The sequence below is a fragment of the Pseudomonas sp. JY-Q genome, assembly GCF_001655295.1.
Taxonomy (GTDB): domain Bacteria; phylum Pseudomonadota; class Gammaproteobacteria; order Pseudomonadales; family Pseudomonadaceae; genus Aquipseudomonas; species Aquipseudomonas alloputida.
Genome location: NZ_CP011525.1, coordinates 5,902,961 through 5,960,631, shown reverse-complemented (window position 1 = coordinate 5,960,631; position 57,671 = coordinate 5,902,961). Strand labels below are relative to the sequence as shown.

The 57,671-nt window shown below is 61.9% G+C and carries 43 protein-coding genes, 1 tRNA gene and 1 pseudogene (2 of these 45 running past the window's edge); 32 read left to right on the top strand and 13 right to left on the bottom strand.

The genetic code is table 11. The features are described from left to right. The 6 genes from AA098_RS30005 to AA098_RS26735 form a co-directional block, all read left to right on the top strand. A protein-coding gene (locus AA098_RS30005; protein ID WP_064615123.1) for an immunoglobulin-like domain-containing protein crosses the window boundary here: on the top strand, positions 1-15,714 show its 3' portion. The gene continues 13,074 nt to the left of window position 1, outside the view; the window shows 15,714 of its 28,788 coding nt (coding positions 13,075-28,788); its start codon lies off the left edge, out of view; its stop codon occupies positions 15,712-15,714. A gap of 145 nt (positions 15,715-15,859) precedes the next feature. Beyond that, positions 15,860-16,201, top strand: a complete 342-nt coding sequence (locus AA098_RS26755; RefSeq protein WP_003255921.1) for a hypothetical protein — start codon at positions 15,860-15,862, stop codon at positions 16,199-16,201. 198 nt (positions 16,202-16,399) lie between these two features. Then, positions 16,400-17,299: a TauD/TfdA family dioxygenase gene (locus AA098_RS26750; protein WP_003255919.1), complete on the top strand. Its 900-nt coding sequence runs from the start codon at positions 16,400-16,402 to the stop codon at positions 17,297-17,299. A 17-nt stretch (positions 17,300-17,316) separates the two neighbouring features. Continuing rightward, on the top strand, positions 17,317-18,336 hold the full coding sequence (locus tag AA098_RS26745) for an ABC transporter substrate-binding protein (RefSeq protein WP_064615122.1): 1,020 nt from the start codon (positions 17,317-17,319) through the stop codon (positions 18,334-18,336). 6 nt (positions 18,337-18,342) lie between these two features. Then, a complete protein-coding gene (locus AA098_RS26740) occupies positions 18,343-19,206 on the top strand; it encodes an ABC transporter ATP-binding protein (protein WP_003255915.1) in 864 nt (287 codons plus the stop codon). A 14-nt stretch (positions 19,207-19,220) separates the two neighbouring features. Then, entirely contained in the window at positions 19,221-20,084 is an 864-nt protein-coding gene (locus tag AA098_RS26735) for an ABC transporter permease (protein ID WP_011953178.1), read from the top strand. A gap of 117 nt (positions 20,085-20,201) precedes the next feature. Here the strand turns inward: AA098_RS26735 and AA098_RS26730 are convergent, their stop codons facing one another. Beyond that, complete coding sequence (locus AA098_RS26730) at positions 20,202-20,762, bottom strand: WYL domain-containing protein (RefSeq protein WP_003255912.1); 561 nt, start codon at positions 20,760-20,762, stop codon at positions 20,202-20,204. 206 nt (positions 20,763-20,968) lie between these two features. On the opposite strand from AA098_RS26730, the gene AA098_RS26725 reads away from it, so the two are divergent. From AA098_RS26725 to AA098_RS26695, 7 genes are all read left to right on the top strand, one after another. Continuing rightward, positions 20,969-21,763 carry a tetratricopeptide repeat protein gene (locus tag AA098_RS26725; protein ID WP_003255910.1) on the top strand — a complete coding sequence of 265 codons (795 nt, stop codon included), beginning with the start codon at positions 20,969-20,971 and terminating at the stop codon, positions 21,761-21,763. A gap of 207 nt (positions 21,764-21,970) precedes the next feature. Beyond that, the gene (locus AA098_RS26720) at positions 21,971-22,423 is read left to right on the top strand and encodes a MarR family winged helix-turn-helix transcriptional regulator (RefSeq protein ID WP_003255908.1); all 453 of its coding nucleotides are present in this window, start codon (positions 21,971-21,973) and stop codon (positions 22,421-22,423) included. Next, positions 22,420-24,507, top strand: a complete 2,088-nt coding sequence (locus AA098_RS26715; RefSeq protein WP_020190729.1) for an FUSC family protein — start codon at positions 22,420-22,422, stop codon at positions 24,505-24,507. The genes AA098_RS26720 and AA098_RS26715 overlap by 4 nt, the downstream gene beginning before the upstream one ends. Beyond that, the gene (locus tag AA098_RS26710) at positions 24,504-24,716 is read left to right on the top strand and encodes a DUF1656 domain-containing protein (protein WP_003255905.1); all 213 of its coding nucleotides are present in this window, start codon (positions 24,504-24,506) and stop codon (positions 24,714-24,716) included. The genes AA098_RS26715 and AA098_RS26710 overlap by 4 nt, the downstream gene beginning before the upstream one ends. Next, positions 24,713-25,588: an HlyD family secretion protein gene (locus tag AA098_RS26705; RefSeq protein ID WP_003255903.1), complete on the top strand. Its 876-nt coding sequence runs from the start codon at positions 24,713-24,715 to the stop codon at positions 25,586-25,588. Before AA098_RS26710 ends, AA098_RS26705 begins: the two co-directional genes overlap by 4 nt. After that, positions 25,585-27,003: an efflux transporter outer membrane subunit gene (locus AA098_RS26700; RefSeq protein WP_047603250.1), complete on the top strand. Its 1,419-nt coding sequence runs from the start codon at positions 25,585-25,587 to the stop codon at positions 27,001-27,003. The genes AA098_RS26705 and AA098_RS26700 overlap by 4 nt, the downstream gene beginning before the upstream one ends. A 110-nt stretch (positions 27,004-27,113) precedes the next feature. Then, complete coding sequence (locus tag AA098_RS26695) at positions 27,114-29,057, top strand: cytochrome c/FTR1 family iron permease (protein WP_064615121.1); 1,944 nt, start codon at positions 27,114-27,116, stop codon at positions 29,055-29,057. Positions 29,058-29,119: 62 nt separating this feature from the next. Here the strand turns inward: AA098_RS26695 and AA098_RS26690 are convergent, their stop codons facing one another. Further along, a complete protein-coding gene (locus AA098_RS26690; RefSeq protein ID WP_003255900.1) occupies positions 29,120-29,365 on the bottom strand; it encodes a TIGR02647 family protein in 246 nt (81 codons plus the stop codon). Positions 29,366-29,434: 69 nt separating this feature from the next. Beyond that, positions 29,435-29,737, bottom strand: a complete 303-nt coding sequence (locus AA098_RS26685; protein WP_003255899.1) for a hypothetical protein — start codon at positions 29,735-29,737, stop codon at positions 29,435-29,437. Between the two features lie 148 nt (positions 29,738-29,885). Between AA098_RS26685 and AA098_RS26680 the strand changes: the two genes are divergently transcribed. After that, complete coding sequence (locus AA098_RS26680; protein WP_047603247.1) at positions 29,886-30,548, top strand: glutathione S-transferase; 663 nt, start codon at positions 29,886-29,888, stop codon at positions 30,546-30,548. Positions 30,549-30,654: 106 nt separating this feature from the next. Here the strand turns inward: AA098_RS26680 and argH are convergent, their stop codons facing one another. After that, on the bottom strand, positions 30,655-32,049 hold the full coding sequence (gene argH, locus AA098_RS26675; protein WP_003255897.1) for an argininosuccinate lyase: 1,395 nt from the start codon (positions 32,047-32,049) through the stop codon (positions 30,655-30,657). 297 nt (positions 32,050-32,346) lie between these two features. On the opposite strand from argH, the gene AA098_RS26670 reads away from it, so the two are divergent. The 7 genes from AA098_RS26670 to AA098_RS26640 all read left to right on the top strand — a co-directional run bounded on the left by AA098_RS26670 (position 32,347) and on the right by AA098_RS26640 (position 38,726). Further along, positions 32,347-33,090: a LytTR family DNA-binding domain-containing protein gene (locus AA098_RS26670; RefSeq protein ID WP_003255896.1), complete on the top strand. Its 744-nt coding sequence runs from the start codon at positions 32,347-32,349 to the stop codon at positions 33,088-33,090. Positions 33,091-33,208: 118 nt separating this feature from the next. Continuing rightward, on the top strand, positions 33,209-34,150 hold the full coding sequence (gene hemC, locus AA098_RS26665; RefSeq protein ID WP_003255895.1) for a hydroxymethylbilane synthase: 942 nt from the start codon (positions 33,209-33,211) through the stop codon (positions 34,148-34,150). Then, positions 34,147-34,914, top strand: coding sequence for a uroporphyrinogen-III synthase (locus AA098_RS30000; protein WP_003255894.1), 768 nt, complete (start codon positions 34,147-34,149; stop codon positions 34,912-34,914). Before hemC ends, AA098_RS30000 begins: the two co-directional genes overlap by 4 nt. A 45-nt stretch (positions 34,915-34,959) precedes the next feature. Further along, on the top strand, positions 34,960-36,060 hold the full coding sequence (locus AA098_RS29995; RefSeq protein WP_003255892.1) for a uroporphyrinogen-III C-methyltransferase: 1,101 nt from the start codon (positions 34,960-34,962) through the stop codon (positions 36,058-36,060). Further along, entirely contained in the window at positions 36,057-37,295 is a 1,239-nt protein-coding gene (locus AA098_RS26650) for a heme biosynthesis protein HemY (RefSeq protein WP_003255891.1), read from the top strand. The genes AA098_RS29995 and AA098_RS26650 overlap by 4 nt, the downstream gene beginning before the upstream one ends. 222 nt (positions 37,296-37,517) lie before the next feature. Beyond that, complete coding sequence (locus AA098_RS26645) at positions 37,518-38,024, top strand: disulfide bond formation protein B (protein WP_004576400.1); 507 nt, start codon at positions 37,518-37,520, stop codon at positions 38,022-38,024. A 231-nt stretch (positions 38,025-38,255) separates the two neighbouring features. Then, positions 38,256-38,726, top strand: coding sequence for an Rsd/AlgQ family anti-sigma factor (locus tag AA098_RS26640; RefSeq protein ID WP_064615120.1), 471 nt, complete (start codon positions 38,256-38,258; stop codon positions 38,724-38,726). Positions 38,727-38,734: 8 nt separating this feature from the next. On the opposite strand, the gene AA098_RS26635 is transcribed toward AA098_RS26640, so the two are convergent. After that, positions 38,735-39,373, bottom strand: a complete 639-nt coding sequence (locus AA098_RS26635) for an FKBP-type peptidyl-prolyl cis-trans isomerase (protein WP_064615119.1) — start codon at positions 39,371-39,373, stop codon at positions 38,735-38,737. A 178-nt stretch (positions 39,374-39,551) separates the two neighbouring features. On the opposite strand from AA098_RS26635, the gene AA098_RS26630 reads away from it, so the two are divergent. After that, on the top strand, positions 39,552-40,550 hold the full coding sequence (locus AA098_RS26630; protein WP_064615118.1) for an AlgP family protein: 999 nt from the start codon (positions 39,552-39,554) through the stop codon (positions 40,548-40,550). On the opposite strand, the gene AA098_RS26625 is transcribed toward AA098_RS26630, so the two are convergent. Continuing rightward, positions 40,529-41,008, bottom strand: coding sequence for a TIGR02444 family protein (locus AA098_RS26625; RefSeq protein WP_064615117.1), 480 nt, complete (start codon positions 41,006-41,008; stop codon positions 40,529-40,531). The two genes, AA098_RS26630 and AA098_RS26625, sit on opposite strands and share 22 nt — an antisense overlap. A 50-nt stretch (positions 41,009-41,058) precedes the next feature. On the opposite strand from AA098_RS26625, the gene AA098_RS26620 reads away from it, so the two are divergent. The 3 genes from AA098_RS26620 to AA098_RS26610 all read left to right on the top strand — a co-directional run bounded on the left by AA098_RS26620 (position 41,059) and on the right by AA098_RS26610 (position 44,387). Continuing rightward, positions 41,059-42,969: an ATP-binding cassette domain-containing protein gene (locus AA098_RS26620; protein ID WP_003255882.1), complete on the top strand. Its 1,911-nt coding sequence runs from the start codon at positions 41,059-41,061 to the stop codon at positions 42,967-42,969. After that, entirely contained in the window at positions 42,969-43,556 is a 588-nt protein-coding gene (locus tag AA098_RS26615) for a mechanosensitive ion channel family protein (protein WP_003255880.1), read from the top strand. Before AA098_RS26620 ends, AA098_RS26615 begins: the two co-directional genes overlap by 1 nt. A gap of 198 nt (positions 43,557-43,754) precedes the next feature. Further along, the gene (locus AA098_RS26610; protein WP_003255879.1) at positions 43,755-44,387 is read left to right on the top strand and encodes a LysE family transporter; all 633 of its coding nucleotides are present in this window, start codon (positions 43,755-43,757) and stop codon (positions 44,385-44,387) included. Between the two features lie 45 nt (positions 44,388-44,432). On the opposite strand, the gene AA098_RS26605 is transcribed toward AA098_RS26610, so the two are convergent. Next, complete coding sequence (locus AA098_RS26605; RefSeq protein WP_064615116.1) at positions 44,433-45,188, bottom strand: slipin family protein; 756 nt, start codon at positions 45,186-45,188, stop codon at positions 44,433-44,435. Between the two features lie 2 nt (positions 45,189-45,190). Then, positions 45,191-46,537: a nodulation protein NfeD gene (locus AA098_RS26600; protein WP_003255875.1), complete on the bottom strand. Its 1,347-nt coding sequence runs from the start codon at positions 46,535-46,537 to the stop codon at positions 45,191-45,193. A gap of 98 nt (positions 46,538-46,635) precedes the next feature. On the opposite strand from AA098_RS26600, the gene AA098_RS26595 reads away from it, so the two are divergent. The 3 genes from AA098_RS26595 to AA098_RS26585 all read left to right on the top strand — a co-directional run bounded on the left by AA098_RS26595 (position 46,636) and on the right by AA098_RS26585 (position 48,106). After that, entirely contained in the window at positions 46,636-47,094 is a 459-nt protein-coding gene (locus tag AA098_RS26595) for an aminoacyl-tRNA deacylase (RefSeq protein WP_003255874.1), read from the top strand. A gap of 61 nt (positions 47,095-47,155) precedes the next feature. Further along, a complete protein-coding gene (locus AA098_RS26590) occupies positions 47,156-47,398 on the top strand; it encodes a DUF2789 domain-containing protein (RefSeq protein WP_003255873.1) in 243 nt (80 codons plus the stop codon). 69 nt (positions 47,399-47,467) lie between these two features. Next, entirely contained in the window at positions 47,468-48,106 is a 639-nt protein-coding gene (locus tag AA098_RS26585; RefSeq protein WP_003255871.1) for a hypothetical protein, read from the top strand. 6 nt (positions 48,107-48,112) lie between these two features. Here AA098_RS26585 and AA098_RS26580 read toward each other — a convergent pair whose 3' ends face one another. From AA098_RS26580 to AA098_RS26570, 3 genes are all read right to left on the bottom strand, one after another. Continuing rightward, positions 48,113-48,550 carry a CBS domain-containing protein gene (locus AA098_RS26580; protein WP_003255870.1) on the bottom strand — a complete coding sequence of 146 codons (438 nt, stop codon included), beginning with the start codon at positions 48,548-48,550 and terminating at the stop codon, positions 48,113-48,115. A 170-nt stretch (positions 48,551-48,720) separates the two neighbouring features. After that, positions 48,721-50,451, bottom strand: a complete 1,731-nt coding sequence (locus AA098_RS26575) for a dipeptidase (RefSeq protein WP_064615115.1) — start codon at positions 50,449-50,451, stop codon at positions 48,721-48,723. A 162-nt stretch (positions 50,452-50,613) separates the two neighbouring features. Continuing rightward, a tRNA-Arg gene (locus AA098_RS26570) sits at positions 50,614-50,690 on the bottom strand. A gap of 30 nt (positions 50,691-50,720) precedes the next feature. On the opposite strand from AA098_RS26570, the pseudogene AA098_RS29020 reads away from it, so the two are divergent. The 4 genes and pseudogenes from AA098_RS29020 to AA098_RS26555 form a co-directional block, all read left to right on the top strand. Continuing rightward, a pseudogene (locus AA098_RS29020) lies at positions 50,721-50,936 on the top strand (aryl-sulfate sulfotransferase); the annotation flags it as partial. 222 nt (positions 50,937-51,158) lie between these two features. Then, a complete protein-coding gene (gene gabD, locus AA098_RS26565) occupies positions 51,159-52,601 on the top strand; it encodes an NADP-dependent succinate-semialdehyde dehydrogenase (RefSeq protein WP_003255867.1) in 1,443 nt (480 codons plus the stop codon). Positions 52,602-52,783: 182 nt separating this feature from the next. Then, on the top strand, positions 52,784-54,061 hold the full coding sequence (gene gabT, locus AA098_RS26560; RefSeq protein WP_003255866.1) for a 4-aminobutyrate--2-oxoglutarate transaminase: 1,278 nt from the start codon (positions 52,784-52,786) through the stop codon (positions 54,059-54,061). 137 nt (positions 54,062-54,198) lie between these two features. Next, on the top strand, positions 54,199-55,458 hold the full coding sequence (locus AA098_RS26555) for a response regulator (protein ID WP_003255865.1): 1,260 nt from the start codon (positions 54,199-54,201) through the stop codon (positions 55,456-55,458). A gap of 102 nt (positions 55,459-55,560) precedes the next feature. Here the strand turns inward: AA098_RS26555 and AA098_RS26550 are convergent, their stop codons facing one another. Together AA098_RS26550 and desA are read right to left on the bottom strand one after the other, a co-directional pair. After that, complete coding sequence (locus AA098_RS26550; protein WP_003255864.1) at positions 55,561-56,589, bottom strand: sensor domain-containing diguanylate cyclase; 1,029 nt, start codon at positions 56,587-56,589, stop codon at positions 55,561-55,563. A gap of 99 nt (positions 56,590-56,688) precedes the next feature. Next, on the bottom strand, positions 56,689-57,671 hold the 3' portion of the coding sequence (gene desA / locus AA098_RS26545; RefSeq protein ID WP_003255863.1) for a delta-9 fatty acid desaturase DesA. Its footprint extends 202 nt past the window's final position; 983 of the gene's 1,185 nt are visible here — the last part of the coding sequence; its start codon lies beyond the right edge, outside the window — the gene reads right to left on this strand; its stop codon occupies positions 56,689-56,691.

Genomic DNA, 57,671 nt, shown 5'->3' with positions numbered 1-57,671 from the left:
GGTCGCACCTTCGAAAACCTGGAGCTGGGCGGTGCCGTGAAGGTGGATGTCACCGACACCACCGACGAAGTCGTGGCCAAGCTGACCGCGACCCCTTCGGTCACCGAAGGCGGCGAGATCACCTACACCATCACCCTGACCAACAAAGACGGCTTGCCGATCAACAACCACAGTGCATTGACCTTCACGCTGAGCGACGGCAAAACCGTCATCACCGTGCCGGCCAACGGCACCGTGGGTACTGCCACTGTCACTGCCCCGGACAACGTCTACGTTGGCAACAACGACCCTGTGATCAAATCGATCGCAACCGTTGAAGGTGTGGATGTCGGCAAGTTCGAGCAACTGACACTGGACAAGACCCCGGTCAGCACGTCGGTCACCGACGAGCCGGGCACCCCAGGCAACGAAGGCGATCTGGTCAAGGTCACCATCACGGCCGACCAGACTTCGGTGGCCGAGAACGTCAAACCGACCTTCACCGTACACATCAACACCGCCCTGGCCCACGATCTGGTCGTGACCCTGAGCAACAATGCCCAGGTCACCATCAAGGCCGGCGAAACCAGCGCGCCGTACACCCACGCTGCGCAGGGCGATGACGTCTACAACGACGCTGGCCAGATCAGCCTGGGCATCACGTCTGCTGTGGATGTAGACGGTCGCACCTTCGAAAACCTGGAGCTGGGCGGTGCCGCGAAGGTGGATGTCACCGACACCACCGACGAAGTCGTGGCCAAGCTGACCGCGACCCCGTCGGTCACCGAAGGCGGTGAGATCACTTACACCATTACGCTGACCAACAAAGACGGCTTGCCGATCAACAACCACAGTGCATTAACCTTCACGCTGAGCGACGGCAAAACCGTCATCACCGTGCCGGCCAACGGCACCGTGGGTACTGCTACCGTCACTGCACCGGACAACGTCTACGTTGGCACCAACGACCCTGTGATCAAATCGATCGCTACCGTTGAAGGCGCAGATGTCGGCAAGTTCGAGCAACTGACGCTGGACAAAACCCCGGTCAGCACGTCGGTTACCGACGAGCCAGGTACGCCGGGCAACGAAGGCGACCTGGTCAAAGTCACCATCACGGCCGACCAGACTTCGGTAGCCGAGAACGTCAAGCCGACCTTCACCGTACACATCAACACCGCCCTGGCCCACGACCTGGTCGTGACCCTGAGCAACAACGCCCAGGTCACCATCAAGGCCGGTGAAACCAGCGCGCCGTACACCCACGACGCGCAAGGCGATGACGTCTACAACGACGCTGGCCAGATCAGCCTGGGCATCACGTCTGCTGTGGATGTAGACGGTCGCACCTTCGAGAACCTGCAACTGGGCGGCAACGCTTCGGTTCAAGTGACTGACACCACCGACGAAGTAGTGGCCAAGTTGACCGCGACGCCTTCGGTGACCGAAGGCGGTGAGATCACTTACACCATCACGCTGACCAACAAAGACGGCTTGCCGATCAACAACCACAGTGCATTGACCTTCACGCTGAGCGACGGCAAAACCGTCATCACCGTGCCGGCCAACGGCACCGTGGGCACTGCCACCGTCACTGCCCCGGACAACGTCTACGTCGGTACCAACGACCCGGTGATCAAATCGATCGCAACCGTTGAAGGTGCGGATGTCGGCAAGTTCGAGCAACTGACCCTCGACAAAACCCCGGTCAGCACGTCGGTTACCGACGAGCCAGGTACGCCGGGCAACGAAGGCGACCTGGTCAAAGTCACCATTACGGCTGACCAGACTTCGGTGGCCGAGAACGTCAAACCGACGTTCACCGTGCACGTCAACCAGCCGCTGGCTCACGACCTGGTCGTGACCCTGAGCAACAATGCCCAGGTCACCATCAAGGCTGGCGAAACCAGCGCACCGTACACCCACGACGCGCAGGGCGATGACGTCTATCAGGACGCTGGCCAGATCAGCCTGGGTATCAACTCGGCAGTAGACGCCACTGGCGCTGCGTTCGAGAACCTCGAGTTGGGCGGTGCTGCTTCGGTCCAAGTGACCGATACCACCGACGAAGTGGTGGCCAAGTTGACCGCGACCCCGTCGGTCACCGAAGGCGGCGAGATCACCTACACCATCACCCTGACCAACAAAGATGGTCTGCCGATCAACAACCACAGTGCATTGACCTTCACGCTGAGCGACGGCAAAACCGTCATCACCGTGCCGGCCAACGGCACCGTGGGTACTGCTACCGTCACTGCACCGGACAACGTCTACGTTGGCACCAACGACCCTGTGATCAAATCGATCGCTACCGTTGAAGGCGCAGATGTCGGCAAGTTCGAACAACTGACACTCGACAAGACCCCGGTCAGCACTACCGTCACCGACGAGCCTGGTACCCCAGGCAACCCGGGCGGCAGCAACGAAGGCGACCTGGTCAAGGTCACTATCACGGCCGACCAGACTTCGGTGGCCGAGAACGTCAAACCGACCTTCACCGTACACATCAACACCGCCCTGGCCCACGATTTGGTCGTGACCCTGAGCAACAATGCTCAGGTCACCATCAAGGCCGGCGAAACCAGCGCGCCGTACACCCACGCTGCGCAGGGCGATGACGTCTACAACGACGCTGGCCAGATCAGCCTGGGCATCACGTCTGCTGTGGATGTAGACGGTCGCACCTTCGAAAACCTGGAGCTGGGCGGTGCCGTGAAGGTGGATGTCACCGACACCACCGACGAAGTCGTGGCCAAGCTGACCGCGACCCCTTCGGTCACCGAAGGCGGCGAGATCACCTACACCATCACCCTGACCAACAAAGACGGCTTGCCGATCAACAACCACAGTGCATTGACCTTCACGCTGAGCGACGGCAAAACCGTCATCACCGTGCCGGCCAACGGCACCGTGGGTACTGCCACTGTCACTGCCCCGGACAACGTCTACGTTGGCAACAACGACCCTGTGATCAAATCGATCGCAACCGTTGAAGGTGTGGATGTCGGCAAGTTCGAGCAACTGACACTGGACAAGACCCCGGTCAGCACGTCGGTCACCGACGAGCCGGGCACCCCAGGCAACGAAGGCGATCTGGTCAAGGTCACCATCACGGCCGACCAGACTTCGGTGGCCGAGAACGTCAAACCGACCTTCACCGTACACATCAACACCGCCCTGGCCCACGATCTGGTCGTGACCCTGAGCAACAATGCCCAGGTCACCATCAAGGCCGGCGAAACCAGCGCGCCGTACACCCACGCTGCGCAGGGCGATGACGTCTACAACGACGCTGGCCAGATCAGCCTGGGCATCACGTCTGCTGTGGATGTAGACGGTCGCACCTTCGAAAACCTGGAGCTGGGCGGTGCCGCGAAGGTGGATGTCACCGACACCACCGACGAAGTCGTGGCCAAGCTGACCGCGACCCCGTCGGTCACCGAAGGCGGTGAGATCACTTACACCATTACGCTGACCAACAAAGACGGCTTGCCGATCAACAACCACAGTGCATTAACCTTCACGCTGAGCGACGGCAAAACCGTCATCACCGTGCCGGCCAACGGCACCGTGGGTACTGCTACCGTCACTGCACCGGACAACGTCTACGTTGGCACCAACGACCCTGTGATCAAATCGATCGCTACCGTTGAAGGCGCAGATGTCGGCAAGTTCGAGCAACTGACGCTGGACAAAACCCCGGTCAGCACGTCGGTTACCGACGAGCCAGGTACGCCGGGCAACGAAGGCGACCTGGTCAAAGTCACCATCACGGCCGACCAGACTTCGGTAGCCGAGAACGTCAAGCCGACCTTCACCGTACACATCAACACCGCCCTGGCCCACGACCTGGTCGTGACCCTGAGCAACAACGCCCAGGTCACCATCAAGGCCGGTGAAACCAGCGCGCCGTACACCCACGACGCGCAAGGCGATGACGTCTACAACGACGCTGGCCAGATCAGCCTGGGCATCACGTCTGCTGTGGATGTAGACGGTCGCACCTTCGAGAACCTGCAACTGGGCGGCAACGCTTCGGTTCAAGTGACTGACACCACCGACGAAGTAGTGGCCAAGTTGACCGCGACGCCTTCGGTGACCGAAGGCGGTGAGATCACTTACACCATCACGCTGACCAACAAAGACGGCTTGCCGATCAACAACCACAGTGCATTGACCTTCACGCTGAGCGACGGCAAAACCGTCATCACCGTGCCGGCCAACGGCACCGTGGGCACTGCCACCGTCACTGCCCCGGACAACGTCTACGTCGGTACCAACGACCCGGTGATCAAATCGATCGCAACCGTTGAAGGTGCGGATGTCGGCAAGTTCGAGCAACTGACCCTCGACAAAACCCCGGTCAGCACGTCGGTTACCGACGAGCCAGGTACGCCGGGCAACGAAGGCGACCTGGTCAAAGTCACCATTACGGCTGACCAGACTTCGGTGGCCGAGAACGTCAAACCGACGTTCACCGTGCACGTCAACCAGCCGCTGGCTCACGACCTGGTCGTGACCCTGAGCAACAATGCCCAGGTCACCATCAAGGCTGGCGAAACCAGCGCACCGTACACCCACGACGCGCAGGGCGATGACGTCTATCAGGACGCTGGCCAGATCAGCCTGGGTATCAACTCGGCAGTAGACGCCACTGGCGCTGCGTTCGAGAACCTCGAGTTGGGCGGTGCTGCTTCGGTCCAAGTGACCGATACCACCGACGAAGTGGTGGCCAAGTTGACCGCGACCCCGTCGGTCACCGAAGGCGGCGAGATCACCTACACCATCACCCTGACCAACAAAGATGGTCTGCCGATCAACAACCACAGTGCATTGACCTTCACGCTGAGCGACGGCAAAACCGTCATCACCGTGCCGGCCAACGGCACCGTGGGTACTGCTACCGTCACTGCACCGGACAACGTCTACGTTGGCACCAACGACCCTGTGATCAAATCGATCGCTACCGTTGAAGGCGCAGATGTCGGCAAGTTCGAACAACTGACACTCGACAAGACCCCGGTCAGCACTACCGTCACCGACGAGCCTGGTACCCCAGGCAACCCGGGCGGCAGCAACGAAGGCGACCTGGTCAAGGTCACTATCACGGCCGACCAGACTTCGGTGGCCGAGAACGTCAAACCGACCTTCACCGTACACATCAACACCGCCCTGGCCCACGATTTGGTCGTGACCCTGAGCAACAATGCTCAGGTCACCATCAAGGCCGGCGAAACCAGCGCGCCGTACACCCACGCTGCGCAGGGCGATGACGTCTACAACGACGCTGGCCAGATCAGCCTGGGCATCACGTCTGCTGTGGATGTAGACGGTCGCACCTTCGAAAACCTGGAGCTGGGCGGTGCCGTGAAGGTGGATGTCACCGACACCACCGACGAAGTCGTGGCCAAGCTGACCGCGACCCCTTCGGTCACCGAAGGCGGCGAGATCACCTACACCATCACCCTGACCAACAAAGACGGCTTGCCGATCAACAACCACAGTGCATTGACCTTCACGCTGAGCGACGGCAAAACCGTCATCACCGTGCCGGCCAACGGCACCGTGGGCACTGCCACCGTCACTGCCCCGGACAACGTCTACGTCGGCGCTAACGACCCTGTCGTGAAGTCGATCGCAACCGTTGAAGGCGCAGATGTCGGCAAGTTCGAGCAACTGACGCTGGACAAAACCCCGGTCAGCACGTCGGTTACCGACGAGCCAGGTACGCCGGGCAACGAAGGCGACTTGGTCAAAGTCACCATCACGGCTGACCAGACCTCGGTGGCCGAGAACGTCAAGCCGACCTTCACCGTGCACATCAACACCGCCCTGGCTCACGACCTGGTCGTGACCCTGAGCAACAACGCTCAGGTCACCATCAAGGCCGGCGAAACCAGCGCGCCATACACCCACGCTGCTCAGGGTGATGACGTCTACAACGACGCTGGCCAGATCAGCCTGGGCATCACGTCTGCTGTGGATGTAGACGGTCGCACCTTCGAGAACCTGCAACTGGGCGGCAACGCTTCGGTTCAAGTGACTGACACCACCGACGAAGTAGTGGCCAAGTTGACCGCGACCCCGTCGGTGACCGAAGGCGGCGAGATCACCTACACCATCACGCTGACCAACAAAGACGGCTTGCCGATCAACAACCACAGTGCATTGACCTTCACGCTGAGCGACGGCAAAACCGTCATCACCGTGCCGGCCAACGGCACCGTGGGTACTGCCACTGTCACTGCCCCGGACAACGTCTACGTTGGCACCAACGACCCTGTGATCAAATCGATCGCAACCGTTGAAGGCGCAGATGTCGGCAAGTTCGAGCAACTGACCCTCGACAAAACCCCGGTCAGCACGTCGGTTACCGACGAGCCAGGTACGCCGGGCAACGAAGGCGACCTGGTCAAGGTCACTATTACTGCTGACCAGACCTCGGTGGCTGAGAACGTCAAACCGACCTTCACCGTGCACGTCAACCAGCCGCTGGCCCACGACCTGGTCGTGACCCTGAGCAACAATGCCCAGGTCACCATCAAGGCCGGCGAGACCAGCGCGCCGTACACCCACGCTGCGCAGGGTGATGACGTCTACAACGATGCTGGCCAGATCAGTCTGGGTATCACGTCCGCTGTGGATGTAGACGGTCGCACCTTCGAAAACCTGGAGCTGGGCGGTGCCGCGAAGGTGGATGTCACCGACACCACCGACGAAGTGGTGGCCAAGCTGACCGCCCCCCCTTCGGTCACCGAAGGCGGCGAGATCACCTACACCATCACCCTGACCAACAAAGACGGCCTGCCGATCAACAACCACAGTGCATTGACCTTCACGCTGAGCGACGGCAAAACCGTCATCACCGTGCCGGCTAATGGCACCGTGGGCACTGCCACCGTGACTGCCCCGGACAACGTCTACGTCGGTACCAACGACCCTGTCGTGATGTCGATCGCAACCGTTGAAGGTGCGGATGTCGGCAAGTTCGAGCAACTGACCCTCGACAAAACCCCGGTCAGCACGTCGGTTACCGACGAGCCAGGTACCCCAGGCAGCGAAGGCGACCTGGTCAAGGTCACTATTACTGCTGACCAGACCTCGGTGGCTGAGAACGTCAAACCGACCTTCACCGTACACATCAACACCGCCCTGGCTCACGACCTGGTCGTGACCCTGAGCAACAATGCCCAGGTCACCATCAAGGCCGGCGAAACTAGCGCGCCATACACCCACGCTGCGCAAGGCGATGACGTCTACAACGACGCTGGCCAGATCAGCCTGGGCATCACGTCTGCTGTGGATGTAGACGGTCGCACCTTCGAGAACCTGCAACTGGGCGGCAACGCTTCGGTTCAAGTGACCGACACCACCGACGAAGTGGTGGCCAAGCTGACCGCGACGCCTTCGGTGACCGAAGGCGGCGAGATCACCTACACCATCACGCTGACCAACAAAGATGGTCTGCCGATCAACAACCACAGTGCATTGACCTTCACGCTGAGCGACGGCAAAACCGTCATCACCGTGCCGGCCAACGGCACCGTGGGCACTGCCACCGTCACTGCCCCGGACAACGTCTACGTCGGCACCAACGACCCTGTCGTGATGTCGATCGCAACCGTTGGAGGCGCGGATGTCGGTAAGTTCGAACAGCTGACGCTGGACAAGACCCCGGTCAGCACGTCGGTCACCGACGAGCCAGGCACCCCAGGCAACGAAGGCGATCTGGTTAAGGTCACCATCACCGCCGACCAGACCTCGGTAGCTGAGAACGTCAAGCCGACCTTCACCGTGCACATCAACACCGCCCTGGCTCACGACCTGGTCGTGACCCTGAGCAACAACGCTCAGGTCACCATCAAGGCCGGCGAAACCAGCGCGCCGTACACCCACGCTGCGCAGGGTGATGACGTTTACAACGACGCTGGCCAGATCAGCCTGGGCATCACCTCGGCGGTGGACGCCACTGGTGCGACCTTCGAGAACCTCGAGTTGGGCGGTGCGGCTTCGGTTCAAGTGACCGACACCACCGACGAAGTGGTGGCCAAGCTGACTGCTACCCCGTCGGTGACCGAAGGCGGCGAGATCACCTACACCATTACCCTGACCAACAAAGACGGCCTGCCGATCAACAACCACAGTGCATTGACCTTCACGCTGAGCGACGGCAAAACCGTCATCACCGTGCCGGCCAACGGTACCGTGGGTACTGCTACCGTGACTGCCCCGGACAACGTCTACGTTGGCACCAACGACCCTGTGATCAAATCGATCGCAACCGTTGAAGGTGCGGATGTCGGCAAGTTCGAGCAACTGACCCTCGACAAGACGCCGGTCAGCACTACCGTCACCGACGAGCCTGGTACCCCAGGCAACCCGGGCGGCAGCAACGAAGGCGACCTGGTCAAGGTCACCATCACGGCCGACCAGACTTCGGTGGCCGAGAACGTCAAGCCGACCTTCACCGTGCACATCAACACCGCCCTGGCTCACGACCTGGTCGTGACCCTGAGCAACAATGCTCAGGTCACCATCAAGGCTGGCGAAACCAGCGCGCCGTACACCCACGATGCGCAAGGCGATGACGTCTACAACGACGCTGGCCAGATCAGCCTGGGCATCACGTCTGCTGTGGATGTAGACGGTCGCACCTTCGAAAACCTGGAGCTGGGCGGTGCCGCGAAGGTGGATGTCACCGACACCACCGACGAAGTCGTGGCCAAGCTGACCGCGACCCCTTCGGTCACCGAAGGCGGCGAGATCACTTACACCATCACGCTGACCAACAAAGACGGCTTGCCGATCAACAACCACAGTGCATTGACCTTTACGCTGAGCGACGGCAAAACCGTCATCACCGTGCCGGCCAACGGCACCGTGGGTACTGCCACCGTGACTGCCCCGGACAACGTCTACGTTGGCACCAACGACCCTGTGATCAAATCGATCGCAACCGTTGAAGGCGCAGATGTCGGCAAGTTCGAGCAACTGACCCTCGACAAAACCCCGGTCAGCACGTCGGTTACCGACGAGCCAGGTACGCCGGGCAACGAAGGCGACCTGGTCAAGGTCACTATTACTGCTGACCAGACCTCGGTGGCCGAGAACGTCAAACCGACCTTCACCGTGCACGTCAACCAGCCGCTGGCCCACGACCTGGTCGTGACCCTGAGCAACAATGCCCAGGTCACCATCAAGGCCGGCGAGACCAGCGCGCCGTACACCCACGCTGCGCAGGGTGATGACGTCTACAACGATGCTGGCCAGATCAGTCTGGGTATCACGTCCGCTGTGGATGTAGACGGTCGCACCTTCGAAAACCTGGAGCTGGGCGGTGCGGCTTCGGTCCAAGTGACCGACACCACCGACGAAGTAGTGGCCAAGCTGACTGCCACCCCTTCGGTCACCGAAGGTGGTGAGATCACCTACACCATCACCCTGACCAACAAAGATGGTCTGCCGATCAACAACCACAGTGCATTGACCTTCACGCTGAGCGACGGCAAAACCGTCATCACCGTGCCGGCCAACGGTACCGTGGGTACTGCTACCGTGACTGCCCCGGACAACGTCTACGTTGGCACCAACGACCCTGTGATCAAATCGATCGCTACCGTTGAAGGCGCGGATGTCGGCAAGTTCGAGCAACTGACCCTCGACAAGACGCCGGTCAGCACTACCGTCACCGACGAGCCTGGTACCCCAGGCAACCCGGGCGGCAGCAACGAAGGCGACCTGGTCAAGGTCACCATCACGGCCGACCAGACTTCGGTGGCCGAGAACGTCAAGCCGACCTTCACCGTGCACATCAACACCGCCCTGGCTCACGACCTGGTCGTGACCCTGAGCAACAATGCTCAGGTCACCATCAAGGCCGGCGAAACCAGCGCGCCGTACACCCACGCTGCGCAAGGCGATGACGTCTACAACGACGCTGGCCAGATCAGCCTGGGCATCACCTCGGCGGTGGACGCCACTGGTGCGACCTTCGAGAACCTCGAGTTGGGCGGTGCGGCTTCGGTTCAAGTGACTGACACCACCGACGAAGTAGTGGCCAAGTTGACCGCGACCCCTTCGGTCACCGAAGGCGGCGAGATCACTTACACCATCACCCTGACCAACAAAGATGGTCTGCCGATCAACAACCACAGTGCATTGACCTTCACGCTGAGCGACGGCAAAACCGTCATCACCGTGCCGGCCAACGGTACCGTGGGTACTGCCACTGTCACTGCCCCGGACAACGTCTACGTCGGCGCTAACGACCCTGTCGTGAAGTCGATCGCAACCGTTGAAGGCGCGGATGTCGGCAAGTTCGAGCAACTGACGCTGGACAAGACCCCGGTCAGCACTACCGTCACCGACGAGCCTGGTACCCCAGGCAACCCGGGCGGCAGCAACGAAGGCGACCTGGTCAAGGTCACCATCACGGCCGACCAGACTTCGGTGGCCGAGAACGTCAAGCCGACCTTCACTGTGCACGTCAACCAGCCGCTGGCTCACGACCTGGTCGTGACCCTGAGCAACAATGCCCAGGTCACCATCAAGGCCGGCGAAACCAGCGCGCCGTACACCCACGCTGCGCAGGGCGATGACGTCTACAACGACGCTGGCCAGATCAGCCTGGGCATCACGTCTGCTGTGGATGTAGACGGTCGCACCTTCGAAAACCTGGAGCTGGGCGGTGCCGCGAAGGTGGATGTCACCGACACCACCGACGAAGTCGTGGCCAAGCTGACCGCGACCCCGTCGGTCACCGAAGGCGGTGAGATCACTTACACCATTACGCTGACCAACAAAGACGGCTTGCCGATCAACAACCACAGTGCATTAACCTTCACGCTGAGCGACGGCAAAACCGTCATCACCGTGCCGGCCAACGGTACCGTAGGTACTGCTACCGTCACTGCCCCGGACAACGTCTACGTCGGCGCTAACGACCCTGTCGTGAAGTCGATCGCTACCGTTGAAGGCGCGGATGTCGGCAAGTTCGAGCAACTGACACTCGACAAGACCCCGGTCAGCACTACCGTCACCGACGAGCCTGGTACCCCAGGCAACCCGGGCGGCAGCAACGAAGGCGACCTGGTCAAGGTCACCATCACGGCCGACCAGACCTCGGTAGCCGAGAACGTCAAACCGACCTTCACTGTGCACATCAACACCGCCCTGGCTCACGACCTGGTCGTGACCCTGAGCAACAACGCCCAGGTCACCATCAAGGCCGGTGAAACCAGCGCGCCGTACACCCACGCTGCTCAGGGTGATGACGTCTACAACGACGCTGGCCAGATCAGCCTGGGCATCACGTCTGCTGTGGATGTAGACGGTCGCACCTTCGAAAACCTGGAGCTGGGCGGTGCCGCGAAGGTGGATGTCACCGACACCACCGACGAAGTCGTGGCCAAGCTGACCGCGACCCCTTCGGTCACCGAAGGCGGCGAGATCACTTACACCATCACGCTGACCAACAAAGACGGCTTGCCGATCAACAACCACAGTGCATTGACCTTTACGCTGAGCGACGGCAAAACCGTCATCACCGTGCCGGCCAACGGCACCGTGGGTACTGCCACCGTCACTGCCCCGGATAACGTCTACGTCGGCGCTAACGACCCTGTCGTGAAGTCGATCGCAACCGTTGAAGGCGCAGATGTCGGCAAGTTCGAACAACTGACACTCGACAAGACCCCGGTCAGCACGTCGGTCACCGACGAGCCGGGCACCCCAGGCAACGAAGGCGACCTGGTCAAGGTCACCATCACGGCCGACCAGACTTCGGTGGCCGAGAACGTCAAACCGACCTTCACCGTGCACATCAACACCGCCCTGGCTCACGACCTGGTCGTGACCCTGAGCAACAATGCTCAGGTCACCATCAAGGCCGGCGAAACCAGCGCGCCGTACACCCACGCTGCGCAAGGCGATGACGTCTACAACGATGCTGGCCAGATCAGCCTGGGTATCAATTCGGCGGTAGACGTCACTGGCGCTAAGTTCGAGAACCTGCAACTGGGCGGTGCGGCTACCGTTCAGGTTACCGACACCACCGACGAAGTGGTGGCCAAGCTGACCGCGACCCCTTCGGTCACCGAAGGTGGTGAGATCACCTACACCATCACCCTGACCAACAAAGATGGTCTGCCGATCAACAACCACAGTGCATTGACCTTCACGCTGAGCGACGGCAAAACCGTCATCACTGTGCCGGCCAACGGTACCGTGGGTACTGCTACCGTGACTGCCCCGGACAACGTCTACGTTGGCACCAACGACCCTGTGATCAAATCGATCGCAACCGTTGAAGGTGCGGATGTCGGCAAATTCGAGCAACTGACGCTGGACAAGACCCCGGTCAGCACCGCTGTGACCGACGAACCAGGTACGGGAACGCCGGGCACCGGCAACCAGGGTGACGTCACCACCGTTGGTATTACCGGCACGTCTTCTCTGACCGAAGGTGAAACCGGCCAGTACACGCTGACCCTGAGCAACGCGTCCAAGTCCGAAGTCACTATCACCCTTAGCTACAGCGGTACCGCCAAAAACGGTGATGACTTCACCGGTGTTGCGACCGTGAAGATTCCGGCCAACAGCACAGGCACGACGTTCAACATCGCTACCATCGATGACAAACTGGTCGAAGGTACCGAGAACTTCGTCGTGAAGATCGAAGCCGCCACGGGTGGTAACTTCGAGAACTTGCAGGTTGATAGCAGCAAATCGAGCGTGACGACCACCATTCTCGACAATGACCACCTGCCGGTTTCGCCTGGCGGCGCAGTATTTGGCGTGGAGGACACCGATTACGTGTTTGCCTGGAGTGATTTCAAAGTCACTGATGCCGACGGCAACACTAACCTGTCTGTGACCATTACCTCGCTCCCGGCCGCCGGCAACTTGCAGTTCTTCAACGGTACTGCATGGGTAAATGTGGCCGTTGGCCAGGTGGTCAGCCAGGCTGATATCACTGCCAAGAACCTGAAGTTCGTTCCGGCCCTCAACCAGTCGGGTGCGGACAACTACGGTGGTACTGGCGTGGGTAACCAGAAGGCTGACTACGCCCAGTTCAAGTTCAAGCCGAACGATGGCACCAACTTGGGCAGCGAAGTGACCATGAAGGTCGATATCAGCCCGGTTGCCGACAAACCGACCCTGAGCTTCGGCAGCGCCGATATCGAGTCCAAAGGGCTGACCAAGGAAGTCTGGACCAGCCTCAAAGGCCTGGGTACTGGCGGCAACGGCATTACCGGCGAGGATCTGAAGACGGTCTTTGCCAACTCCGGCAGCGCGAACTCCAGCAGCACCACGACCAACGTGCAGTCCGATGGCAGCGTCACCGCTGGCACCGGTTCGAAAACGTCGGGCCTGATCTACCTGGAAGCCGGCAAGGTCTATACCTTCAGTGGCTTGGCCGACGACAGCTTCGTGGTCACCATCGGTGGCAAGACTGTAGTCACGGCCACCTGGGGAGCCGGTGGCGGGGTGTCGGGTACCTTTACCCCAAATACCAGCGGCTACTACCCGATCGAGGTCTACCATGCCAACCAGTCCGGTCCAGGCAGCTATGACCTGAACATCCAGGTAGGCTCCGGTGCCGTTACCGACCTGAGCAGCTCGAACGTCAAGATGTACCAGAACGTGACCGAGATGGCGAACGCAGGCCTGGGCGTGTCCGACCTGCACACCGTGAATGGTCAGAGCTACTACGACGGCTACAAGCTCAACGAAGGGCCTGAGGGTGGCTCGGTGAAACTGGTCGGTATTTCCACCGCCCTGACCGACACTGACGGCTCCGAAAGCCTGAACGTGACACTCAGCGGTATCCCGAAAGGTACCGTATTGAGCGATGGTGCAGGCCACACGGTCACGGTTGGTACTGCCCCGGTCGATGTGACAGGCTGGAAACTCAGCAGCCTGACGCTGACCCCGCCGGCCTATTACAAAGGCTCGTTCGACATCACGGTTACCTCGACTGCCACCGAAAGCCTGGGCGGCTCGGCCATCACCACCGGCAATATCCCGGTGACGGTGTACGCTGCGACCTACAAGGCCAGTGTAGGTACCTCGGGCAATGACACGATGACCGGTAGTGAAGGCAACGACATCATCGTCGCTGACGTATCCGGGCTGAACGTGGTTCAGGGCAAGAACTACAACATCGCCTTCATGGTCGATAGCTCGGGCAGTATGAGCGACAAGTCGATTGCCGACGCCAAGACGCAGTTGGCCTCGGTGTTCAACACGCTCAAGGCCAGCCTGGGCTCGGACACCTCGGGTACCGTAAACATCTTCCTGGTCGACTTCGATACCCAGGTAAACAAGAACGTGGCAGTGAACCTTGCCGACCCGGATGCTTTGAGCAAGTTGCAGGCGGTATTGAACTCGATGGTGGGCGGCTACTACGGTGGCGGTACCAACTATGAAGACGCGTTCAAGACCACGTCCAACTTCTTCAACAGCACCATGGCCACCGGCAACAAAGGTGCGGAGAACCTGACTTACTTCATTACCGACGGTAAGCCAACCTATTATCAGAGCGGTGAGTCCACCAACCCTAGCCTGTGGAAGAATGGCAAAAGCCTGGATGATGTAGTCAACGTCAACAATTACAAGATGGGTGACACGTTCAGCGCCTGGGCCGATGCGACTCACAAGGTCGAGATCAGCAGCAATGGTGTGGTCAAAGTGCTGACCTATACCGAGAACCGCCGCGGTGAGTTGGTGCTTGACTCCACCAAGACGGTCGGCACCCTTCACGCACAAGGTGATGGTACCTATGAACTCTCCAGCCTGGACGGTACCGGCTACGCGGATTACTGGAACTACGTCTACTCGGCCGCAGGTTCTACTGAAAGTTTCGCAGTATTGGGCGGCACCAATGGCTTGAGCAAAGTCCAGGCTATCGGCCTGAACAGCGATGTCACGCTGAACGATCTGAAACCTTACGACAGTGCCGGCAAGCCACAGACCAATATCGACCCGTCCGATTTGGCCAAGGCGATTCTCGGTCACTCCGAAGCAACGGTGCCAGGTGCCGACACCATTGATAGTGGTAACGGCAACGACATCATCTTCGGTGACCTGATCACCCTCAACGGTGTCGTCAGCGAGGGTTACCAGGCCCTGCAGACGTACGTTGCACAGAAGAGCGGTGTTGAAGTCAGTGCTGTCACTACCAGCAATGTTCACCAGTACATCACCGAGCACTACACCGAGTTCGATATCTCCGGTGCCAAAGACGGCAATGACATCCTGTCGGGCGGCAATGGCAATGACATCCTCTTCGGCCAAGGTGGCAGCGACACGCTCGATGGTGGCAAAGGTAACGACATCCTGCTGGGCGGTACCGGCAATGACTCCCTGATCGGTGGCCAGGGCGACGATATCCTGATCGGTGGCAGCGGTGCCGACACCTTCGTATGGAAGGCTGGCGACATCGGTAACGACGTGATCAAGGACTTCAACAAGGCCGAGGGTGACCGTATCGACCTGAAGGACCTGCTGCAGGGCGAGAAGGGCAGCACCATCGACAACTACCTGAAGCTCACCACGGTGGAGGGTACGACCACGTTGCAAGTCAGCAGCGAAGGCAAGCTCAACGCCGAAGGTGGTATCGCCAACGCCGACGTGACTATCAAACTGGAAGGGGTGAACTGGTCCAACCAGACGATCAACTCGTTGATCAGCGGTGCCGATCCGACCATCATCATCCACAACAAGGACAGCTGACAGACCACCGGGGCCGCACAGCGGCCCCGGCTCTTTCCTGCTACCCGCCAACAGCGCATACTCTGGCGCCGGGCCTGCGCGCCCGGCGATCTTTGCCTATGCTGCTGTCTACCAACAAGGAACCAACGTGACGAGGGACATCGCCATGTTCTACGTGCAACGCAACGCCGCCGGCCAGTTGCTGCGGGTGGAAGCAGCCGCGTTTGATCAGTTCACCGAAATGCTCCCTTCAGACCATGCCGATATCCAGGAATGGTTTGCCGATGATGTCGTGGAAAACAGCCTCAACCAGCTCAAACAAAGCGACCTGGACATGATCCGCGTGCTTGAGGACCTGATCGACGTGTTGACCGCCAAGGGCGTGTTCAAGATCACCGACCTGCCCGCCGGCGCGCAGGCCAAGCTGCTCAACCGTTCCACGGCGCGCAAGGCGCTCAGCAGCCTCAATAACCTGATTGACGAAGAAGAGCAGGGCGGGCTGATCTGACTGCAGGACGCTCCCGCGAGAGTGATATTGTTATTCCTTAATGGTATTTAAAATATTGGACTTATGACTTTATAGTCGCTTTCACTGCGTACCCGTCGACCAATCGATGCGCCGCACGACTTGAACCCACACGGGAAATCCCCGTGCGTTTCTGATCGTTGCGCGCCATTGAGGTCGCGCATTGCGTGGGAGTGAAAAATGTCAGCCGCCTTGAACGCCTTGTCGTCCATCGACAGCGCCCAGCCGCAAGTTTTTGAAGTTCGCCCCTTCTCGGGTGCCGTCGGCGCCGAGATCATAGGTCTGGACCTGGCCAAACCGGTCAGCGCCGAGGATTTCACCCGTATCCATCGCGCCCACCTCGACCACCATGTGCTGGTGTTCCGCGACCAGCGTATCAGCCCGGAACAGCAGATCGCCTTTAGCCGCCGCTTCGGTGAGTTACAGATCCATGTGCTCAAGCAGTTCTTGCTGACTGGCCACCCCGAGATCCTGATCGTTTCCAACATCATCGAAAATGGCCAGAACATCGGCCTGGGTGATGCCGGCAAGTTCTGGCATTCGGACCTGTCGTACAAAGAGCTGCCAAGCCTCGGTTCCATGCTGCATGCCCAGGAACTGCCCAGTGAAGGCGGTGACACCTTGTTCGCCGACATGCATAAAGCCTGGGACGCTGTACCTGACACCCTGCGCAAAGTGGTCGAGGGCCGCAGTGCCGCTCACTCCTATACCGCCCGTTACGCTGAAACCAAATTCGAAGGCAACTGGCGCCCGACCCTGACTGCCGAGCAACTGGCGCAGGTAAAGGAGGTCATTCACCCGGTAGTCCGCACCCACCCGGAAAACGGCCGCAAGGCCCTGTTCGTCAGTGAAGGCTTCACCACCCGCATTGTCGGCCTGCCTGATGATGAAAGCCGCGACGTGCTGCAGCAGCTGTATGCCCTTAGCGTGCTGGAGCAGAACATTTACCGCCACCAGTGGCAGCCCCATGACCTGGTGTTCTGGGACAACCGCTCGCTGATCCACTTGGCCACCGGCTGCCCCGCGCACCTGCGGCGCAAGCTGTACCGCACCACCATCCAGGGCGATGCCCCGTTCTGACGACTGAGGAAACCATCATGCGCAAATCCATCAGCCGCCTGGCGGCAAGCATCGGCCTGGGCGCAAGCCTGGTCGTCGGCAACCTAGCCGCCCCCGCCGTGGCCCAGGCCGAAGGCAAGATCCGTATTGCCGAACAATTCGGCATCGTCTACCTGCTGCTGAACGTGGTGCGTGACCAGCACCTGATTGAGAAGCACGGCAAGGAGCAGGGCATCGACATCGAAGTCGATTGGGCGCAGCTGTCGGGTGGCTCGGCCATCAACGACGCATTGTTGTCCGGTTCGGTGGACATCGCCGGCGCCGGTGTCGGGCCGCTGTTGACCGTCTGGGACCGCACCAAGGGCCGGCAGAACGTGAAGGCCGTGGCATCGCTCGGCAACTTCCCGTACTACCTGGTCAGCAGCAACCCCAACGTGAAGACCATCGCCGACATCTCCGACAAAGACCGTATCGCCGTTCCGGCGGTGGGTGTTTCGGTGCAGTCGCGCTTCCTGCAGTACGCCGCTGCCCAGCAGTGGGGCGACAAGGAATACAATCGCCTCGACAAATACACCTTGGCCGTGCCGCACCCGGACGCCACCGCCGCGCTGTTGGCGGGCGGCACCGAGCTGAACGGGCACTTCTCCAACCCGCCGTTCCAGGACCAGGTGCTGGCCAACAAGGACGTGCACGTGGTGCTCAACAGCTACGACCTGCTCGGCCCCAACTCGCCGACCTTGCTGTTTGCTACTGAGAAGTTCCGCAAGGACAACCCCAAGACCTACAAGGCCTTCGTCGATGCCCTGGCCGAAGCCGCAGACTTCGCCCAGAAAGACAAGGCCGCTGCCGCCGACACCTATATCCGCGTAACCAAGGCCAAGATCGACCGCGACGCGCTGATCAAGCTGATCGACAACCCGCAGTACGAATTTACCGTTACGCCCAAGAACACCTACAAGCTGGCCGATTTTCTCTATCGGGTAGGCGCCATCAAGCACAAGCCGCAATCGTGGAAGGATTACTTCTTCCAGGATGAACGCCCGCTGCAGGGGAGCTGACCGATCATGACCGCCCCATTGCCAGGCCACACGGCCAGCAACCTGAGCCGTGTTGCAGCGCCGCCTTTGCTCAAGGTGGATAACCTCAGCCTCGAATACCGTACCGCGCAACGCGTGGTGCGGGCCACCCATCAGGTCAGCTTCGAAGTCGACCGCACTGATCGTTTTGTACTGCTCGGCCCCTCCGGCTGTGGCAAGTCCACCCTGCTCAAAGCCGTGGCCGGTTTTATCCAGCCGCAAGAAGGCCAGATTCTGCTGCAGGGCCAGACAGTTCGTGGCCCAGGCCCCGACCGCATCGTGGTGTTCCAGGAGTTTGACCAGTTGCCGCCGTGGAAAACGGTGAAGCAGAACGTCATCTTTCCGCTGCTGGTGTCTGGCCAACTCAAGCGTGCGGAGGCGGAGGAGCGGGCGCTGCATTATCTGGAGAAGGTCGGTCTGGCCGCCTTTGCCGATGCTTATCCACACACGTTGTCCGGTGGTATGAAGGCACGTGTGGCAATTGCCCGGGCCTTGGCCACCCAGCCCAAGATCCTGTTGATGGATGAGCCGTTCGCCGCCCTGGATGCGCTGACCCGGCGCAAGATGCAGGAAGAGCTGTTGCTGCTGTGGGAGGAAGTGCGGTTCACCCTGTTGTTCGTCACCCACTCCATCGAAGAAGCGCTGGTGGTCGGCAACCGTATCCTGCTGTTGTCGCCGCACCCGGGGCGGGTGCGCGCCGAAGTGCACAGCCATCAATACGGCCTGGGCAGCCTGGGTGGCAGCGACTTCCAGGCCAGTGCCCGGCGTATCCACCGTTTGCTGTTCGATGAAGCCGATATCCCGGAACAGCCTGACAACCTTGGGTTCAACGATATTCGTATCGCCTACTGACAGGAGCCTCAGCCATGACCACTACACCTGTACGCCAGGAATACGAGGTGCAGCTGGAGCCCCTGCTCAGTGTGCCTGTAGAACGACAACTCCCCTTGGCCCAACGCCTGTGGCAGCAAGGCTGGTTGAGAAAGGCGGTCATATTGCTGGTGATCGCTGTGCTATGGGAAGCCGTTGCCCGCTACCAGGACAATGACCTGCTGCTGCCAAGCTTTCTGCAAACCGCCACGGCGCTATGGGACGGCATGATCAGTGGCGAACTGCCCGCCAAGGTCGGTGTTTCGCTGGTAATACTGCTCAAAGGCTATGTGCTGGGTATCGTCCTGGCCTTTGGCCTAACCAGCCTGGCGGTGTCGACCCAATTGGGCCGAGACTTACTGGGCACACTGACCTCGATGTTCAACCCGTTGCCGGCCATTGCCCTGCTGCCGCTGGCCTTGCTGTGGTTCGGGCTGGGTGACAACAGCCTGATCTTCGTGCTGGTGCATTCGGTGCTATGGGCGTTGGCGCTAAATACTTATGCCGGCTTCCTCGGTGTGTCGGAGACGCTGCGCATGGCTGGCCGCAACTATGGTCTGAAGGGCCTGCGGCTGGTATTGCACATCCTCGTGCCAGCAGCCCTGCCGTCGATCTTGTCGGGGTTGAAGATCGGCTGGGCGTTTGCCTGGCGTACCCTTATAGCCGCTGAATTGGTGTTTGGTGCCAGCAGTGGCAAAGGCGGGTTGGGTTGGTACATCTTCCAGAACCGCAACGAACTGTATACCGACAAGGTCTTTGCCGGGTTGGCGGTGGTGATCCTGATCGGTCTGCTGGTGGAAGGGCTGGTGTTCAATACGCTGGAGCGGTTGACGGTGCGGCGATGGGGGATGCAGCGCTAGCAGGTTAGCCAGTACCGGCCTTTTCGCGGCAGATTGACGCTAGAATCCGCGTCTGCGGGATCTTCGTCCTTGAAAGAGGGGCGAGGCGCAGAACCGCCGCGAAAGACCCTGTACTGGCTACAAATTCTGATACTGAGCTGCCGCATTGCTCAGAATCCTGCCAATCTCCTCCCGCAAGCCGGCAGGCTGCTCTACCACCACCCTGTCCCCATGGCTCAACAGCCACCAGCGTAATGGCCAACCGTCACTTACCGTGCCGCGTAACCGATGCCCATGCTCCAGCGCCGTCAGTTGCATGTCGCTGCTCAATGGCGCATCCCGCAACTGCCGCGCCAGTGCATCGCTGATTCGCGCCACCAGCTCCACGCCCTCACCCTGCGATGGCTGCAACGCATCCCCTCGCAGATGTGTCAGCAAGTCGAAATTACCGCGCAATTCGCCCACGGCACTGGCCGACCAGTGCCAACCGAACGGAATGCTCTTGTCATTGCGCTCCAGCGGGAATATCAGCGAAAGCTCGTTGAGGTCACGCTCGACAGTGCGTTTGCTGACCGTGAACCCCACGTCACGCAGGCGCCAGACCAGCTCGGCGCTGGTTATGCCTGGGGAACGGCTGGGCAACTGGCGCAGCAGCGCCCACTGTCGGCTAAGGGTGGCGCGAGTGGTGGCGAACGGCAAAAGATAACGTCCTTGTCTAGGCTTGCCGCAATAGGATGGCGGCATGCGAGGGGCATGGCAATTGGCCACAGCCTGCTCAGATCAAGGAAGTCGCATTTGGTTGCCTCGTGCCGGTTCGTTCGCGACAGGTTTTGACGTGACATCACGCAGAATCACGCCTCATCACAGCCGAAGGTTGGGTTGTGCGTCGTTCAATGAGGATGAACATGTCTGTTGCCAGCAATATCCATTCGCTACTTGCCCGCCTTCTGCCCGAGCGGGTCATCGCCCCTCCGGCTCCTGTAGGAAAGCGACAGCGGCTGTTCTCCGGTGTGGGCTTGCCCAGCCAGCGGTCGCTGCTGGTCAACCGCCTGGATGAGGCCAACGACCTGCAGGCGGTGTATGTCGACCTGCGCCGCCAGGCATTGCAAGGCAGTGTGCCAGCATTGAACGACCTCGGCTGGATCTGGCTCAACGGCAAGTACTGGCGGGCCGATACCGTGCTGGCCGGGCACCTGTTGCGCATGGCGGCCCTGCAGGGCAATGCTGCTGCCTGGTTCAACCTTGGCCAGCAGCACTACTTCGGCAAAGGCATCGACCCTTCCTATGTGCAGGCGGCGGAGTGTTACCGGCAGGCCTTCGACCGCGGCATGCTGCATGCCGCCGCCGCACTGGGTGACCTGTACGAGGAGGAGGTGTGCGACGGTGACCTGGAGTGGCAGGTTGACCTGGTGCAGGCCTACCAGTGGTTCATGCGTGGCGCCGAACAGGGCGAGGCGCGTTGTCGTTTTGAAGTGGGCTACCGGTTGATGCATGGGCTGCACGTAGAGGCCAACCTCAAGGCAGCGCTGTACTGGCTTGAGCTGGCAGCAGCGGCGGGGGTGGTGCAAGCGGCAGAGGAGCTGGCGGTGCATTTCAGCAGCCGTGATGCGGTGCGGTATCAGGAGTGGCGGGACCGGGCGGTGCAAATGGGCAGCACATTGGCCTTGACCATGAAGCTGGAAGACCAGATCCAGCCCTGAGTATTTCTCTCCAGTGCTGCACAGGGATTGCGTAGATCCCGAACCCGGTGCAGCCCCTGTGTGCGGGTTTACCCGCGAAGCGCGCCAGCACTGGCTGAAAAATGAACAACATTTCACCCCGGCTATCCGTCGCCCCCTGTTGACGACAGGGGGATTTCGGGGCGTATATTGATAGTTAGCAAACTATGAATATACTTGGTTCTCTTCATGTCCCTTGATTTCCTGCGCCTGCAAGTCAGCAGTGGCCTGGTAGTTGCTGCCCGCCACTGGCGGCGCATCTGTCATACCGCCTTGACCGGCTACGGCATTTCCGAGGCCTGCGCTGCGCCGTTGCTGATGATCGTGCGCCTGGGCGACGGCGTGCACCAGGTGGCTGTGGCCCAGGCCGCCGGCCTGGAAAGCCCGTCGCTGGTACGCCTGCTTGACCAACTGTGCAAAGCTGGCCTGGTGTGCCGCAGCGAGGACCCACTGGATCGCCGCGCCAAGGCACTGAGCCTGACTGCCGAAGGCCGTGCCCTGGCCGAAGCCATTGAAGCCGAACTGGTGCGCTTGCGCCGCGATGTGCTCGGCGGTATCGATCAGGCCGACCTGGAAGCTGCCTTGCGTGTGCTTCGTGCCTTCGAGGCTGCCGGCCTGGGCAGCGCAGGCGGGGTGGCATGAACGGTTTCTTCAGCTCTGTCCCTCCGGCCCGTGACTGGTTCTACGGCGTGCGCACCTTCGGCGCGTCCATGATTGCCCTGTACATTGCCCTGCTCATGCAACTGCCGCGTCCCTACTGGGCCATGGCGACGGTGTACATCGTCTCCAGCCCCTTCGTCGGCCCGACCAGCTCCAAGGCGTTGTACCGTGCCGTCGGCACGTTGCTCGGCGCTGGCGGGGCAATCTTCCTGGTGCCGCCGCTGGTGCAGTCACCGTTGCTGCTGAGCATCGCCGTTGCCCTGTGGACCGGCACCTTGCTGTTCCTTTCGCTGAACCTGCGCACGGCCAACAACTACGTGCTGATGCTGGCCGGTTATACCCTGCCGATGATTGCCTTGGCCGTGGTGGATAATCCGCTGGCAGTGTTCGATGTGGCCTCTTCTCGCGCGCAGGAAATCTGTTTGGGAATTGTCTGCGCGGCAGTCGTCGGGGCTATCTTCTGGCCACGACGGCTGGCGCCGGTGGTAGTCGGTGCCACCGGAAACTGGTTCACCGAGGCGATTCGCTACAGCGACACCTACCTGGCCCGCGATGCCAGTGCCGACAAGGTCGGCGGTATGCGCGGGGCAATGGTCACCACCTTCAACTCGCTGGAGCTGATGATCGGTCAGCTCGCCCACGAAGGTGCCGGCCCGCATACCCTGAAGAACGCCCGCGAATTGCGCGGGCGGATGATCCATCTGCTGCCGGTGATCGACGCCCTCGACGACGCATTGGTAGCCCTGGAAGGCCGCGCCCCGGCCCAGTTCGCCCAGCTTCAACCCGTGCTTGAAGCGGCTCGTGAATGGCTCAAAGGCACTGCCGACAGCGCTTCGGTAGCGCACTGGGCCACGTTGCACGAGCAGATCGGCCGCTTGCAGCCCGCTACAGCCGCCCTCGATCAGCGCGCCGAGCTGCTGTTGTCCAACGCCCTGTACCGCCTGACCGAATGGGCCGACCTGTGGCAGGACTGCTGCACCCTGCAGCACGCCCTGCGTACCGATGATGCCAAGCCTTGGCGTGCGGTGTATCGCCACTGGCGGCTGGGCCGTCTGACAGCGTTTTTTGATCGTGGCCTGATGCTGTACTCGGTAGCCTCCACGGTCCTGGCGATCGTGGTCGCCTGCGGCCTGTGGATCGGCCTGGGCTGGAACGACGGCGCCAGTGCGGTAATCCTCGCGGCAGTTGCGTGCAGCTTCTTCGCCGCCATGGACGACCCGGCACCGCAGATCTACCGGTTCTTTTTCTGGACGCTGATGTCGGTCATCTTCTCCAGTCTGTACCTGTTTTTGGTACTGCCCAACCTGCACGACTTCCCGATGCTGGTGCTGGCCTTTGCCGTGCCGTTCATCTGCATAGGCACCCTGACCGTACAGCCGCGCTTCTACCTGGGCACCTTGCTGACCATCGTCAACACGTCGACCTTCATCAGCATCCAGGGCGCCTACGACGCCGACTTCTTCACCTTCCTCAACTCCAACCTTGCCGGCCCCGCGGGCCTTCTGTTCGCCTTTATCTGGACCCTGGTGATGCGCCCGTTCGGCGTGGAGCTGGCGGCCAAGCGCATGACCCGCTTCGCCTGGCGCGACATCGTCGAAATGACCGAGCCTGCGACCTTGGCCGAGCACCGCCAGGTTGGCGTACAGATGCTCGACCGCCTGATGCAGCACCTGCCACGTCTGTCGCAAACCGGCCAGGACAGTGGTGTGGCACTGCGCGACCTGCGCGTAGGGTTGAACCTGCTCGACCTGCTGGCGTACATGCCGCGCGCCGGCCAGCAGGCTCGCGAGCGCCTGAACACTGTGGTCGAGGAAGTCGGTGCGCACTACGCCGCCTGCCTGCGTGCTGGCGAACGGCTGCATGCCCCGGCCGCACTGTTACGCAACATGGAACGCGCTCGCCTGGCGCTGAACCTGGACGAGCTGTACGAGCGCGGTGATGCCCGCACCCACCTGCTGCATGCCCTGAGCGGCCTGCGCCTGGCGCTGCTGCCGGGGGTGGAGGTGATGCTCGAGCCAGCTGAACAACCGCAACTGCCCCCCGGCCTCGACGGAGCACCCCTGTGATTGGTGAACTGGATATCAGCGGGGTGTTCCTGCCCACGCTGCTGGTGATGATGTTTGGCACCTACCTGCTGTTCCTTGGGGTGCACGCGGTGCTGGTGCGCCTGCATTTCTACCGCCTGGTCTGGCACCGGGCGTTGTTCAACGTTGCTCTGTATGCCGTGCTGCTTGGTGCGGTGGACCACTTTTGCCGAAACCTGATGCTGCCATGAAAAAACCTATGCTGACCTTGGGCCGTGTGGTCCTGACCTTGCTGGTAGTGACCTTCGCCGCCGTGCTCGTGTGGCAGATGGTGGTCTACTACATGTTTGCCCCCTGGACCCGTGACGGCCACATACGCGCCGACGTGATCCAGATCGCCCCCGATGTGTCGGGATTGATCCAGAAGGTCGAGGTGCGCGACAACCAGACCGTCAAACGCGGCGACGTGCTGTTCACCATCGACCAGGACCGCTTCACGCTGGCCCTGCGTCAAGCCAAGGCAACCCTGGGCGAGCGCCAGGAGACCCTCGCCCAGGCTTCCCGCGAAGCGCAGCGCAACCGCAAGCTGGGCAACCTGGTGGCCGCCGAGCAACTGGAAGAAAGCCAGTCCCGCGAGGCCCGTGCCCGTTCAGCCGTCAGCGAGGCGCAAGTGGCTGTCGACACTGCCCAGCTCAACCTTGACCGCTCAGTGGTGCGCAGCCCGGTAGACGGCTACCTCAACGACCGCGCGCCGCGTAACCACGAGTTCGTCACCGCCGGCCGCCCGGTGCTGTCGGTGGTCGATAGCGCCTCGTACCATGTCGATGGCTACTTCGAGGAAACCAAGCTGGGGGGTATCCATATTGGTGACGCCGTGGATATCCGCGTGATGGGCGACAACACCCGCCTGCGTGGCCATGTGCAGAGCTTTGCCGCTGGCATCGAAGACCGCGACCGCAGCAGTGGCGCCAACCTGTTGCCTAACGTTAACCCGGCGTTCAGTTGGGTACGCCTGGCCCAGCGCATTCCGGTGCGCATCGCCTTTGACGAAGTGCCGCAAGACTTCCGCATGATCGCCGGGCGTACTGCCACGGTGTCGATCATCGAGGGCCAGCGCCCATGAAACAGCTGATCCTGGCTGGCCTGTGCCTGTCGCTGGGGGCCTGCATGATGGTGGGCCCCGACTATGAGGTGCCTGGGGATGCGGCCGTGCAACGCAATGACTTGAACGGCCCGCTGCGCCAGGATGCCGACAGCGTCGTGTCGGCGCCGGTCCCCGAGGACTGGTGGCAGCTGTATCAGGATCAACGGCTGAACGAGCTGGTGCGTCAGGCGCTGAGTGCCAACACCGAACTGCGCGTGGCGGCGGCCAACATCGCCAAAGCTCGCGCCCAGGTGGAGGTGGCTGAATCGCAAGGCGGCTTCAACGGTGGCGTCAAACTCGGCGCTCAGCGGTTGCAGGAGTCGGGCGAAGCCTTCCTGCAGCCTGAGAAGGTGCCGGTAGCCAACATCGGTGAGGCCATCATCAGTGCCTCGTACCAGTTCGACCTGTGGGGCACCTTCAAGCGTGGTACCGAGGCTGCCAAGGCAAATGCCGACGCGGTGCAGGCGGCTGCCGACACTGCCCGCATCACGCTTGTGGCGGACGTGGTCAAGGCTTATACCCAGGTGTGCTCGGCCAACGAGGAATACCACATTGCCCGTGAGTCCCTCGATTTGCAGGAGCAAAGCGTGAAACTCAACCAGCGCCTGCGCGATGCTGGGCGTGGTGATGAAACCCAGGTCACCCGCTCGCAGACCCAGTTCAAATCGTTGCGTGCCGAACTGCCACGCTTCAAGGCCGAACGCGAGACGGGCATGTACACCCTGGCTGCGCTGCTGGCCAAGCCGGTCGACCAGTTGCCTGCCGGTACCGCCGATTGCGCCGAGCTGCCGCACCTGAACCAGCTGGTCCCGGTGGGCGATGGCGCGGCCTTGCTCAAGCGCCGCCCCGACGTGCGCCAGGCCGAACGCCAGCTGGCTGCCGCCACCGCCTATATTGGCGTGGCCACTGGCGCCTTGTACCCGGACATCAGCATTGGCGCCCAGGTTGGCACCATCGGTATCCTGGAGAACCTTGGTGAGCCTTCGACCAACCGCTGGGGTTTTGGCCCGCAGATCAGCTGGAGCATCCCCACCAACGGCACCCGTGCCCGCATTCGCATGGCCGAGGCCTCGACCCAGGCGGCACTGGCGAACTTCGATGGGGTTGTGCTGAACGCCATCCGCGAGACCCAGACCCGCCTGGCGCAATACAGCGCCTTGCTCGATCGGCGCGATGCGCTGGCCGAGGCGGAGAAATCGGCCAAGGAAGCGGCGGACCAGACGCACCGGTATTACCAGGCGGGGCGTGAGTCGTTCCTGGCGGATTTGCAGGCGACGCGGACCTATACCGATATGCGTGCGCAGTTGGCTGCGGCCAATAGCCAAGTGGCGCTAGGGCAAATTGGCGTGTTCCTGGCGTTGGGTGGGGGTTGGAAGGGTACCGCCAAGCCCTGATGCGATCCTTGAGGGCTGTTCCTCTATGCCCTCCACTTCATCGGATTTGTAGCAAGATTTTTCATGAAATCCGCCCAGCACCCTTGAGTGAAGCAAAGTGGAAGTGAACAATGTTCTCTTTCGCATTTCCTTCGAGACTGGCCATGAAAACCCGTTCCCGCCTGCTTGCCTGGCTGCCGGCTGCATTGCTCGGCCCGGTGCTGGCGCTGTGCAGCTCCTTGGCGCTGGCCGAGTCCCCCGCCGAAGCTGCCAAAGCCCATCACTTGCTGGACTACATTGGTGCCGACTACCCGCCGACCGTGCAGGACGGCAAGGTGATCGACGAGGGCGAATACCGCGAGCAACAGGAGTTCAGCGCGGTATTGGCTGACCTGGTCAAAGGCCTGCCCGCAAATACTGAACAAGCGGCTTTGGAACAGGGCGTCCGGGCGCTGCGCCAGGCCATCGACCAGCGTCAGGAAGGTACCGCGGTCGCTAAACAGGCCCGGCAGCTGGGTGCGCGACTGGCGGTGGCTTACGAGGTCAGCCAGGCTCCGGTGATTACCCCGGACCCCGCCCGCGGCGCTGCGCTGTACGCACAGAACTGCTCGGTCTGCCACGGCGACACCGGCGCCGGCGATGGCCCGGCTGGCGTGGGCCTGGAGCCTGCACCCGCCAACCTGCGTGATGCCTCACGCCTGGACCAGTTGAGCCTGTTCGACCTCTACAACACGCTGGCCCTGGGTATCGACGGCACCGAAATGCCGTCGTTTGCCGACCAGCTGGACGACCGCCAGCGCTGGGACGTGGCCGCGTACATCGCCAGCTTCACCGCCAAGCCGGAAGCGGGCAAGGGTGACAAGACCTGGAACCTCGCCGACCTGGCTCGCCAGACGCCGGCCGAAGTCGCCGCCAACGAAGGCACTGCGGCCGTCGAGGCATTCCGTGCCCAGCGTGCCCAACCGCCGCAGGTAAAGCGCGGCCCGGCGCAATTGCTCGAATACACGGCCAGCACACTGGACAAGAGCCTGGCGGCCTACCGCGCAGGCGACCACGATCAGGCTTATGACCTGTCGGTGGCGGCCTACCTGGAGGGTTTCGAGCTGGTGGAAAGCTCGCTGGACAACATCGACACCCAGGCGCGCAAGGACACCGAAAAAACGTTGATGGCCTACCGCCAGTCCTTGCAGGACGGCTTGCCCGTGGCCCAGGCCGAACAGCGTCTGGCCGACGCCAAAACCAAGCTCGAGCAGGCGGCCAAGCTGCTGGGCAGCGATGGCCTGAGCTGGACGCTGAGCTATATCTCCGGTTTGCTGATCCTGCTGCGTGAAGGCCTCGAGGCGATTCTGGTGCTGGCGGCGATCCTGGCCTTCCTGCGCAATACCGGGCAGCAGTCGGCAGTGCGTAGCGTCAACACTGGTTGGGGCCTGGCGCTGGTTGCCGGCTTCGCCACCTGGGCGCTGGCGGCCTATGTGATCGATGTGGGGGGCGCTCAGCGCGAGCTCCTGGAAGGCTGCACAGCACTGTTCGCTGCTGTGATGGTGCTATGGCTGGGTGTGTGGATGCATGACCGCCGCCACGCCGCCGCCTGGAAGGACTACATCAAGAGCAGCCTGGTCAGCGGTGGCGGGCGCTTCGGCTTTGCTGTGCTGGCATTCTTCTCGGTATACCGCGAATTGTTCGAAGTGATCCTGTTCTACGAGACCCTGTGGCTGCAGGCAGGCCCTGCCGGGCATCAGGCGGTGCTGGCGGGTGGCGCGACGGCATTGTTGCTGCTGGTGGGCCTGGCCTGGGTGATTCTGCGGGGCTCGGCCAAGTTGCCGCTATCGCTGTTCTTCAGCATCAACGCCGCACTGCTGTGCGCGCTGTCGGTAGTATTCGCTGGGCATGGCGTGAAGGCGCTGCAAGAGGCCGGTGTGCTGGGCACACGGCCAGTGGCGTTCTTTGAGTTCGACTGGCTGGGGATTCATGCCGATGCCTACTCGCTGTCGGCGCAAGCGGTGGCCTTGCTGGCCATCGTGTTCCTTTACGGCCGCTCGTGGCTGGCGGAAAAGCGCAGTACTGCGGCCAACTGACTGGAGCCTGCGCGGTCCTGCAGGGACCGCGCAAGGTCTCAGATCCTGCGCAAGCCTGATGCTCAGGCCGGCTGTGGCGCCTTGAGAATGTTCTGTAGCAGTTGGACACTTTCAACGGCGTCATGACCCAGGCTGGTCAGGTAGCCGCCATCCGGTTGATCGGTCAGCCCCTTCTCATGCAGGCGTTGCGCAGCCGCGATCAGGGCAGGGGATGCGGTGCTGGTTATCTTGATGCCTTCCTGGCTGCTGTCGTGTTTGAACAGCGCGAGTACTTCCATTTCGTCGATCAAATCGGGGGTAAAAGGCATGGCGACTCCTGACTTCCAGACAAGGATTGCGGCACTTTCTACGGTGCCTGATCTTCGAGTGTAGCCGGGTTATTCGTCGTCGCCTTGATCCATCTCAGGCGGCAGCTCCGGCAGTGCCCGCAGAGCGTTCTCATACCACTCGCCGTTGAACGCACGGTCCTCTACCAGCATGTTGTCGATTTCGAAGGCCAGCACATGGGCCATCAGGTTCAGAATGTCTTCACGCTCATAACCGACCAGCGTCAGCTTGTTGAAAGTGGCCTTGGCTGCAGGCGGCTCGCCGCTCTCGATCTGGTTTTCGATGGCTTGGGTCAGCGTTTCCTCGGCGAAGGCTTCGTCGTCGTCATTGCCGATGTCGGTGGGCTCGCTCATGGCGGTACTCCTAGGATGGGATGCAACAGTGTGCCATGCCTATGGCGGCAATGCCCGGGCATTGACGCGGTGCATGACGCTGGTCAGCGGCAGGCGTTCAGTCTATAAAAGCCAGGCCAACCCCTTACGGCCTGGAGGCTGTTACCTCATGCTCAAGCTTCATGGATTCTCGGTCAGCAACTACTACAACATGGTAAAGCTGGCCCTGCTCGAAAAAGGCCTGCCTTTCGAGGAAGTCACCTTCTATGGCGGCCAGGCGCCACAGGCGCTGGAAGTGAGCCCGCGGGGCAAGGTGCCGGTGCTTGAAACCGAACATGGCTTCCTCAGCGAAACCAGTGTGATCCTCGACTATATCGAGCAGACCCAGGGCGGCAAGGCGCTGCTGCCAGCCGACCCGTTCGGCCAAGCCAAGGTGCGGGAGCTGCTCAAGGAAATCGAGTTGTACATCGAGCTGCCTGCGCGTACCTGTTATGCCGAGTCGTTCTTTGGCATGTCGGTCGACTCGCTGATCAAAGAGAAAGCGCGTGCGGACCTGCTGGCCGGGTTTGCCACGCTCAAGCGCAACGGGCGCTTTGCTCCCTATGTTGCGGGCGAGCAGTTGACGCTGGCAGACCTGATGTTCTGCTTCTCGGTCGACCTGGCCAACGCGGTGGGCAAGAAGGTGCTGAGCATCGACTTCCTGGCGGACTTCCCGCAGGCCAAGGCGTTGCTGCAACTGATGGGGGAAAACCCGCACATGCCGCGGATCTTGGCGGACAAGGAAGCGTCGATGCCGGCCTTCATGGAGATGATCCGCAGCGGCAAGCGCTAGGATCTGTGTTGGGTCATTCGCGGGTAAACCCGCCCCTACAGGTACAGCACAACCGTTGTAGGAGCGGGTTTACCCGCGAACGAGGGCGAAGCCCTCGCCCCGGGAGTTAGCGAGACGCCAACAGGGCCTTGCCACGAACCACAGCAGCACGCACCTGCGCCGGCGCCGTACCACCAATGTGGTCACGCGCATTCACCGAGCCTTCCAGCGTCAGCACGGCAAACACGTCCTGCTCGATCTGATCGCTGAACTGGCGCAGTTCGTCCAGGCTCATCTCGGCCAGGTCCTTGCCAGTGTCCACACCATACTTCACCGCGTGGCCAACGATCTCGTGGCAGTCACGGAACGGCAGGCCACGGCGAACCAGGTAGTCGGCCAGGTCGGTCGCGGTGGAGAAGCCACGCAGGGCCGCTTCACGCATGATGGCGTGCTTGGGCTTGATCGCCGGGATCATGTCAGCAAAGGCCCGCAGCGAGTCGCGCAGGGTATCGGCGGCGTCGAACAGCGGTTCCTTGTCTTCCTGGTTGTCCTTGTTGTAGGCCAGTGGTTGGCCTTTCATCAGGGTCAGCAGGCCGGTCAGGGCGCCGAACACGCGGCCGCTCTTGCCGCGTACCAGCTCTGGCACGTCCGGGTTCTTTTTCTGCGGCATGATCGAGCTGCCGGTGCAGAAGCGGTCCGGAAGGTCGATGAACTGGAACTGCGCGCTGGTCCACAGCACCAGCTCTTCGGAGAAGCGCGAAAGATGCATCATCGCCACGCTGGCAGCGGCGCAGAATTCGATGGCGAAATCACGGTCCGACACGCCATCCAGCGAGTTGCCGGCTACGGCTTCAAAGCCCAGCAGCTTGCAGGTCAGTTCACGGTCGATCGGGTAGGTGGTGCCGGCCAGCGCGGCGCTGCCCAGTGGCATGCGGTTGGTGCGCTTGCGGCAGTCGACCAGGCGCTCATAGTCGCGGCTGAGCATTTCGAACCACGCCAGCAGGTGGTGGCCAAAGGTGACCGGCTGCGCCGTCTGCAGGTGGGTGAAACCAGGCATGATGGTTTCGGCTTCACGCTCTGCCTGCTCCAGCAGGCCCTGCTGCAGGCGGGTGATTTCGCCCAGGATCAGGTCGATTTCGTCGCGCAGCCAAAGGCGGATGTCGGTGGCCACCTGGTCGTTGCGGCTACGGCCGGTGTGCAGCTTCTTGCCGGTGATGCCGATGCGGTCGGTCAGGCGTGCTTCGATGTTCATGTGCACGTCTTCAAGGTCGACACGCCAGTCGAAGTTGCCGGCTTCAATCTCGCCCTGGATGGTTTTCAGGCCATCGATGATGGTGTCGCGCTCGGCATCACTGAGCACGCCGACCTGCGCCAGCATGGTGGCATGGGCAATCGAACCCATGATGTCGTGACGGTACAGGCGCTTGTCGAAATCTACCGAGGCGGTGAAACGGGCGACGAAGGCGTCGACGGGCTCACTGAAGCGGCCGCCCCAGGACTGATTGGTCTTGTCGGTGCTCATGGATTCACTCATTGCAGGCGTGAACGAAAAAGTGGCGTCGATGATAGCAGGGTTGGGCTGGCTGCCGCAGGGCGCCGGTCGAGAGAAATGCCCGGAAAATCGCATAGAAGGATTTCAAGGAATGAACGGCAGTGTTCCACGGACCGTCTACAGTTGGACAAAGGACTGGCAGTGAATCTGCCGGGCCGAGTGAATCTTTGGCCATCGCACCGGTCTAGAGCGTGACCGCAGTGTCGCTCGAACCACACCTGTCTACGCTATACCTGTGCGAGACTCATTCAGGAATCCAGCGCAATTATGAATGTCCTGATCGTTGATGACGAACCCCAAGGCCGTGAACGCCTCAGCCGGCTGCTCGGCGAACTGGAGGGTTACACTGTGCTGGAGCCCAGCGCCACCAACGGCGATGAGGCCTTGGCGCTGATTGAAAGCCTCAAGCCCGATGTGGTCCTGCTGGACATCGGCATGCCAGGCCTGGATGGCCTGCAGGTTGCCGCTCGCCTGTGCGAACGCGAGGCGCCGCCGGCGGTGGTGTTTTGCTCCGGGGATGATGAATACGGTGCAGAGGCATTCAAGGACAGTACCCTCAGCCATGTGACCAAGCCCTTCCAGGCCCAGGCCTTGCGCGATGCCTTGCGCAAGGCCGAAAAACCCAACCGCGCCCAATTGGCGGCGCTTACCCGGCCGGCCAATGAAGGCGGCGGCCCTCGCAGCCATATAAGTGCCCGCACGCGTAAAGGCATCGAACTGATCCCTTTATCCCAGGTGATCTATTTCATTGCCGACCACAAGTATGTGACCTTGCGTCACGAAACCGGGGAGGTGCTGCTTGACGAGCCACTCAAAGCCCTGGAAGACGAATTCGGCGAACGCTTCGTGCGCATCCATCGCAATGCGTTGGTCGCCCGCGAGCGCATCGAACGCTTGCAGCGCACCCCGCTGGGGCACTTTCAGCTGTATCTGAAAGGCCTGGACGGCGATGCCTTGACCGTCAGCCGTCGCCATGTGGCCGGTGTGCGCAAGATGATGCAGACCCTCTGAGGCCCTTGGACTCGGGCCGCTTCTGCACCTGACTGCGTGTGGCCTGTTGATCCGTATCTGCAAGCGATACCGGCGATGCTGTTATGATCGGCGGTATTTCTCTGGATCGGGGCGTTTCATGTCCACTCGCGAAATCCGCATTGCCACCCGTAAAAGTGCTTTGGCCCTGTGGCAGGCCGAATACGTCAAGGCCCGCCTCGAGCAGGCCCACACCGGTCTGCAGGTGACCTTGGTGCCCATGGTCAGCCGCGGTGACAAGTTGCTCGACGCGCCGCTGGCAAAAATCGGCGGCAAGGGGCTGTTCGTCAAGGAACTGGAAACCGCGCTGTTGGACAACGAAGCCGACATCGCCGTGCACTCGATGAAAGACGTGCCCATGGACTTCCCCGAGGGCCTGGGCCTGTACTGCATCTGCGAGCGTGAAGACCCGCGTGATGCCTTCGTTTCCAATACCTTTGACAGCCTCGAAGCGCTGCCCGCCGGCAGTATCGTCGGTACCTCAAGCCTGCGCCGTCAGGCCCAGTTACTGGCGCGCCGCCCGGACCTGCAAATCCGTTTTCTGCGCGGCAACGTCAACACCCGCCTGGCGAAGCTGGATGCCGGCGAGTACGACGCCATCATTCTCGCCGCGGCGGGCCTGATCCGTCTGGGCTTCGAGGACCGCATCACCTCCACCATCAGCGTCGATGACAGCCTGCCGGCAGGTGGTCAGGGCGCGGTGGGCATCGAGTGCCGCAGTGCCGACGTTGAGATCCATGCACTGCTGGCGCCACTGCACCATGTCGACACCGCTGACCGGGTGATCGCCGAGCGCGCCCTGAACAAACGCCTGAATGGTGGCTGCCAAGTCCCGATCGCCTGCTACGCGGTCCTTGAAGGTGACCAGCTGTGGCTGCGTGGCCTGGTCGGCCAGCCTAGCGGCGGGACCTTGCTGGTGGCCGATGCCCGTGCACCCCGTGCCGCTGCCGAGGCCCTGGGCGTACAGGTGGCCGAAGACCTGCTGGGGCAGGGCGCCGAGGCCATTCTGAAGGAAGTCTACGGCGAGGCTGGTCACCCGTGAGCCAATGGCGCCTGTTGCTGACCCGGCCTGCCGAGGACTGCGCGGCGCTGGCGCAAAGCCTGGCGGCAGCGGGCGTGGGCAGCAGTTGCCTGCCACTGCTGGAAATTGAACCTATTACCGTGCAAGCCCCACAGCGACTGTCGCTGGAGGGCTTGCATGACTTCCAGGCGATCATTGTGGTCAGCAAGCCGGCCGCCCGGCTGTTGCTCGAGCATCTGGCCGAGACCAGCATCCAGCCTCCGCAGCGAGGCTGGTTCACCGTGGGTGAGGCAACCGCTGGGGTGCTGCAGGGTGCAGGGCTGGAGGTAAGCTTTCCGCCGCGTGGCGATGACAGCGAAGCCTTGCTGGCACTGCCGGCCCTGCGCCAGGCACTTACCGAGCCGGCACCGCGTGTCTTGATCGTTCGCGGCGTCGGAGGTCGCGAACTGCTGGCAGAGCGTCTTGCAGAGCAAGGTGCTAGTGTCGAATATCTGGAACTGTATCGTCGCTGCCTGCCGGCCTACCCGGCGGGTACGCTGATGCGCCGCATTGAAGCGGAACGCCTCAATGGCCTGGTGGTCAGCAGTGGGCAGGGTTTTGAACATTTGCAGCAGATGGCCGGTGCCGATTGGCTGCGGCTGGCCCAGTTGCCGCTGTTCGTGCCCAGCCCGCGGGTCGCCGAGCAGGCCAAGGCCGCCGGGGCCCAACAGGTTGTGGATTGCCGTGGCGCCAGTGCCACGGCCTTGCTGGCAGCCGTGCAGCGTAGCGCTGCACCTGCCTCTTAAGGCGCTAAGCTGAATGCGGTGCGCCCCCATGCAAAGGATGGATACGTGAGCGAGACTGTCTTGTCCAATAACGATCAACCGTCGGCACAGGCGCCTGCGGAACCCGTTACCACCCCACCTGCCAAGCGCTCCGGCAGTGGCCTGGCAGCGTTGGCCTTGCTGCTGGGTGCGGCCGGGGTGGCGGTAGGTGGCTGGGGTGTCTGGCAGGTGCGTCAACTGCAGGGCAGTGAGTTCAACCAGGGCCAGCACATCGAGGCGCTGACCCAGCGCGCCGAGGCGTTGCAGCAACGTGAACAGCAGATCAGTGCGCAACTGGCCAGTCTGCCAGCCGCCAGCGAGCTGGAAGACCGCCGGCGTTTGGTAGCCCAACTGCAGGGCGACCAGCAGCGGCTCAGTCAGCGCCTGGAAACCGTGCTGGGAGAAAGCCGCAAAGAGTGGCGCCTGGCCGAAGCCGAGCACCTCCTGCGCTTGGCTACCCTGCGCCTTTCCGCGTTGCAGGACATCACCAGTGCCAAAGCCCTGGTCGAAGGCGCCGACGAGATCCTGCGCGAGCAGAGCGACCCGGGTGCCTTCGCCGCCCGCGAGCAACTGGCACGCAGCCTGGCCACGCTCAACAGCACTCAGCAACCGGACCGTACTGGCCTGTTCTTGAAACTGGCTGCGCAGCGTGAGCTGGTACAGCAGTTGAGCGCCCAGTCCCCCGAGTTTGACAGTAACGCCGATGCGCTTGGCGCCCTGACCGCCGACGGTGATGGTGCCAGCAGGCTGTCGCAGTGGTGGGCAGAAATATCCAAGTACTTCCAGATCGACTTCAACGCTGATGAAAACGTGCGTCCGTTGCTGGCCGGGCAGCAACTGAACCAGCTGCGCCTGGCCCTGAGCCTGACTATCGAGCAGGCCCAGTGGGCGGCGCTCAATGGTGATGCCAAGGTTTACACGCAGGCGCTGGACGACGCCCGCAGCGTACTGCTGGCCAACTTCAATGCAGACAACCCGCAAAGCAAGGCCATGCTCGACAGCCTCAATGCGTTGGCCGATCAGCCGGTGTCGGTGGTTACCCCTGACCTTAGTGAAAGCCTGGCGGCAGTGCAGGCCTATATTCAGCGCCGTCACCTGCCGGCCGAGGCTGAAGGGGGCAAGCCATGAAGCGTGTCTACCTGTTGGCCGTGCTTGCGATCGTGGTTGCTGCGGCACTGGGCATCGCGGTCGCCAAGCACAGCGGCTATGTACTGATTTCCTATGGTGGCTTCCGTTATCAGTCGGGGCTGTGGGCTGCCTTGGCGGGTATTTTGGCGGTCGTCCTGCTGCTGTGGTTGCTGCGCTATCTGGTCGGCCTGGTGCTGACTTCCAGTGGTGTGGTCAACCCGTGGTCACGGCGTAACCGCAGCCGACGTATCCGCCTGGCGATCGAACAGGGCCAGCTCGATCTTGCCGAGGGCCGCTGGGCCAGTGCCCAACGGCACTTGCACCGTGCCGCCGAGGCTGAGCGCCAGCCGTTGCTGTACTACCTCGGTGCCGCGCGTGCCGCCAACGAGCAAGGCCGCACCGAAGACAGCGACAACCTGCTGGAGCGTGCCCTGGAGCGCCAGCCGCAAGCCGAGCTGGCCATTGCCCTGACCCATGCCCAGTTGCAAATGGACCGTGGCGAAAACGATGGAGCCCTGGAAACCCTGCTGGCCATGCAGGAACGCCACCCGCACAACGGCCAGGTGCTGCGCTTGCTGCAACGCCTTTACGTGGAGCGCGGCGACTGGTCTGCACTGATCCGCCTGATGCCCGACCTGCGCAAGGGTAAAGTGCTGCCCGCCGCCGAGCTGGCTGCTCTGGAACAACGCGCCTGGGGCCAGAACCTGAGCCTGGCGACCACCCGTGGCGAAGATGCGCACAGTGCACGCCAATCCTTGGAGCGTGCCTGGCAGCAGTTGACCGCAGCCCAGCGCCAGGAGCCGCAACTGGTGCTGGCGTACGCCGAGCAATTGCGCCAGGTAGGTGCCCAGAACGAGGCCGAACAGGTGCTGCGCACGGCCCTCAAGCGCGACTACGAAAGCCATCTGGCCCGCCTTTACGGGCTGGTGCGTGGTGATGACCCGGTACGTCAGTTGCAGACCGCTGAAGGTTGGCTCAAGGCTCACCCGCAAGACGCCAGCCTGCTGCTGACCCTGGGCCGTCTTAGCCTGCAGAACCGCTTGTGGGGCAAGGCGCGTGACTACCTTGAAAGCAGCCTGCGCATGGAGCGCAACCCCGAGGCCTGTGCAGAGCTGGCTCGCCTGCTCGCGGGGCTGGGCGAGACGGAGCGCAGCAACCAGCTGTTCCAGGAGGGCCTTGGCCTGCTGGACGAGCGCCTGCTGGCGCTGCCTTTGCCAGAAGGCGTGCGCGCCTGACCTACCCCAAGGCCCGCGCAAAGGTGCGGGCTTTGGGGGCAGGTAATTTATCTTTCGCTGTCAGTTTGATCTGAAGTCTATTTCTTCAGTCGCCTCCTACGGCATATCTGGAAATTTCCTACGCGATTCAGTGACTTGTCGTTGCTGTCGTGCCTTGAAACAAAGCGTGTCTTTCCTCTACCGTTTCAAGCCACTACTTTTTCCCCGGGACCTTCACCGCCCATGCTGCCGGCCCGTTTGCGCACCTTTTTTCTTCCTGCCTGCCTGGTTGCACTGGCGGTACTGGTTGCGTCTTTCCGTCTGGAAAACACAGTGGGGCTGATGCCGTGCCCGTTGTGCCTCAGCCAACGGTTGCTGCTTGGCGTGTACGCGCTGCTGTGCTTCGCAGCCGTGCTGCAGGCGCCGGGCACGCGGGGCATCCTTCGTTATGCTCGCCTGGTGCTGGGCTGCTCGTTGGCCGGCGCATTGCTGGCAGCACGGCATGTCTGGTTGCAGGGGGCTGAGGGGGTCAATGAGGTATGCCCGGTGCCGATCGGGCGAGTGTTCGAGCAATCCTGGGGTGAGGCGGCACGGCAACTGTTGCTGGGTGGCCCGGATTGTCGTTCGCTTGCCTGGAGCTTTCTCGATCTGACACTGCCGGAATGGAGCCTGTTAGCCTTCCTGCTGCTGGCGGTGGTGCCCTTGAGTTGCCTGCTGGCGTATCGTTTCCGCACCCTGGCAAGAACATGACCTGGCGCAAGGTTGTGCCATTAGCGCGACCAATGGTGATGTAACAGGGTATTAAACACTTGTATGAACTTTGTGTGCTGCGTACCTTGAAGGGCAGCACGCGCGGGAATAATCTCCCAGCACGCATACCGGAAAAACAACTGCTCGATGCCGTCCTGCTGATGTCACCTTTGTGCTGCGCGGTCGTGGTGCGAGGTGCAGCGGCATCTACCCAGAAGGGAAGAGATCGCCATGCTCGATAGTTGTCAGAACGCCCAGGAACGCTGGGGTGGGGTTCACAAGCTGATCGACCGTTGGCTGGAGGAGCGCCAGGAACTGGTGCAGGCTTTTCGCGCCCTGCGCGATGTGAGGCCAGCCTTCGCCGACAAGGACACCAACGGGGACTTTTGCGCCCTTCTGGTCGACTACGTTTCGGCGTGGCACTTCGAAGTCTGCGAGCAACTGGTCAGGGAGGCCAAGGCGTTCGGAGACAAGAAGGCGCTGAAGCTGGCCGAAGAGATCAACCCACGGATCAACGACAGTACTCAGATCGCACTGGCCTTCAATGACCATTGCACCAAGGGGGAGTGCAAGGACACCGAACGCTTTGCCGAGAAGCTGGCCAAATTGGGCGGGTTGTTGCATGAGCGCTTCGAGCTTGAAGACTGCCTGATCGAAGTGCTGCACAACGCACACAAGGAAGAGGGTGCAGTGCAGGCCTGAGGTTGGCGTCAGTCGCCAACCGCCAGCAGTTCGATCTCGAATACCAAGGGGGTGTGGGGTGCAATCAGGTCTCCCGCCCCCTCGGCGCCATAGGCTTGCGCTGAAGGAATTACCAAGCGCCACTTGGCGCCAGTGTGCATGTTCGGCAAGGCGACCTGCCAGCCTTCGATAACCGAATCCAGGTTGAACCATTGGGGGGTCTGGTTCTGGTCGAAGACTGAGCCATCCGGCAATCTGCCCACATAGCGCACCTGCACTTTGCCGCCCGCTTTCGGCTGCACACCCGTGCCTGGTTGCAATTCGCTGTACAGCACACCTTCCGTTAGTTCGTGCACCCCATAACGCCCACGTTCATTAGCCATGAAACGCGTTTCGGCGGCCTGCAGCTTTTGCACAGCGGCGTCGCCTTCCTGGGCCTCATGCTGCTGCAGCACCGCCTGCATGCGTGCCTTGTCGAGTTTCAGGGGTTGCCCCTGATAGGACTGCTTCAGGCCTTCGACCAGTGCATCCAGCTGCAAGCCCGGCATCTCCTGGCGCAGGCGCTCACCCAGGCTGGCACCCAGGCTGTAGGCCAAATCGTGGTCGTCGTTGGCGGCCAAGGCGAGGGGTGCCATCAGGCATAAACCCAAAACAAGATATCGAGGCAACGCCTGACTCCCAAATACCAGCAATGATTAATTCAGCAACTACACTTTCACGCAGCTGCAAGATAACAACTTTGCCCAGGCATGCAACGCGGCGTAAACATTACGGTCAACATGCCCTAGCGGCGGTAGCAGCAGAAGCATAGTATGAGCCGCAATCTCGTCAGCCAGGAGGTAAACCATGTCGGCCAAAAAGAAGCCAGTAAGTACGCCGTTACACCTGCTCCAGCAACTTTCGGGCAGCTTGCTCGAACACTTGGAAGAGGCCTGCTCGCAAGCGCTGGCTGATGCGGAAAAACTGCTGGCGAAGTTGGAAAAGCAGCGTGGCAAGGCGCAGGAAAAACTGCACAACGGTCGCCTGAAACTGCAAGACGCGGCCAAGGCAGGTAAAGCCAAGGCGCAAAGCAAGGCGCAAAAAGCCATCGGTGAACTTGAAGAACTGCTCGAGTCTCTCAAGGAGCGTCAAACCCAGACGCGCTCTTACATTCAGCAACTCAAACGCGATGCTCAGGACAGCCTCAAGCTGGCTCAGGGTGTAGGCAAGGTACGCGAAGCTGCAGCCAAGGCCCTTGATCTGCGTGCGGCTAAACCCACCAAGCCCGCTACTGCCAAGCCTGCGGCCAAACCAGCTGCCAAGGCGACCGCTGCCGCCAAGCCTGCGGCCAAACCGGCTGCCAAGGCGACCGCTGCCGCCAAGCCTGCGGCCAAACCAGCCGCCAGGGCGACCGCTGCCGCCAAGCCTGCGGCCAAACCGGCTGCCAAGGCGACCGCTGCCGCCAAGCCTGCAGCCAAACCAGCTGCCAAGGCGACCGCTGCCGCCAAGCCTGCAGCCAAACCGGCTGCCAAGGCGACCGCTGCCGCCAAGCCTGCGGCCAAACCGGCTGCCAAGGCGACCGCTGCTGCCAAGCCTGCAGCCAAACCGGCTGCTAAGGCGACCGCTGCTGCCAAGCCTGCAGCCAAACCTGCGGCCAAGCCAGCTGCCAAAGCCCCTGCTGCCAAGCCGGCCGCAAAACCAGCTGCCGCCAAGGCACCTGCACGCACGGCCGCCAAACCCGCTGCTAAGCCTGCTGAAGCCAAGCCCGCTACACCTCCGGCGGCCACAACCAACTCGGTGAGCCCGGCTGCTGCTGCACCGTCGGCACCTGTGAGTACTCCGGCTCAGGCACCTTCGGCGTCCTGAAGCGCAGCCGCTGCGACGCGCAACTGAACTAGCGCGTCATGATGCAGAGCCTGGTCCGGTGCCAGCCGGGCCAGCCAGTCGTCCGCGGGCTCATGGGAGCCCACGGGCCACTGTTGTGAGCGTTCCTGCAAGCGCTCCAGCAAGGCTTTTTCAGCCCGCAACTCCAACCCCTTCACCTGCTCACGTAATGCCGCCAGTTGTGTATCACCCGATGCTGTGGCTCGCCATTGCTGGCGCAGGCTGCGCAGCGGGGCGACCACGTCACGCTGCCAGGGCTCGGCAAGTTCTTGCAGTGCTTGCGCGCGTTCGCCCAGTACGGCCACACCACGTGCTTGCAGCCAGGTCGCGCACAGCAGCAGGCAGACATCGCCACCCAGTGCCTGCAATTCAAGGCAGGCGGCTTCCACGCCGGGCCTGGCATACAGGGTCAGTGCGTAATTCCACAGGTCGGTGTGCATGGTTCCACTCGCGCTATGGGCCGAGGAAGCTGGTAGACTCCGCGACCATCATGATCAGACTATCCAACCTCACTTTACAGCGTGGTCCGCAGCGCTTGCTAGAAGGCGCCGAGATGACCCTGCACGCCGGTCACAAGGCCGGCCTGATCGGCGCCAACGGCGCCGGAAAATCCAGCCTGTTCGCCTTGCTGCGTGGTGAGCTTTCGCCCGATGCCGGTGACTGCCAACTGCCCGGCGACTGGCGCATCGCCCACATGCGCCAAGAGGTCGACACCCTCGACCGCCTGGCTGTGGACTATGTGCTTGACGGCGACGTGCGCCTGCGCAAGGTCCAGGCCGAACTGGCCGCGGCCGAGCACGCCCACGACGGCACCGCCCTGGCGCGCCTGCACAGTGAGCTGGAAAGCGCCGACGGCTATACCGCCGATGCCCGTGCGCGCAAGTTGCTGGCTGGGCTGGGCTTCACCAACGAACAGATGGACCGCCGTGTCGGCGATTTCTCTGGTGGCTGGCGGATGCGCCTGAACCTGGCCCAGGCACTGATGTGCCCGTCCGACCTGTTGCTGCTCGACGAGCCCACCAACCACCTCGACCTCGACGCGATCCTGTGGCTGGAAGACTGGCTCAAGGGCTACCCCGGCACGTTGTTGCTGATCTCCCACGACCGTGACTTCCTCGATGCCGTGGTCGACCATGTGCTGCACGTCGAGCAACGCAAGCTCAACTTGTACAAAGGCGGCTACACCGCCTTTGAGCGCACCCGTGCCGAGCGCCTGGCGCAGCAGCAGCAGGCCTACGAGAAGCAGCAGGCGCAGCGCGCGCACATGGAGAAGTACATTGCTCGCTTCAAGGCGCAGGCCACCAAGGCCCGCCAGGCGCAAAGCCGAATCAAGGCCCTGGAGCGCATGGAAGAGCTGTCGGCGGCGCATGTCGATTCACCGTTCGACTTTGTCTTCCGTGAATCGCAGAAAATTTCCAGCCCGTTGCTGAGCCTTTCCGAAGGTCGCCTGGGTTATGGCGACAAGGCCATCCTCGACAAGGTCAAACTGCAGCTCACCCCAGGCGCTCGTATTGGTCTGCTCGGGCCCAACGGCGCCGGCAAGTCGACCCTGATCAAGAACCTTGCAGGTGAACTGGAGCCGTTGTCGGGCCGTCTGGTTCGTGGCGAGAACCTGGCTGTAGGCTACTTTGCCCAGCACCAGTTGGACTCGCTGGACGACAAGGCCAGCCCGCTGCTGCACCTGCAGCGCATCGCCCCTGCCGAGCGTGAGCAGACGCTGCGCGACTTCCTCGGCGGCTTCGATTTCCATGGTGCCCGCTGCGACGAGCCGGTGGTTAACTTCTCCGGTGGCGAAAAGGCCCGCCTGGCACTCGCGCTGATTGCCTGGGAGCGGCCAAACCTGCTGCTGCTTGACGAACCGACCAACCACCTGGACCTGGAAATGCGTCTGGCACTGACCATGGCCTTGCAGGAGTTTGCCGGTGCAGTGGTGGTGGTGTCCCACGACCGTCATTTGCTCAAGAGCACCACGGACGACTTCCTGCTGGTGGCCGACGGTAAGGTCGACACCTTCGACGGTGACCTGGAGGACTACAGCCGCTGGCTGGTCGAGTACCGCCAGCGCAGTGCGCCGGCCAGTACTGCACCGGCCAACCCGGACAAGACCGACAAGAAAGCCCAGCGCCAGGCTGCCGCAGCCTTGCGTCAGCAGTTGGCACCGCACAAGAAGGCTGCCGACAAGCTGGAAACCGAGCTCAACCAGGTGCACACGCAATTGGCCGAGATCGAGACCGCGCTGGGTGATGGTGGCCTTTACGAGGCGGCGCGCAAGGACGAGTTGCGCGACCTGCTGGCGCGCCAGACCAAGCTCAAGCAACGCGAAGGCGAGCTGGAAGAGGCCTGGATGGAAGCGCTGGAAACCCTTGAAAGCATGCAGGCCGAACTCGAGGCGTTGTCCTGATGGAGGAACTGCGTTCGCTGCTGCCAGGGCAATGGATGGACACCTTCTGGCTGGGTTTGCAGATCCTCTTGATCCTGGCCGCGGCGTTCGTCCTGCAGCGCATCATTGCTCGCGGGCTGAGCCGCCTGGGCCAGCGTTACCCGTTACCGCCGGAGCTGCTGGTGCCCGTGCGCGGTGGCCTGCGCTGGCTGATCATGGGCAGCGCGCTGCTGTTCGTGCTGGAGCGCATGGGCGTTTCGGCAACCGTGTTGTGGACAGCACTTTCCGGCTTCGTAGCGGTAGCGGCGGTGGCCTTCTTCGCCATGTGGAGCGTGCTGTCCAACCTGTTGTGCGCGGTGTTGATTTTCACGGTCGGGCCGTTTCGCATCGGCGATGTGGTCGAGCTGGTCGACACCCTCGACAAGCCAGGCGTGAAAGGCCGGGTGATTGCTATCAACCTGCTGTTCACCACCCTGCTGGAAGTGCCCGAAGCGGGCGGGGCGCTGGTGCAGGTGCCCAATAGTCAGTTCTTCCAGAAGTCGGTGCGGCGCTGGCGCGGTGCCGAGGTACAGGCCCTGCACAAAGAAACAGCTGCCGAAGCGGACTGAACCTGTACTGGCCCCTTCGCGGGACCGCCCGTTCTCACAGGTATTCCAAAGCGTCTGAAAATGCACTGTAGGTGTGGGGGCGGGCGTGCCCGCGAAGAGGTCAGGCCAGGCACCACAAATCCATCAGAAAGCACTGGTTATTTTTTCGCCAAAACCTTAGCTTAACGTTTTGCAACAAATGTTCGAGCGAGGTGTGTGATGTCGATGGAAGTTTGGTTAGGCTTCTTTGCCGCTTGCTGGGTGATCAGCCTTTCACCCGGTGCCGGGGCGATTGCCTCAATGTCCAGCGGCCTGCAATACGGCTTCTGGCGTGGTTACTGGAACGCCCTGGGCCTGCAGCTGGGCCTGATCATGCAGATCGCCATCATCGCCGCCGGCGTCGGTGCCGTCCTGGCCGCCTCGGCCACAGCGTTCCAGGTCATCAAGTGGTTTGGCGTCGCCTACCTTGTGTACCTGGCCTACAAGCAGTGGCGTGCCCTGCCGATGGACATGAGCGATGAATCAGGCGTGCGCCCGATCGGCAAGCCGTTGAGCCTGGTGTTCCGTGGTTTCCTGGTCAACATCAGCAACCCCAAGGCGCTGGTGTTCATGCTGGCGGTGCTGCCGCAGTTTCTCAATCCCCATGCGCCGCTGCTGCCGCAATATGTGGCGATCACCGTGACCATGGTCACGGTCGACCTGCTGGTGATGGCGGGGTACACCGGGTTGGCTTCGCATGTGTTGCGCATGTTGCGCACACCCAAACAGCAGAAGCGTTTGAACCGCACCTTTGCCGGGTTGTTCATTGGTGCAGCCACCTTCCTTGCGACCTTGCGCCGCGCGCCGGTCTGACAGGCCGCATACAGGCCATTCGCGGGCAAGCCCGCGATTGGCCCATCACTCTTTCTCCTTGTCCACCAAACCCTTCAGCAGATCTATCGGCAGCGGAAAGACGATGGTCGAGCTCTTGTCCCCGGCAATCGTCCCCAGCGTCTGCATATAGCGCAACTGCATCGCCCCCGGCTCCTTGCTCAGCATTTGTGCGGCTTGCATCAGTTTCTCCGACGCCTGCAGTTCACCCTCGGCATGAATCACCTTGGCCCGACGTTCGCGCTCGGCTTCGGCCTGGCGGGCGATGGCGCGTACCATCGACTCGTTCAGGTCAACGTGCTTGATCTCGACGTTGGCCACCTTGATGCCCCAGGCATCCGTCTGCGCATCCAGCACCTGGCGGATGTCCAGGTTCAGTTGCTCGCGTTCTGCCAGCAGCTCATCCAGCTCGTGTTTGCCCAGCACCGCACGCAGGGTCGTCTGGGCCAGCTGGCTGGTTGCCACCAGAAAATCCTCAACCTGAATGATCGCTTTCTGCGGGTCGAGCACGCGAAAGTACAACACTGCGTTGACCTTGACCGAAACGTTGTCGCGGGTGATCACATCCTGCGGCGGCACATCCAGTACCACTGTGCGCAGGTCGACCCGCACCATTTGCTGGATCACCGGGATCAACAGGATCAGCCCCGGCCCTTTGACCTGCCAGAAGCGCCCCAGCTGGAACACCACGCCGCGCTCGTATTCGCGCAGGATGCGAAATGCCGACAGCACCAGCAGGGCCAGCACAATCAGAACGGCGCCGAAACCGACTTGCATGAACATGGTCATTCTCCTTGCGTCGCTGGGGCGGCGGCGCTCACTTCCAGCATCACGCCATGGCGCGCGGTCACCCGTACGTTCTGGCCAGTTTGCAGCGGCGTTGCGCACTGCACTTGCCATTGCTCGCCCTGAGCCAGCACAACACCACAGAAGGGGTCGCTTGCCATCACCTGGGTGACGGTGACCAGGCTGCCGACCAGGCCGGCGTCGCCGCTGACCAGTGCCCGTCGGCGGGCCTTGAGGGCCATGCCCAGCACGCCACCGATCAGGAGTGCCGAGAGCAGCGCCAAGGTGCCGATCAAGGCCAGCGGGATGCCGAAACCGGGGGCGTCGGTGTCGATCAGGATCAACGCGCCGACCACAAAGGCAACGATGCCGCCGAAGCCGACCACGCCGAAACTGGGCAAGAAGGCTTCGGCGATCATGAAGGTGATGCCAAGCAGGATCAGCGCCACCCCGGCAAAACTCACCGGCAATAGCTGCAGCGCATACAGCGCCAGCAGCAGGCAGATACCACCGACCACACCGCCCACCGCAGAGCCGGGGTTCATGAATTCGAACAACAGGCCGTAAACGCCGATCATGATCAGGATCAGCGCTACGCTGGGGTTGGTGATTACCGCCAGAACCCGTGTGCGCCAGTCCGGCAGGTGCTCGACCACGCTGGCGCCTGCGGTCTGCAACTGGCGTGGCTGGCCGGCCACCTGAAGCGTTTTGCCGTCGAGCTCGCGCAGCAGGTCAGGCAGGTCATCGGCCACCTGATCGATCACGTTCAGCCGCAAGGCCTCGTTGGCGGACAGGCTGACCGCCTCGCGCACGGCCTTCTCCGCCCAGTCGGCGTTGCGGCCGCGCATCTGCGCCAGGCCACGGATGTAGGCGGCGGCGTCGTTGACCTGTTTGCGTGCGAGGGTTTCATCGTCGCCGCCTTTGGCTTTGTCGTCACTGGGCGTGCCAGGCGCGCCGCCGATCCGCACCGGCGTGGCGGCGCCCAGGTTGGTCCCGGGCGCCATCGCTGCAATATGGCTGGCGTAGAGAATATAGGTGCCGGCGCTGGCGGCGCGGGCGCCGCTGGGGGCAACGTAGCTGGCGACGGGTACGGAGCTGGCGAGAATCGCCTTGATCATCTGGCGCATGGCACTGTCCAGCCCGCCCGGGGTATCCATGCGGATAACCACCAGTTGCGCGCCTTGCGCCTGGGCCTGGCCGAGGCTGCGCACCAGGTAGTCGGCGCTGGCCGGGCCGATGGCGTCGTCAATGCCCAGCACCCACACCGCGCCGGGCGCTGCCTGGCCACCTGGCGTGATGCCAAGCAACAACAGCAGCAACAGCCAACGCCAGCAGCGGGCGATCACCTGTCGTCACCTCATTTGCGCGTATTACACAAGTTTAGCCCCGCCCACCCGTACCCGGCCTAAAATTGAAGATTGGGGGGCGAAACCGGAGGTGCATCATGCGTATGGCAAAGACCCTGCAGGCCCGCCTGGACAAGGCCAACTGCGACTACGACATCATTCCCCACCCACATTCGGCCACCAGCCTGGAGTCGGCCCGAACGGCCGGCGTGCCCGCCGAGCGGGTCGCCAAGTCGGTGATGCTCGATGACCGTCATGGCAACTACATCATGGCCGTGCTACCGGCCAACCGGCACCTGGACATGACCAAGGTGCGTATGTCCGGGGCCTGGCATCTGACCCGTGAAAGTGGTCTGCCGAGCCTGTTCAATGACTGCGAACGCGGTGCCGTGCCGGCCCTTGGCGATGCTTACCAGATAAAAATGCTGCTCGACCCGAGTCTTACCCGCCAAGGCGATGTCTACCTGGAGGCGGGTGACCACGATCACCTGATTCACATGAGCATGGAGCAGTACATGAAACTGGTGCCGCACGCCGAAGTGCGCGAGCTGTGCTGATGTTTTCAAACCAATGCCAGGCGGGCGTCGTGGACGGCTTGCCTGGCGCTAAGGAGGAACCATGGAAGCGCCGATCCATCCCTTTGCCGAACTGTTCAAGCAGTTGGGCTTGCCCGACGATCCCAAGAGTATCGATCAGTTCATCACCAGCCATTCCCCGCTGAAGAACGAAATAAAGCTGGTGGATGCGCCGTTCTGGACCGACTCACAGCGTGCATTTCTCCAGGACATCATCATTGAAGATTCCGATTGGGCCGTGCCCTTCGATCAACTCAACGAAGCCTTGCGCCGCCCCCGAAAATAAAGCGCCGAGCGGCACCTGACGAGTGATCGGCCGTTGCTATGCTCAGGAAAACAATAAGGGGATAGCGCGATGAAAGATCCCTACGCACCAGGTTTCTGGTGTTCCGTGACGATCCTGGGCACCCTGACGGCCAGTTACTTCTATGGCATCAGGCAGACGCAACAGATGAACCAGGCCGTGCATTTCCTGTATGCCGCTGCCGCAGTCACTGTAGCGGTTGCACTGGTGGCGCTGACATGGATCGCCTGGCAGCAGTTGCGCCTGAACAAGCGCGAAGTGGTGCAGGGGCGAACGTTGCTGACCATCTGGAACACCAAGGTTGCGCTACGCCGCGTCGAGACGGTTTTCGACCGTTATTTCTGGGGCAGCTACTGGCATTCGGGGCGTACCTTCGAAGAGGTCATGGGCGAGCTCAGGGGCACTCCGCTGGAGCAGAGCCTGGATGCGCTGAAGCGCCAGTGCCGGGTGCTCGACCGCGAAATCCATGACCGCCATCACCACTGGCTGGCCAATGCTCGCGACCTGTCCAGCGTGGCACAGGCGATGGCCCGTGAACGCTACCAGCTGGACCTCGGCGAGCCCACGCACAGCGGCCACGGCAATACGGCAGTGCTCAACCGTGACCTGGAAGTGCTGGTGTACACCTGGTCGGCGCGCTTGCGTAGCTTCGACCATCAGCTGGACGAACTGGAGCGCGCCTACCATTGAGGCGCTTCATTCGCCGCGGATGTACTGCTCCATTTGCTTGATCAGGCTCGCCTGTTCGTCAATGGTTTCCTTGACCAGGTCGCCGATCGACAGAAGGCCGAGCAACCTGCCGTTGTCGACCACCGGCAGGTGACGCAGGTGCCGATCGGTCATCAGGTTCATGCAGAAATCGAGCTTTTGCTTGGGATCCACAGTGACTACCGGTGCGCTCATGATTTCGCGTACCGGCGTAGCGGCGGAAGAGCGGCCCTTGAGGACCAGTTTGCGCGCGTAGTCCCGCTCACTGACGATGCCCACTACCTGGCCACCCTCGACCACGGGCAGCGCACCGATGTTTTTCTCCGCCAGCAGTTTCAGGGCGTCGAGCACCGAGTCATCCGGGCCGATGGTGTACACGGTCTGGTGCTGGGACTTGGTCTTGAGGATTTGTTCGACGGTCTTCATACGGGCCTCTGCGGGTGAAAAAAGCACTGTCTCGGTGTAACTAAAGCATCCGGTACGGCGCTCTGCACGGCAATGCAGGAAACGGCATGGAGGCGATTGAAAAACGTCATGGCTGTTCGGTTGTAGCGGCCTTTTCGCGGCTAAAGCCGCGAAAAGGCCGGTACTGCCGATCAAAGCTTCGGCATCTGCCCGATCCGCGCCACCATTTCGCTCACCACCTGCAAGTCCAGCATGAACTGCTCCACGGTCTTGAACTCGTTGTCGTTGTGCCCGGTGTACTTCACGTCCGGCATGGCCAGGCCGAACTGGACGCCGTTGGGCAGGTCGTGGACCGAAGTCGCACCGGCGGACGTGCCGAACTCATGCTTCATCCCCAGGTTCTCGGTGGCCACAGCGAGCAGGGCCTTTACCCATTCGCCTTCAGGGTTGCGGTACATCGGCTCGTCCAGGCTGAAGTCGAACGCCACCGAGGTGTTGCTTTGCCGGGTCCATTTGCCCAGTTTGTCGGCCAGTTCGTCCTTGATCGTGGCGATCGGCTTCCCCTTGGGAATGCGCAGATTCACCGCCAGTTTCAAGCCTTTGTCATCCACCCCGACAAAAGTCAGCGAGGTGGTCAGCGGGCCCATGAACGGGTCCTTGAAGGCCACGCCGAGCATGTTGCCCAGGTAGTCCAGGCCCCAGTTTTCGGCGGCGTAGCGGGCCGCGTCGGTAAAGTGGTTGTGCTTGAGCGACACCTGCTGGCCGAGGCCATTGATGAAGTCGAGCATACGCGCCACCGGGTTGATGCCGGATTCCGGCTCCGAAGAGTGTGCGGAAACACCGGTCACGGTGAGCAAGACTTGCTTGCCGTCGGCCTTGGCGTCGATGCTGAAGTCGCTTCCATGCTGCTTCACATATCTGGCGCCGGCTTGCTGCAGGTGCTTGGCCAGCTGTGCCGGGTTGTCAGAAATCAGGGTCGCAACCGAAGTTGTCGGGATCTGGTTGGTGGCCAGGCCGCCGGTCAGGTTGACGATCTCGGCACCCTTGCCGCTGGCCGGGCGCTTGGTGAAGCTGGCCATGACCGTGCCGTAGCCTTTCTCGGCAATCACTACGGGGTAGCCGCCGTCGAGGGCTAGGTTGTAATCGGGCGTAGGGTTGCGCTCAAAGTAGTAGGGGATGGCATCACCGCTGGTTTCTTCGGTGGTGTCGATCAGCAGCTTGAACTGCCGGGCGAGCGGCAGGTTTTCGTCCTTGGCCACTTTCAGCGCGTACATCGCCACCACGATGCCGTTCTTGTCGTCTTCGGTGCCGCGGCCGTACATGCGGTCACCCACCAGGGTGACCTTGAACGGGTCCAGGCGCGTACCGTCGGCCAGCTTCCAGTTGTCCGGGTTGACCGGCACGACGTCAGCGTGGGCATGGATACCGATCACTTCCTTCCCGCTGCCCAGCGAGATCTCGTACACCCGGTTGTCGATGTTGCGGAAGGCCAGGCCGAAGCGCTCGGCCAAGGCCTTGATCTTGTCGGCGATCTTGAGGAATTCAGGGTTTTCGTACTGCGGTGTACCCTCGACATTGAAGGTGGGGATGGCTACCAGTTCACGCAGGGTTTCGGTAGCGGCTTTGCCATACTTGATGCGGGTATACAGGCCGAGCAGGCGGTTGATCTCGTCTTGTTGCTCGGCGGCCAATGGCTTGTTGGCCAGGTAGGCGTCGACGGTTGCCTCGAGGTTGTCGGCCTTGCCCTGGTCGCTGCCTTTGAGCGTGCCGAGAAAATGCCTGAAGTCGCTTGGGTCGCTGCCGTCGAAGGCTTTGATGATGGCTGCGGACTGCTGCTGGGTGAGGTTGGCTTGGGCAGGCTGGGTGAACAGGCCAATGCCGGCCAGCAGCAGGGTGGTGGCGGTGAGTTTTTTCAACTGCATGGTTGTGCGCATTCCTTTGCCAATCATTGTTATGGGTTACCCGTTCGGAGAACGGGAAGACGCCCACGCTAACATCAATGACCCGTGGCACGGGAGTACCAGAAAGGTGACATGGCGCACAAACGAAAAAGCCCCGGGCTCAGGCCCAGGGCTTTCTTGATATGGCGCACTCGGCGGGATTCGAACCCACGACCCCTGCCTTCGGAGGGCAGTACTCTATCCAGCTGAGCTACGAGTGCAACGCGCACGCATGATACCCATCTGTATCGTTGACGTCCATCGCCTTGATCTGTAGCTGTTTTTACCGTGTTGGCTGTGCAGATCCCCGGGGCCGGATACACGACAATACCGATCAAACTGTCGGCCAGGGTGGAACCGGCCGTAACTGGACCCGCGTCAATGCCGTCGACTACGCTGCCGATGGCGACAGCATCATCGTTTCAGCCCACCATCAGGGTGTGTCGAACATTGGCCGTGACAAGCAGTGAAACGATTTTTGGCGTCGCCCCGAGTCCGGCCGCCGCATCGTCTACCCTTTAGCGGCCATTCTGCGGGCGATTTCAGATGGGCTGTTCAACCATTCGTTCTTTTTTTCGAACAGCCTATTGTCCAACACCCCAGCAGCCGCTTAGCATTCGTTTGAGATTTCAAACGCTCGATGCCCTGCCTTGGGCGCTTTTCAACAATCAACAATTCGGGAAGCCGACATGCAGCTCAAAGACGCTCAGTTGTTCCGCCAGCAAGCCTATATCAATGGTGAGTGGCTGGATGCGGACAACGGCCAGACCATCAAGGTGACCAACCCGGCCACCGGCGAAGTCATCGGTACCGTGCCGAAGATGGGCACCGCGGAAACTCGCCGTGCCATCGAAGCCGCCGACAAGGCCCTGCCGGCCTGGCGTGCCCTGACTGCGAAAGAGCGCTCGGCCAAGCTGCGTCGCTGGTTCGAACTGATGATCGAGAACCAGGACGACCTGGCTCGCTTGATGACCACCGAACAGGGCAAGCCGCTGGCCGAAGCCAAGGGCGAAATCGCCTACGCGGCCTCGTTCATCGAGTGGTTCGCCGAAGAAGCCAAGCGCATCTACGGTGACACCATCCCAGGCCACCAGCCAGACAAGCGCCTGATTGTCATCAAGCAGCCAATCGGCGTTACCGCGGCCATCACCCCGTGGAACTTCCCGGCCGCCATGATCACCCGTAAAGCCGGCCCGGCCCTGGCCGCTGGCTGCACCATGGTCCTCAAGCCGGCTTCGCAAACCCCATACTCCGCTCTGGCCCTGGTCGAGCTGGCCCACCGTGCCGGCATCCCGGCTGGCGTGCTGAGTGTGGTTACCGGCAGCGCCGGCGAAGTTGGCGGCGAACTGACCGGCAACTCCCTGGTACGCAAGCTGTCCTTCACCGGCTCGACCGAAATCGGTCGCCAGCTGATGGAAGAATGCGCCAAGGACATCAAGAAGGTTTCCCTGGAGCTGGGCGGCAACGCCCCGTTCATCGTGTTCGACGACGCCGACCTGGACAAGGCGGTCGAGGGCGCGATCATCTCCAAGTACCGTAACAACGGCCAGACCTGCGTCTGCGCCAACCGTATCTACGTGCAGGACGGCGTCTACGACGCGTTCGCCCAGAAGCTGGCCGCTGCAGTTGCCAAGCTGAAGATCGGTAACGGCCTGGAAGAAGGCACCACCACTGGCCCGCTGATCGACGGCAAGGCTGTCGCCAAGGTCCAGGAGCACATCGAGGACGCCGTCAGCAAAGGCGCCAAAGTGCTGTCCGGTGGCAAGCTGATCGAAGGCAACTTCTTCGAGCCGACCATCCTGGTTGACGTACCGAAGACCGCTGCTGTCGCCAAGGAAGAGACGTTCGGCCCACTGGCGCCGCTGTTCCGCTTCAAAGACGAAGCCGAAGTCATCGCCATGTCCAACGACACCGAGTTCGGCTTGGCCTCGTACTTCTACGCCCGTGACATGAGCCGTGTGTTCCGTGTCGCCGAAGCCCTGGAGTACGGCATGGTGGGTATCAACACCGGCCTGATCTCCAACGAAGTGGCGCCGTTCGGTGGTATCAAGGCTTCGGGCCTGGGCCGCGAAGGTTCCAAGTACGGTATCGAGGACTACCTCGAAATCAAATACCTGTGCATCAGCGTCTGATAGCACGGTAAAGGCTTTACCTCTGCCAGCGGGGCGCGAGAGCGACGTCTCGCTGGCCTTTTTTACATTGCAGTACCTGGTGGCCAGGGCGTTCACGACAGTCGATCAACGAATACTGTTCGCGAGCACTCCCAGCCGCCCCCGAATAAAAGCGCCATTCCTGTCGGCGCAATGAGGGCATTATGAGCAAAACCAACGAATCCTTGATGCAACGTCGTGTAGCTGCCGTCCCACGTGGCGTCGGCCAGATCCACCCGATCTTCGTCGACACCGCGAAGAACTCGACCGTGATCGACGTTGAAGGCCGCGAACTGATCGACTTCGCCGGCGGCATCGCAGTACTGAACACCGGCCACCTGCACCCGAAAGTGGTTGCAGCCGTGCAAGAGCAGCTGACCAAGGTCAGCCACACCTGCTTCCAGGTGCTGGCTTACGAGCCCTACGTAGAGCTGTGCGAAAAGATCAACAAGCTGGTCCCAGGCGACTTCGACAAGAAGACCCTGCTGGTCACCACCGGCTCCGAAGCCGTTGAAAACGCCGTCAAGATCGCCCGTGCTGCCACTGGCCGCGCTGGCGTCATCGCCTTCACCGGCGGTTATCACGGCCGTACCATGATGACCCTGGGCCTGACCGGCAAGGTCGTGCCGTACTCCGCTGGCATGGGCCTGATGCCAGGCGGCATCTTCCGCGCCCTGTTCCCGAGCGAACTGCACGGTATCAGCGTTGACGACGCCATCGCCTCGGTCGAGCGCATCTTCAAGAACGACGCCGAGCCGCGCGACATCGCCGCGATCATCCTCGAGCCAGTACAAGGCGAAGGCGGCTTCCTGCCAGCGCCGAAAGAGCTGATGAAACGCCTGCGCGCCCTGTGCGACCAGCACGGCATCCTGCTGATCGCCGACGAAGTACAAACTGGCGCTGGCCGTACCGGCACCTTCTTCGCCATGGAACAGATGGGCGTTGCGCCTGACCTGACCACCTTCGCCAAATCCATCGCTGGCGGCTTCCCGCTGGCCGGTGTGTGCGGCAAGGCCGAATACATGGACGCCATCGCGCCTGGCGGCCTGGGCGGTACCTACGCCGGTTCGCCGATCGCTTGCGCCGCGGCCCTGGCCGTGATCGAAGTGTTCGAAGAAGAAAAACTGCTGGACCGCAGCAAGGCTGTGGGTGAGCGCCTGACCGCCGGCCTGCGCGAAATCCAGAAGAAGTACCCGATCATCGGCGACGTCCGTGGTCTGGGCTCGATGATTGCCGTCGAAGTCTTCGAGAAAGGCACTCACACCCCGAACGCTGCTGCTGTTGGCCAGGTTGTCGCCAAGGCTCGTGAAAAGGGTCTGATCCTGCTGTCTTGCGGCACCTACGGCAACGTCCTGCGTATCCTGGTTCCGCTGACCGCCGAAGACGCGCTGCTGGACAAAGGCCTGGCCATCATCGAAGAGTGCTTCGCTGAAATCGCCTGATGTGACGCGCTTCAGAAAAAACCCGCCTCGGCGGGTTTTTTTATGCCCAGATAAGCCATGTGGCGCTATGGTTATCGGAGGATTGGCTTTGGAAGCTGCGACGGACTGTGTGTCAGGGTATTCAGGAGTAGTTGGTGATGAGCGCTGCAGCCCCCACCCCACCAAGCGTACTGATTGTAGAAGGCGATCCTTGGGTACGGGACATGCTCAGCGAGATGCTGCTCAGCGTGCGCTGTGACGCCCGCCTGCAGGTATGCGCTGACGGCGCGCAGGCGCTCAGTGCCCTGTCCAGCAAGCCGGACCTGATCATCGCTGCCCGCGAGCTGGCCGGTGTCGACGGCCTCGACCTGCTGCGCAAGGTGCGCGCCAAAGGGCCAGGGGTGCCGTTCATTCTCATGAGTAACCGCAATGACAGCGCCAGTGTGCGCGAAGCGCTGCCCCTGCACCCCACGGCTTACCTGAGCAAGCCACTGAACCTGGATAACCTGCGCAAGCGCCTGCAAGAGTTGCTGCTGGCCGTTGGCGAGGAGATTGCCTGCCCGGTACCGGCGTTGCAGGCGGGAGCCAGCCTGCCAGCCTACCTTGAGCAGCGCCGCGCTACCGCCGATGGCGGGCCGCTGCTGGCCGATGTGCAGGTAGCGATCAATCGAGCGCTAAACCCCCAGGGCCTGAACCTCAGGGTGCTCGAAGAGGAGGTGCGTAACGACCCGCAGGTGACGGCGGTGCTGATCGCTGCCGCCAATAGTGCGGCATTGCACCGTGAAGCCCCGGTGCAGACGTTGCTGCAGGCCCTGAACAAGCTTGGCAGTACCCAAAGCATGAACCTGATCCTGGGCATGACCCTCAAGCGCAGCGCACGCCTCAGCGACCCACTGTTGGCAGAGCACGCCGCCCGTTACTGGGACCTGTCACTGCACACTGCCGAATATGGCCGCACCTTGGCGCGCATGCTCGAACTGGACGAGGGCCGTTGTTATTGCGCGGGCTTGCTGCATTGCCTGGGCGACCTGGCGGTGTTGCGCTGCCTGCAAGAGTGGCGGTTGGCCGGGGGAGACCTGGACGAGCGCAATGTGCAGCAATCGCTGGAAGAGTTTGGTGCGGCGTTCGGCTCGGCGCTGCGTACTCGCTGGCGTTTGCCGCTGGCACTGCGCGAGTTGATCGCTGCGATCTACCAGTTGGGCGGTGGCGTTTACTCGCGGGAGATCCTGGCCATGAACCTGGCTGGGCAGTTGTCGCGGCTGCCGGCTGGGCAGGGGCTGGAGAAGGTGGCCAGCGGCAAGACGGCGCGCCTGCTCAAGCTTGGCCTGCCGGAGCTGAGGCGGTTGCGCAAAGAGGAGAACCCGGAAGTAAAACCGCAAGAAGAACCGCCGGTGGCTGGGGCCGAGGTTTCCAGCTGAGATTCGGGGGCCGCATTGCGGCCCTTCGCGGGCTTGCCCGCTGCCACAGGTGTGGCGCCGGGCCCGCGAATACCGGCCAAAGCCGGTGCCCTTGCCACCTGATCAGCCGCGGACTATCTGGTTCTTGCCCTGCCGCTTGGCCTGGTACATTGCCGCATCGGCCCGCGCATACAGGCTGTCCAGCGCCACATCCTCATCGGTCAGCTCGGTCAGCCCCTGGCTCACCGTCACCCCGTACGTCTGCTGGCCATGGCTGAAGCTCAAGTGCTGAATCTGCCGTTGCAAGCGCTCGGCAATCTGCTCCGCGACCTGGGCGTTGCAGCCCGGAAACACCGCCGCAAATTCTTCGCCGCCAATGCGTCCGAACAGGTCGCCCCGGCGTAGCACGGCCTTGCCGCTGTCGGCGATGTGTTGCAGCACCTGGTCGCCTTCCTGGTGGCCATAGCTGTCATTGATGCGTTTGAAGTCGTCGATATCCAACAGCAGGAAAGCCAGCGGTGTACCGTCCTCGCGTGCACTGTCGAAGGCTTGCTGAGCACATTCGAAAAAGTGCCTGCGGTTACTGCTCTGGGTCAGCACGTCGGTGGTGGCCAGGCGCTGCAGTTCGCCTTCAAGCTGCTTCTTCTCGGTGATGTCTTCGGCGATACCGACAATGATTACCCGGTCGCCATCGTGCTGCTGGTTGATGTAGCACTTGTCGCTCAGCCAGCGCAGTTGCCCATCGGCATTGAGGATGCGGTACTCGCGGTCTTCCACCGCCCCCTTGAGCAGTACCTGGGCCAGGCTACGCTCGGCGAACTCGAGGTCGTCGGGGTAGATGCTGTCACGCCATTCGTTGTAGTCAGCCAGCACCAGGCTGACCGGGCGGCCGAAGATGCGCTCGTAGGCTGGGCTCACGTACAGCACCTGACGGGTTTCCCAGTCGAAGGCCCAAAGCACTGCGTTGACGCTGTCGAGCAACGAGCTGAACAGCTGATCACGCTCACTCAGGCGGGCAACCTCACCTTGGGCGTGGAGCAACGCCAGTAAAGTCTGGGCAGCTTCGGGAGGAGGGGTGCCGGGGAAAATCGTTGGAATGTTCTTGGCCATGTGCACGGAGCAGGTCTCAACGTGAAAGCGTGCGGCCAACATCCGGCCCGCCACGCAGGCGATATTCCGGATTCGAGTGGAGAGGCGGGGGCGAAGTTCCGAACGGCACGCCCCGTTGCGGGGCGTGCCGATCAACGGCGGTCAGGCGCCGGTCGGGCGCAGCGAGTAAGTCTTGAGTTGTGCTGCGAAGTCGCGCAGTGCCTGGATGCCGCTGGTTTCGGCCTCGTGTACCCAGTCTTTCATGGCAGCCAGCATGTCGTGGCCGTTGGCACTGGTGCGCGCCCAGATCTGCTGCAGGGCCAGGCGTTTTTCGTAGATGGTTTTCAGTGCCTGGCTGTGCGCGAGCATGGACTCGATGCGCACGTGGTGGCGGTCTTCCAGCAGGCTGGTTTCGCGCGAGAGCAGCCGTTTGGCACGGCGGAAGCGGTGACGCACCGAGGCGTCGACACGGGCCAGTTCCTGTTTCACCAGCGGGCCGATCACCAGCTTGCGGTACTGGGCCATGATCTGGAAGCGGTTGTTGAGGATGGCCATGGCGGTGTCCATGTCCAGGCTGGCCTTGCCGGCCACCCGGTGGGCGATGGGCGCCACGCGCTGCACCTTGGCCAGACGCAGCAGGCAGAACAAGCGGATCCACGCCCAGCCCATGTCGAACTCCCAGCGTTTGACCGAGAGCTTGGCCGAGTTGGGGTAGGTGTGGTGGTTATTGTGCAGTTCTTCACCGCCGATGATGATGCCCCAGGGCACCAGGTTGGTGGCGGCGTCGCGGCATTCGAAGTTGCGATAGCCCAGGGCATGGCCTAGGCCGTTGACCACACCGGCGGCCCAGAACGGAATCCACATCATCTGCACCGCCCAGATGGTGATGCCCAGGGTGCCGAACAGCAGCAGATCGATCACCGCCATCAGTGCGATGCCGCCCAGTTTGTAACGCGAGTACAGGTTGCGCTCAATCCAGTCATCCGGGCAGTTCTTGCCATAGATGCGCAGGGTTTCGGGGTTGCGTGCCTCTTCACGGTACAGCTCGGCACCTTTGCGCAGCACCGTGCCCAGGCCCTTGTACACCGGGCTGTGCGGGTCGTCGGGGGTTTCGCACTTGGCGTGGTGCTTGCGGTGGACGGCGG

What these genes read in the sequence shown, in the direction of transcription:
- AA098_RS26670 (WP_003255896.1), top strand. Translation starts at nt 32,347, where the DNA reads ATGAATGTCCTGATCGTTGATGACGAACCCCAAGGCCGTGAACGCCTC.
- AA098_RS26715 (WP_020190729.1), top strand. Translation starts at nt 22,420, where the DNA reads ATGAACGGTTTCTTCAGCTCTGTCCCTCCGGCCCGTGACTGGTTCTAC.
- AA098_RS26640 (WP_064615120.1), top strand. Translation starts at nt 38,256, where the DNA reads ATGCTCGATAGTTGTCAGAACGCCCAGGAACGCTGGGGTGGGGTTCAC.
- AA098_RS26610 (WP_003255879.1), top strand. Translation starts at nt 43,755, where the DNA reads ATGTCGATGGAAGTTTGGTTAGGCTTCTTTGCCGCTTGCTGGGTGATC.
- gabT (WP_003255866.1), top strand. Translation starts at nt 52,784, where the DNA reads ATGAGCAAAACCAACGAATCCTTGATGCAACGTCGTGTAGCTGCCGTC.
- AA098_RS26575 (WP_064615115.1), bottom strand. Translation starts at nt 50,451, where the DNA reads ATGCAGTTGAAAAAACTCACCGCCACCACCCTGCTGCTGGCCGGCATT.
- AA098_RS26695 (WP_064615121.1), top strand. Translation starts at nt 27,114, where the DNA reads ATGTTCTCTTTCGCATTTCCTTCGAGACTGGCCATGAAAACCCGTTCC.
- AA098_RS26585 (WP_003255871.1), top strand. Translation starts at nt 47,468, where the DNA reads ATGAAAGATCCCTACGCACCAGGTTTCTGGTGTTCCGTGACGATCCTG.
- AA098_RS26735 (WP_011953178.1), top strand. Translation starts at nt 19,221, where the DNA reads ATGACCACTACACCTGTACGCCAGGAATACGAGGTGCAGCTGGAGCCC.
- AA098_RS26580 (WP_003255870.1), bottom strand. Translation starts at nt 48,550, where the DNA reads ATGAAGACCGTCGAACAAATCCTCAAGACCAAGTCCCAGCACCAGACC.
- AA098_RS26595 (WP_003255874.1), top strand. Translation starts at nt 46,636, where the DNA reads ATGCGTATGGCAAAGACCCTGCAGGCCCGCCTGGACAAGGCCAACTGC.
- AA098_RS26720 (WP_003255908.1), top strand. Translation starts at nt 21,971, where the DNA reads ATGTCCCTTGATTTCCTGCGCCTGCAAGTCAGCAGTGGCCTGGTAGTT.
- AA098_RS26620 (WP_003255882.1), top strand. Translation starts at nt 41,059, where the DNA reads ATGATCAGACTATCCAACCTCACTTTACAGCGTGGTCCGCAGCGCTTG.
- AA098_RS26750 (WP_003255919.1), top strand. Translation starts at nt 16,400, where the DNA reads ATGTCAGCCGCCTTGAACGCCTTGTCGTCCATCGACAGCGCCCAGCCG.
- AA098_RS26605 (WP_064615116.1), bottom strand. Translation starts at nt 45,188, where the DNA reads ATGTTCATGCAAGTCGGTTTCGGCGCCGTTCTGATTGTGCTGGCCCTG.
- AA098_RS26745 (WP_064615122.1), top strand. Translation starts at nt 17,317, where the DNA reads ATGCGCAAATCCATCAGCCGCCTGGCGGCAAGCATCGGCCTGGGCGCA.
- AA098_RS26725 (WP_003255910.1), top strand. Translation starts at nt 20,969, where the DNA reads ATGTCTGTTGCCAGCAATATCCATTCGCTACTTGCCCGCCTTCTGCCC.
- hemC (WP_003255895.1), top strand. Translation starts at nt 33,209, where the DNA reads ATGTCCACTCGCGAAATCCGCATTGCCACCCGTAAAAGTGCTTTGGCC.
- AA098_RS26700 (WP_047603250.1), top strand. Translation starts at nt 25,585, where the DNA reads ATGAAACAGCTGATCCTGGCTGGCCTGTGCCTGTCGCTGGGGGCCTGC.
- AA098_RS26630 (WP_064615118.1), top strand. Translation starts at nt 39,552, where the DNA reads ATGTCGGCCAAAAAGAAGCCAGTAAGTACGCCGTTACACCTGCTCCAG.
- AA098_RS26650 (WP_003255891.1), top strand. Translation starts at nt 36,057, where the DNA reads ATGAAGCGTGTCTACCTGTTGGCCGTGCTTGCGATCGTGGTTGCTGCG.
- AA098_RS26555 (WP_003255865.1), top strand. Translation starts at nt 54,199, where the DNA reads ATGAGCGCTGCAGCCCCCACCCCACCAAGCGTACTGATTGTAGAAGGC.
- gabD (WP_003255867.1), top strand. Translation starts at nt 51,159, where the DNA reads ATGCAGCTCAAAGACGCTCAGTTGTTCCGCCAGCAAGCCTATATCAAT.
- argH (WP_003255897.1), bottom strand. Translation starts at nt 32,049, where the DNA reads ATGAGCACCGACAAGACCAATCAGTCCTGGGGCGGCCGCTTCAGTGAG.
- AA098_RS26590 (WP_003255873.1), top strand. Translation starts at nt 47,156, where the DNA reads ATGGAAGCGCCGATCCATCCCTTTGCCGAACTGTTCAAGCAGTTGGGC.
- AA098_RS26550 (WP_003255864.1), bottom strand. Translation starts at nt 56,589, where the DNA reads ATGTTGGCCGCACGCTTTCACGTTGAGACCTGCTCCGTGCACATGGCC.
- AA098_RS26625 (WP_064615117.1), bottom strand. Translation starts at nt 41,008, where the DNA reads ATGCACACCGACCTGTGGAATTACGCACTGACCCTGTATGCCAGGCCC.
- AA098_RS26615 (WP_003255880.1), top strand. Translation starts at nt 42,969, where the DNA reads ATGGAGGAACTGCGTTCGCTGCTGCCAGGGCAATGGATGGACACCTTC.
- AA098_RS26645 (WP_004576400.1), top strand. Translation starts at nt 37,518, where the DNA reads ATGCTGCCGGCCCGTTTGCGCACCTTTTTTCTTCCTGCCTGCCTGGTT.
- AA098_RS26705 (WP_003255903.1), top strand. Translation starts at nt 24,713, where the DNA reads ATGAAAAAACCTATGCTGACCTTGGGCCGTGTGGTCCTGACCTTGCTG.
- AA098_RS26755 (WP_003255921.1), top strand. Translation starts at nt 15,860, where the DNA reads ATGTTCTACGTGCAACGCAACGCCGCCGGCCAGTTGCTGCGGGTGGAA.
- AA098_RS26685 (WP_003255899.1), bottom strand. Translation starts at nt 29,737, where the DNA reads ATGAGCGAGCCCACCGACATCGGCAATGACGACGACGAAGCCTTCGCC.
- AA098_RS26740 (WP_003255915.1), top strand. Translation starts at nt 18,343, where the DNA reads ATGACCGCCCCATTGCCAGGCCACACGGCCAGCAACCTGAGCCGTGTT.
- AA098_RS26690 (WP_003255900.1), bottom strand. Translation starts at nt 29,365, where the DNA reads ATGCCTTTTACCCCCGATTTGATCGACGAAATGGAAGTACTCGCGCTG.
- AA098_RS26680 (WP_047603247.1), top strand. Translation starts at nt 29,886, where the DNA reads ATGCTCAAGCTTCATGGATTCTCGGTCAGCAACTACTACAACATGGTA.